Raw genomic sequence first — 57,671 nt, 5'->3', positions numbered from 1 at the left:
GTCGAACAGGCTCCGAACAAGACCGCCTGGCCGGAACGCCGCTTCGTGCGCCAAGGCAGCAAGGTGCTCGGCTGGATACAAGGAGACACCGTCACCGTCTGGTACGAGTTGTGGCGTCAGCTCAACGATTTCCCGCTTAATTTCGGCGTCGCCGATCCGGCCGGAGAGAAAGAGGCGACGGCCGCGAAGGAGGTGAAAAGCTCGATCGAGAAAAAGAAATGATCATGCGCCGCCTGCTGGCCATCCCTGCGCTGCTGCTCGGCGTCTCGACCGCCCTTGCCGGCCATGCTGCCGCCCAGCCCATCCCGGCGGCCGCCGCGGCGCTCACCCCGGTCGACGAGCAGTCGGCCTCGCCGCTCACGCTCGACGAAGTCCTGCGCTCCTCTGCGCGCTCTGCGCCTGAAATCGTTGCCGCGCTGGCGCGGGTACGACAGGCCGAGGGACGCGCGCTGAGCGCACAGGGCGCCTTCGACACGGTCTTCTCGGTCGATGCCCGCAGCCGCCTCGCCGGCTACTACGACGGCTCCGAAATCACCGGCAAGGCGGAGCGCCCCTTCACCGGCAACGGCGGCTACCTCTACGGCCAGTACCGCAATTCGCGCGGCGATTTCCCGCTCTACGAGGACAAGGCCTACACCGACCGGCTGGGCGAAGTGAAGATCGGCGCGCTCTACACCCTGCTGCGTGACCGCATGATCGACGCGCGGCGCTCGAATGCACGGCTTGCCGGAACCGATATCGACATCGCCCGGTTCGAGACGCGGGCGACCACTATCGGCGTGCAGGCCCGCGCGGCCGAGGCCTACCAGAAATGGGTGGAAAGTGGCCTCAAGCTTCAGGCCTATCAGGCGCTTTACGACATCGCGGCCGAGCGCGGCAAAGGCATCCGCCGGCAGGTGCAACTGGGCGCCAAGTCGGCAATCCTGCTGACCGAGAACGAAGCCAACATGGTCAAGCGCGAGGCGCTGGTCGTCCAGGCGCGGCAGGACTTCCGCGCGGCGGCCAACAAGCTCTCGCTCTACTACCGCGATGCCGAGGGCCTGCCGGTCATGGTCGATGCATCGCGCCTGCCGTCCTTGGCAAGCGCCTTCGACGGCATGGCCATCGATCCCTTCTTTGAGATCGAGGACCGGCCCGATTTCGGCATCCTGCTTGAGGAGATCGAGAAGGCATCGGTCAAGCTGGCGCTGGCCGAGAACGACATGCGCCCCAGGCTGGACCTCAAGGGCGAAGTCGCCAAGGACGTCGGGCCCGAAGGCTTGGGCGGCTACAGCCGTTCGGCGCTGGAAGTGATTGTCGGCGTGACGCTCAAGGTGCCGCTGCAGAACCGCAAGGCCGAAGGCAAGCTGGCCGAAAACCGGGCCAAGCTTGAGGAACTGTCGGTCAAGCAGCGCTATCTGGCCGAGAAGATCCGCGCCGAAGTGGCCGGTATCGGCATCGAGGTCGATACCGCGCGCGAACTGGCCGAGACCAGCCGCCGGCAAGTCACGCTTGCCGAACGCCTCGCCCAGGCCGAACGCCGCCGCTTCGACCTGGGATCGAGCGACTTCTTCCTGGTCAACAGCCGCGAGGAGGCCGCCACCGACGCGGCGGTCAAGCTGATCGAGGCCCGCGCACGCATCGCCGCCGCCCGCGCCCAGCTCGCCGCCGCGACCGCCGATGAAAGCGCTCTGAAGCTGGACGCGCGCTAGGCGGCGGGTATGGTGTGGAGCGTGCGAGAGGCGTGGTGAACGGACATTCAATCTACGCGATATGCAGCATAGGGCCGTGCCAACTTTCCACCTTCGACCCGCGCATAGCGCGCGAAGGTTTATTTTAGGGCTCACAGCGGTCGATGCCAGTGGCTCCGACCGATGTGGGGACGGCATTCTTGCGCGAGACCAGGACTTAGGTCCTGTTGGCAAAGTTCGGTAGCCGGGGCGGCGGGTACAGGCCAACCGCTGCTTCGCCGCCTATGGTGTCAGCCATTGTTCGCGCTTCGGCCGATCAAACCGCTCAGAGCGGCGGAATGGGCAGGCATGGCGCCAGCTGTCCGGGCAATGACGTCCCGCATTCCGGCCAGCACCTTCATTCGGTCCGGGGGCGATACGGCATCGGCGAGGGTGTCGCGTCCGGTGGGGACAAGGCCTTGCCCGAGCATGACCGCCAGCCAGCTGTCGCGCCCGAAAACGTCTCCTTCACGCTCCAGGACCCGGCCGGTTGCACGGAATAAATCGATCCGGGCTGTGAGCGAGTCTGGCAGCGGCATCTTGCTGCAATGGCGCCAGAATGGCGTGTCTTCCCGCTTGCTGGCAGCATAGTGGAAGATCAGCAGGTCACGGACTGCTTCCCATTCGCGAGCTGACAGCCGATTGTACTCATAACGGGAGCCCGGATCAAAATCCTTGCCGGGAAACCACGAAAGCAGGCGGATTATCCCCGTCTGGATGAGGTGAAGGCTGGTTGATTCCAGGGGCTCCAAAAAGCCGGCGGCAAGGCCGATGGCCACCACATTGTCCACCCACGGCTGGCTTCGGCGCCCTGTCTGGAAGCGCAAGGTTCGCGGTTCATCAAGGCTTGGGGCACCGAGATCGCACAGCAATTCTTCGCGCGCAGGATCGTCATCGAGAAAGGCACTGCACCAGACAAGGCCATTACCGGTCCTGTGCTGCAGGGGAATACGCCATTGCCAGCCTGCGCTGCGTGCGATCGAGCGCGTGTAGGGGGAGGGTGTACCAAGCGAAGCGCTCGGCACGGCCAGGGCCCGGTCGCATGGCAGCCAGCGGCTCCAGTCTTCGAACGGTGTGTTCAGCGCTTTGCCGATCAGCAGGGCGCGGAACCCCGTGCAATCGAGGAAGAGGTCGCCGGCAAGCCGCCGCCCGTCCGCGAGCACGAGTTCACTGACGTGACCATTTTGCGGATTGCGCATGATGCCTTCAATGCGCCCTTCATGCCGCCGGACGCCTTGTGCCTGTGCGCGCTGGCGCAGGAAAGCGGCATAGAGTCCCGCGTCGAAATGATAGGCATGCGAGAAGGTGGACCATACCGTGGCGCGGCCCGCCTGCATGGGAGGCAGGGCGAAGCGGCCTTGCCTGGCAGCCTCGGTGGCAAGCGAATAGGCAGCGAGCGGCGTCCGGTCGCCCGAAGCCTTTGCAGCAAGCCATTGCTGGTGGAACGGGACAGGGCCGAAATCGTCTCCGTGCCTGCCGAAGGGATGGAAATAGTGGTTTTCGTTTCCTCCCCAGCCCGTGAATTCAATGCCGAGCTTGAACGTGCCTTGCGTGGCGCGCAGGAACTCCGCTTCGTCGATCCCCAGCATCTGGTTGAATATGCGGATCGGCGGAATCGTGGCCTCACCCACGCCGACAGTGCCGATTTCCGCAGATTCGACAAGATCGATTGCAATCCCCGTTCCGCGCAAAGTGTGGGAAAGTGCAGCCGCTGCCATCCATCCGGCACTGCCGCCGCCGGCAATGACGACGCGGTCAATGCGCCTGGTCATGCTGCCTGTGGGGCCGCGCAAGTGCGCGATATGAAGTAGTCGTGCATCGGCATGCGTTCAGCGGCTTGTGCAAGAAACTGGCGGCGCTGCTCCATGACCGGTCGAAGCTGCTCTTCGGGGATCATTCGGATGCGCGGGTTATGGCTATGCGGCAGCACGCCCTGGCCGACGAGGATCGACACCCAGCTTGGTTCCTGATGCGATTCCAGGTCATACAGCGGAATGCTTCCGCAAGCATCCCATACGGCCAGCTTGTGGGCCAGCGTATCCGGCAGATCCATTGTGGCAACTTCACGCCAGAGCGGCTCGTTCCGGCGTGAACGGCAATAGTGAGCGATGATGAAATCGCGGATGCGCTCGTATTCAAGCGCAGTCTGGCGATTGTATTCCGCTGCAAGGGCCGGGTCTGGATGAGCTTTCGGAAGGAAGTCGAGAATCCGCAGCACACCTGTCTGGATGAGCTGGATCGCCGTCGATTCCAAAGGTTCGAGAAATCCGGCGGCAAGGCCGATGCCGATGACGTTGCCTTCCCAGAACCGCTCGCGGCAGCCCGGCGTGAAGTGGAGCAAGCGGGGTTCGGCAAGTGGCTCGCCGTCGATCCCCGTCAGAAGCTGGGCCACCGCTTCGTCGTCCGAAATGAAGCGGCTGGCGTAGACGTGGCCGTTGCCGGTGCGGGTCTGCAGGGGAATGCGCCATTGCCAGCCAGCAGAACGAGCGGTTGATCGGGTAAAAGGCGTCAGTCTTCCCGAACGGCTGGAAGGAACGGCCGCTGCACGGTCGCAGGGCAGCCATGCGCTCCAGTCGCGAAACGGAACGTTCATGGCCTGCCCCAGCAGCAGCGATGCAAAGCCGGTGCAGTCGATGAAGACGTCGCCTTCGATGCTGCGGCCGCCATCGAGAAGCAGATGCGAGACAAGGCCCGTTTCCCTGTCGCGCACGGCCTCGTGGATACGGCCTTCAACGCGGGTTACATCGCTGGCTTCGGCAATGCGGCGAAGGTACGCGGCATAGAGGGCGGCGTCGAAATGATAGGCGTGGCGGAATTGCGCCGCTTCCCCCTTCATCGCCTGTGGCGGGGCAAAACGGTCGCGCCGGGCCGCCGCCCAGGGCATCGACCATTCGCCGAGCGGGGCAATCGGCCCTTTCTCCTGCAATCTCAGCCAATACTGATGAGGAGGCAGGCCGGCGATGTTGTCCCCGAAATCGCCAAAGCCGTGGAAGTGGTGGTTGCCCTTTTCGCCCCAGTCCACGAACTCGATGCCGAGCTTGAACGTACCATTGGTGGCGGCGACGAAATCGGGTTCGTGAATGCCAAGCAGGGCGTTGAGCTGGCCGATCAAGGGGACTGTTGCCTCGCCGACGCCGATAATGCCGATGTCTTCGGACTCGACGAGCGTGATGCTGGCGGCAGTGCCTGGAAGAATACGGGCAAGCACCGCAGCGGTAATCCAGCCCGCACTGCCACCACCTGCAATAACAAAGCGTGTGATCTGACCGTCTGGCCCGCCCATCTGGCCTCTCCCGATTATCTGATCGGTCCCCGCTCCGAACGGAGCGGGGACCTTGGGAGGAGCTATCAGAACAGGGTGCGGACGACCATGGCCACGCGCCGGTCGGTTTCGGTCCAGCTGTAGCGCGGCTTCAGATCAGGGTCGCCGACGCGCAGGTACGTGCGCGAGGTGAGCAGGTTGGTGCCTTGCAGACCGATCTTGAAATGATCGCCCACCGAAACCAGCACCGAGGCATCCAGCTGTCCGTAGGCATCGGCCCAGACCGGATAGTTGATGTTGGCGGCAGAGGTGGTCAGCAGGTAGCTGGAGCGCCAGTTGTAGGCGACGCGGGCGGAAATGCCGTACTTCTCGTAGATGCCGGCGACGTTGTAGGACCACTTTGAGAGGCCTTCGAGCGGCAGCTCCAATCCGGCGTTGGTCGTCTGATTGGTGTCGAACACGTTGACTGCGGTATTCTTGCCGCCGGAGGATTCCACATAAGTCACGTTGCCGCTGAAGCCAAACCCGCTCAGCGCGCCGGGCAGGAAATCGAAGAACTGGGTATAGGCCAGTTCCGCGCCCTTGATGGTGCCGTGGGAACCATTGGTCTGGCGGGTTACGTCGAACGTGACCGTCTGGCCGTTGCTGGTGTAGTCCTGTTCGACAAGGCCCGCGAAGATGTAGTCCTTGATGTCCTTGTAGAACAGGCCGAGGGTCAGGCTGTTCGAGCGCCCGTAGTAGTACTCAAAGCTGAGGTCGAAGTTCGTCGCGCGCGTCGGCTTCAGGTCGGGATTGCCCGCCGTTCCGGTGAAGGCCGTGGTGCGGCCTCCCACGCCGGTGCCGCTCGGCGTGCCGTCCGGATTGAACGAGAACGAAAGCGACGTGTACGGATTGAGCTGGGTGAAGCTCGGCCGCGCGATCGACTTCGAGACAGCGAAACGGACCTGGAGATCGTCGTTGACGAAATAGCGCAGGTTCAGACTCGGCAGGACATCGGTGTAGCTGTTCTTGCCGTAGGTGACCTGACTGCCAAGGTCTCCCGCGACAAAGGCCACTGCCGTATTGTAATCCGTGCAGTCCGTTGTCGCCGGGTCGCAATTTACACTGACGGTACCGACGCTTGTCGCCGAGCCGACCGCCTTGGCTTCCGTGTGCACCACACGAACGCCAATGTTGCCGTCGAAACGCCCGATCGGACTTTCGTCGAGGCCGAAACGGGCCAGGGCGTATCCGGCCCAGGTCTTCTGAGTCTGGTCGTTGATGCCGCCGCCGCTGGTCGTTTGCGAGAAATCGCTGCTGAGCGGGGTCCAGCCCCAGCCGTTGGTCTCCGTCGCCTGCAGGTAATCGTAGGCATGGGCCGTGCCCTGCGAGACCAGCGAACCGGACGGGAACCACAGGCCGGATGTCGGATTGGCCGTCTTGCCCCGGAAGAAATCCGGATAAGTCATGAATTGGGTCTGGTTCGGAAGATCGGACGGGCCGCCCGGGGCCGCCTGATCGAGATAGACTTCATTGCCAGGCAGCCAGTACTGGGCCGAAAGCACGCTCCAGTTGTATCCGGTCTGTCGGGTGATGGCGTGGCTATCGGTCCAGCGCCCGCCGACCTTGATCGACTTCAGGAAGCTGTCGTCGAAACGGTATTCGGCATCGCCGCGCCAGGCCCATTGATCGGCCTCGTTGTCTTCGAGGTGATCCATTGCCGCCGCCCACCAGTTCAGGCTCTTGTCCGCAAAACTCTGGGAGGAGTCGGTCGGGTAGATGTTGAGCCGGGGGGGGCTGCCCGAATAGTCGAAATCGAATGTCGCCGGAACGCTGACACCGGTGAAGGCTGTCATGCTGTAAACCGTGGCGGCCGATTTCACATATTGCACATCGGTCGAGATCGTCCAGTGATCGCCGGGGGTCCATTCGGCCTTGAACGAATAGTCCTGCGTCTTCTTGTGCTGGCTGCCCGCGCGCGTGTCCATGTTAAGCTGGCGGTTCTCGGCGACACCCGAGATCAATTCACCGGCCGAGCCATAGACGTAGCTGGGATTGTAGGTTTCCGGCTGCGACCAGTCGCCCATTGCGTATTCAAGATCGTGGGGGGTCGCCTTGGAAATCAGGGCTTCGCCGGTAAGCGTCAGTGTGTCGGAGGGGCGCCACTGGATGGAACCGTCGAAAGCCGTGCGCTTCTGCGACCAATCTATGCGGCGGTAGCCCATCGAATTGGGGATGTAGACGGTATCGCCCGCGGCAAGCGATCCGCCGGAAGCGGCTGCGTCATCCGCACTGACGGTCGTGGGCACGTAGCGGCCCGTGGAGATCGAGTCCGTGCGGTTGCCGATGTTGCTGATCGAGTAGGACACCAGGACGCCGATTTCGCCGAGCGGAGTGTTCCAGTGATCGCTGACGAGTGCGTTGCCGGAAATGAAGCTCTTCTTGCGAAGGTCCGCATAGTTGATGTCGCCTGAGAAGGCGGCAACGAAACCGGGGGCGTCGAAGGGCTTGCGGGTGCGCAGATTGATGGTGCCGCCGATCCCGCCTTCGACCATGTCTGCCGAGGGGTTCTTGTAAACGTCGACACCGGACAGGAGATCGGACGAAATGTCCTCGAAGGAAAGCGCACGGCCGTTCGCGGCCGAAAACGCGTCACGCCCGTTCAGTTCCGAACGAACGAAGGACAGGCCGCGAATGAAGACGCCGCCGCCCTCGCCGGACAGGCGCGCCGGGTCACGGTTGTCGCTGGTGCGCTGGAGCGTCACGCCCGGCACGCGCTGGAGGGCCTCGGAAACGGAGCGGTCAGGAAGCGCGCCAATGTCCTGGGCGGTGATCGAATCCATTACCTGCTCGGCATCGCGCTTGCGGGCGCGGGCGCCCTGCAGGGAGGCGCGGATGCCGGTGACAATGATCGCATGCTCTGTTTCGAGCTGTTCGTCGCTGGGTTGCGACGCCGAGTCCGCCGCATCCTGCTGCGCCCAGGCTGCGGCGGGCAGAACGCAAGCCGCGAGCGCAGTTGCGGAAACGCCGGCGCGCAGGATTTCACGGCTCCTGAAGCCTGGAAAACCGCTGCAAAGCTGATGGAATACGGCCACTGTTCAGTCCCCTCCTGTCCCAAGTGATATTGCGCGGCAACAAATAGATAGCGCTATCACTTTATTTTGTGCTGAGGTGTTATTCTGATTCGATTGCGATCAGTTCACCTGTGAGTGCGCTCCTAACATTGCTGTAAGACTGGCGCAACATCAAAATTATACCGCTAACATTACTTCGTCAAATGACGCCGGGTGGAGGCCGCATTACCGCAGAATCCCGGTCTCCAAGCCCTTGGTTGTGCGGCAAAGCGGGCAGCTCTTTGCATGAGTTTCGAGAACCCTGCCGGTCAATGATCCTGCGGCTTCAGGGCCTGCTCTATTGCCGCTTCCGCGATCGGCGCCATGCGGGCATAGCCCGCGGGAAGCGGATGAACGCCGTCCTGTGTGAGATCGGCAAGCATCAGGCCGTCGCTTCCGGCAAGAGCAGGTGCGTAGTTGGCGAAGGCATAGCCGCGTGCCCGGGCCAAGGCTTCCAGCTTGGCGTTGATTTCGCGCAGCTCGGCGGGTTTGCGCTCTTTGACGACATAGTCCGCCTTGGGCGTGTTGGTGACCGGGAGGATCGAGCAAAGCACGACCCTGATGCCATGGCGGTCCGCGATATCGGCCATGGCCTCAATGTTCGAAACGATGCCGCCGGTGCTTTCGATCTGAAGGAATCCAGAAACGTCGTTGACCCCGCCGAGAATGACCACGGCGCTCGGCTTCAGGGCCACCACATCCTGTTCGAAGCGCACCAGCATCTGCGCCGTGACCTGGCTGCCGATCCCCCGGTTGATATAGGGTTTTCCGGGAAAGTACCGTGCAAGGTTCCACAAGTCGGTGATCGAATCGCCCATGAAAACAACCCGCTTTTCCCTTTTGGCCGGTGGGGGGAGGGCGGCGTTGGCCGGCGCATAGAGATAGCGTTCGCCGAAATCCTGCATCATCGAGGGGACAAGCTTGTCCCGGAACGGCCCGGCCCAGGGCCCCCAATCGCGCTTGTCTGCGACCGTGCGCCGTTCGGGGCTCGACTGGTAGTGCGCGGGGGCGCCAGCCGCCATCAGCAGGGCGGCTGCGGGAAGGAGCAGGGCAAGCTGCCTCACGCCGTGAATATCCCGTGCCGCTGGCCATACGCGTAGAACAGGTCTGGCCAGACATGCGCGGGAACATCCTTTGGCAAGCGCGCGCCGAAACCGTGTCCGCCCTTGTCGAACCCATGGAATTCCGCCGGACGCTGCTGCGCCAGCATGGCATTGTACATGGCAAGGCTGTTGGCGATCGGGACGAGGCCATCGTCGCTCGACGCGGTAAGGAACACGGGCGGGGTATCTTTTGTCACGCGCGTTTCCACTGAACCGGCCTTGCGCAAGGCTTTGCTTGCGCCTTCCCCCAGCAGGTTGTCCCGCGATCCGCCATGCGTGAATGGTTCGCAGAGACTTACGACTGGGTAGATCATGCCTGCCAGATCCGGTCTTGCGGAAAGCGAGTCTGCGGCATCCACAGGGGCATAGACCTGTTCATCGAAGCGCGTCGCCATGCTGCCTGAAAGGTGGCCGCCCGCGGAAAAGCCCAGAACGGCTATTCGCTTGGGGTCAATGTCGAATTCACCAGCGCGCGAGCGCACGATGCGCATGGCGCGCTGCGCGTCCTGCAGGGGGACCGTGGCGCGGCTGGCCCATCCTTCGCCGGGGAGCCGGTAGGAAAGGATGAAGCACGTGATGCCGCGCGCGGTGAGCCAGCGGGCCTGTTCCTCGCCTTCGTTATCCCAGGCCAGAAAGCCGTACCCGCCACCGGGCAGCAGGATGACAGCGGAACCGTCCCGGTACGCGGGGCGGCGAACTTCGATCGACGGCACGGCGACGCCGGTCATCCAGCGGTCGTCGAACGCGGCATCCTTGCTCTGCTGGCTGACTCTCGGCACCGGCAGAACCCTGGGGGCGCCGGGGGGCTTGCCGGGCCACAACGGGACGGAGGGGCCGGAATAGCCGATGGCGGTGGGGCCTGCCGCCACATTGCGCGGGGCAAGTGCAGCGGCAAACCCTGCGGCGGCAATCCCGCCGAGAAGCGCGCGGCGCGATGCAGAGCGGGGCTCGGTCATCCAGCGGTCTCCTTATTGGGGGCACACAGCGCCAGCCGGATCGGTGGCGAGCTGCATGCCGGATATCGTGATCGCGAAGGGCGCTTCGGCGCTCAGCGTGAAGGGGCGGCTGATCCCGCCGAGATAAGTGCCATGCCCGGCGAAGCACTTGAGCGGAATGCGCAGGGTGGCCCATTTCCCCTCGGGAGCCAGAACTTCGTCGATCCGGACAGCACCGGAACCAAGCGCCAGAGTGACAGGTGCCTTGGGTGGGGTATCAAGCCGGTACGTGACTTCCACGTTCATATCGGCGTTGGATTCGCGCTCCAGCTTGAGGTTGGGGCCGAGAATGGACGCCGTGCCCGAACCGCCGAATGCGAACTGGATCGCGGCTTCCTGCCGGTCCGCACTGTCGACAAGGCGGTGCTGCACGGTGGGCGCGGTTTCAAGGCGGAAGGGCTTGGCGACGATCCCGTTGTCGATGAACATGCTGGTATTGGAATCGCTGGCATCGATGCCGGCTTCCTCGCCGAGCTTGGGGACCTGGCCGCCTTTTGCATATGTGAGGCCGTAGCCCAGCGGAAACAGCGGATCGTAGCCCGGCATGCCCTTGTTGAGGGTGAACTGGGCTGCGGTTTTGGGCCAGCTGAAGGACAGGGTGCCGTGAAAGTCGGTCTTGCCGCCGATCAGGACGTCGGCAATGCCTTCACCTTCGGAACCGGGGAACCACGCGGCGACGAAGGCGTCCGACTGGTTGAGCTCAGGATTGACCCAGAGCGGGCGGCCCGACAGGAATACCGAGACCGTGGGAATGCCCGCAGCCTTCAATTTCTTGAGAAGTGCCAGCGCCTTCTTGTTGCCGGGCTGGAATTCGAGGGTGCGGACGTCGCCGCGCAGTTCCGCGTAAGGCTCCTCGCCAAAGACGACCACGGCGACATCGGGCTTCTGGGTGAAGCTGCCGTCCGGAGACAGCACGGCCTTGCCGCCTCCGGCCTTGAGCGCTTCGGCTATGCCGGTGTAAATCGAGGTTGCCCCCGGGAAATCGGCGTTGGTGTTGCCATCGCCCTGCCACGAGAGAGTCCAGCCGCCGGATTGGCGGCCGATATCATCCGCCGCGTCACCCGCGACCAGCACTGTGGCGCTTGTCTTGATCGGCAGGACACCTTCATTCTTGAGCAGGACCAGACTTTCGCGGACGGCCCGGCGGGCAATGGCCCGGTGGGCCGCAGACCCCATTTCCTGCGGCTTGTCTTCGTAAGGCCGGGCGGGGTTGAACAGCCCCAGCTTTATCTTCACGCGCAGGATACGGCGGACGGCATCGTCGATCCGCGCCATTGGGATTTTGCCCGATTGCGCGGCTGCGAGTGTCGATTTAAACAGGCCTTTCCAGCTGTCAGGGGCCATCGCCATGTCGAGGCCCGCGTTGAAGGTCGCGGGACAATCGGTGTTGGTGCAGCCGGGTATCTGGCCATGGCCGTTCCAGTCGCCGACGATGAAGCCATCGAAGCCCATGCGCCCTTTGAGGACATCGGTAAGCAGCGCTTTGTTGCCGTGCATTTTCACGCCATTCCAGCTCGAGAACGAGGCCATGACAGTCATCGTTCCGGCATCGACGGCCGCAGGGTATCCGGCATCGTGGATGCGGATCAGCGTATCCTCGTCGACCTTGGTGTCGCCCTGATCGATGCCGTCCGATGTGCCTCCGTCGCCCAGGAAGTGCTTGACGCTGGCGGCTACGTGGCCGGCCTGCACGGTGGTTTGCGAGCCGGGCTCGCCTTGCAGGCCTTCGACCATCGGCCCGGCATAGGCTGCAACCACAGCGGGGTCCTCGGAATAGCCTTCATAGGCACGGCCCCAGCGGCCGTCCTGCGGCACGGCAAGTGTCGGGCCGAATGCCCAGTCAATTCCGGATGCCGCTGTTTCCGCGGCTGTCGCCCGGCCGATCTCGCGCATCAGCGCAGGGTCGTGCATGGCGCCGAGGCCGCTGTTGTGCGGGAAGATGGTTGCGCCCACGACATTGCTGTTTCCATGCACGGCGTCGATGCCGAACATGATCGGGACCGGCTCGTGGCCGGGACGCTTCTGCGTGGCGACGGCATTGAATGCGCGCGCGGTGGCAACCCATGCGGAGGCCGGCGAACGATCCGGTGCATTGAGCGGCGGCGAATTGCCGCCAGCGAGGATCGAGCCGAGGGGGTATTCGCGCAGATCCTCCGGCTTGATCGACGCTGTATCGGCCTGGATCATTTGCCCCACTTTCTCGCGCAGGCTCATGCGCGCCATGATCGCGGTAATCTGCGCCTCGGTCTCCGGGGCGATGAGCCCGGGGCTCTTTGCGGCTGGCCATCGCTCGGGATGGACGGCGTCCGCCGTGGGCGTGGTTGGCGGTTCCTGGCTTTGGGCCACGGCGATGGAGGCGCAGGACGCCAGCATGGCAGTCTGCATTACGCGGCGAAAACGCTTCATGGCATCCTCTTTCATTCCCTTGCGCTGAACCCTAAGGGATCGGAAATGATTGCGCTACCATAAATCGTGAGAAGGAATTGCCACCGAGGGCATTTTGCCATTTGGAAAGTCCTGCTAGAGTGCGCCCATGTCCGATAGTGAGCGCAAACGCCGGCCTGCGAAATCCCGGCAAACCGGGGCCCCGACCATTGCCGATGTCGCGGCGCTCGCGGGTGTCTCGATGATGACGGTATCGCGTGTCATCAATTCCGAGCCCAAGGTCCGCCAGTCGACTCGTGACGCGGTCAATGCCGCCATCGCGCAGCTCAACTACGCGCCAAACCGTGCGGCCCGCAGTCTGGCCGGCGCTGCGCAGATCCGGCTGGGCCTGCTCTATTCGAACCCGTCCGAAGCCTTCCTGAGCGCATTCATCGTCGGAAGCCTTGAAGAAGCGGGGCGCTCAGACGTGCAGATCATCGTACAAAAAGTGGAAGACGGTGAAGATCTGGCCCTGGCGACCGAAAAGATGGTCGGGGGCGGGATCGACGGCGTGATCCTTCCGCCGCCGCTCAACGAAACGCCCGAAGTGCTCAAGGTGCTGGAAGACGCCGGAATGCCGACAGTCGCCGTTGTTACGGCCAAGCCGCACGAGGGAGTGGCTGCGATCATGATCGATGACCGCAGCGCGGCGCGTGAAATGACGGCACACCTTATCGGCCTCGGCCACCAGAAGATCGGGTTCATCCTCGGCCATCCCGACCTTTCTGCCAGCGGTGAGCGTCTGGAAGGCTATCGCGAGGCGCTGGCCGAAGCGTCCATACCCTTCGATCCGAACCTCGTGGTGCAAGGGTATTTCACGTATCGTTCCGGTCTGGATGCGGCCGAGGTCCTGCTCTCGCTCGACGATGCACCATCCGCCATATTCGCCAGCAACGACGACATGGCCGCCGCGACTGTCGCCATCGCGCACCGGCGCGGTCTGGACGTGCCGGGGGATCTCACGGTCTGCGGCTTCGACGATGTGGCACTGGCTACGACGATCTGGCCGGAGCTGACCACCATCCGGCAGCCGATCGCGCAGATGAGCCGCCGCGCGGTCGAATTGCTTGTCACTTTGCTGCGGACCAAGCGCAAGAGCGAGATCAACGCGCACAGGATCGTGGTGGACCACACGCTGGTGCGCCGCCAATCGGATGCCGCGCCTCGCCGCAGGCCTGCGCTTCGCGTCCCGGGCTGAACCGGCAAGCGATTCTCAGGCGTTCCGGATGCGCATGGTCACGATGGCCTTCGCCCCGGCTTCCAGTGGAGCGGGAGGGGCGATGTTGACGGCGTTGGGCAGGGTGCTTTGCGGCTCGGCGCAGAAGAAGTCCTGTCCTGGCGGCAGGAACAGATGAAGGAACGGGGTGCCATCCCCTTCCAGCAGGAGATCACCGTCGTGGCAGGATAGCCGCAGCGCGCCGTTCCAGCCGGCATAGCAATGGTCGATCAGATCGGGGCGTTCAAGACAGGCGCCCCGTCCCCAGTCCCCCAGTGCGCCAGCAGGGGCGGGGTGGGTTGGCAGAAGCTGCGCATCCGCGAGCCAGACATGCGCGGCGTCAAAGGCGATGGCTTCGACCGGCGGACGGTAGAACCAGGGGTGAAAGCCGAGGCCCGCAGGCATGGCGCAATCACCCGTATTGTGCAGTTCAAGCCTTGCCTCGAGGCCTTCGGATGAAAGCTGCAGCCTCTGCCTCAGAGTGAACGGCCAGTCCCAGCCGGGACCGGCTTCATGATGATGAACTTGCGTCACGCCGCTGGCGTCATGGCTTTCGATTCGCCACTCCCCGAGCCAGGCGGTGCCGTGCAGCGGGTGGTCCTGCCCGTCATGATTGGGAGGTAGATGGTGGCTAGCCCCGCGCCATTCGAACCGGCCATGGGCAATCCGGTTTACATAGGGAGCGAGCGGGAAGCATGCGCTTTCGAAGGGCTCAATGCTTCCTTCCGGCATCGGGCGCAGGACCGGGCGCCCGCGCCGGGTCAAGGCGCGGATCATGCCGCCATGATGCGGGGCGAGATCGAGCTGCCAGTCGCCCGCCGCGATCCTCACCCTTCCATGTCCTCCAGTTCCCGGCCGCGCGTTTCCTGCACGGTCGCGCGCACGAAGAAGAACGAGATCGCGGCCGCTGCGGCATAGAGCACATAAGTGATCGCCAGCCCCGGCTTTTCGGCCATGCTGGGGAAGCTCACCGAAATCGCGGCATTGGCGATCCATTGCGCGAAGCCCGCCACCGCCAGCGCCGAACCGCGGATCTGGTTGGGGAACATCTCTCCGAGCATGACCCACATCACCGGGCCCCAGCTCAGGTTGAAGAAGACGGTATAGACGTTCGCCGAGATCAGCGCGACGAGGCCGAAATGCCCCGGCAGAACGAGGCTGCCGTGCGCATCGGTGACTGCTGTCGAAAAGGCCCATGCGACCAGTGCCAGGGCAACCGCCATTCCCGCCGATCCGATCAACAGCAGCGGTTTGCGGCCAATCCTGTCGATCAGCGCGATCGTGGCAAGGCAGGCGCCGATGGAGAGCGTGCCCGAGAGGATGTTGATCTGCAGGGCATAGTCCTCGGTGAAGCCCACGGCCTGCCACAGCGTCGCGCCGTAATAGAACACCACATTGATGCCCACGAGTTGCTGAAACACGGCAAGGCCGATGCCGGCCCACAAGACCGGGCGGATCCGGCCGGTCCGCTTGTCGACAAGGTCGGAAAGGCGGGGGCGATGGTGGTCAGCGGCCAGCGATGCCCGGATTTCCCGCACTTTGCGGTCGGCCTCCGCCTCGCCCAGCAGACGGGAAAGTACGGCGTGCGCTTCGGTTTCCCGGCCGCGCGCGACAAGGTATCGCGGGCTTTCCGGGATCGTGAGCAGCGCCACGAAGTAAATTGCGGCAGGAATGGCCTGAAGCCAGAACATCCAGCGCCAGGCTGCAAAGCCGAACCACAATGACGCGGTTGATCCGCCTGCCCAGCGGGCGAGGACGAAGTTGGCCAGGAAAGCGCCGGTCAGCCCGGTGATGATCATCACCTGCTGCACGCTCGACAGGCGGCCGCGGATACCCGCCGGGGTCATCTCGGAAATGTAAACCGGCGATGTCACGCTCGCCGCCCCGACGCCGAGGCCGCCAACGATGCGTGCCAGGATGAAGATGGCTGACGATGTCGCGGCGCCCGCAGCAAGCGCGGAGGCGAGAAACAGGACGGCGGCCAGCATCATCGTGCCGCGCCGCCCGATCAGGTCGGACAGGCGGCCCGCGATGAAGGCGCCGATCGAAGAGCCGACGAGAATGGCGCCGACGTTGATGCCGATGCCCAGCCGCCCCAGATTGAACGCTGCTTCAAGGCCATTCTGGGTGCCGTTGATGACCCCGGAATCATATCCGAACATGAAGCCGCCAATCGTCGCTACCGCGACAACGAGCGCGACGAGGCGTTTGTTGATTCCGGCCCTGTCCATGGCGGCGATCCTCTTTCCCTTTGATCCGTGCATCTTTTCCTCTTGCTCCGGATTGAATTGTCTCAGGTATTTGCGCGGCGAGGCGGTGCGGCTGGGACTTCGACGCGGAAGGTGAAAAGGTCCCCTGCCAGAGGCTGCGCCGCAAGTTGTTCTTCTGTCAGGCCCTGCCTTGCGGTGGTGGCGTAAGCCGTGTGGCGGTCGGGACCGCCCAGGGCCAGCTTGGTAACATTGCTGACGGGGAAACGCACTTCGTGCGTCATCTCGCCATCGGGGGCAAAGCGCCGTGCCGCACCGCCGCCAAAGAAACCCAGCCACACACCGCCTTCGGCATCGCACGTAGCACCGTCCGGATGCCCTTCATCGCCCGTGAATTCCAGGAACACCTCGCCTGAATCCGGAATGCCCTCCGGCGTGATGGCATGGCGGATGACTCTGCGGCCCAGGGTGTCGACATGATAGACTTTGGTGCCGCAAGGCGACATCGCAGGGCCATTGGTGATCGTGACCGGCGCGAGGGCGGTTTGCGTGACCGAGCCTTTGTCCAGAACGAACACCAGGCCGGTCTCGCTCGCCTCAAGGTTGTCCATCGTTCCAAACCAGATGCGCCCCTGGCCATCGATAGCGGCGTCGTTGAGGCGGTTGTCGGGCAGATCGGCCTGTATCCGGGCGATCCGTTCAAACCTGCCGGTTTCGGGCAGGAAACGATGCGGGCCGGTCCGGAGGCCGGCAATCAGTCCATTGACGGCGGAGGGCAGCACCCAGCCGATGTGTTCCGGGGCTTGCCAGTTCCTGAGGCTGCGCGAAGCAGGATCGAACCGGAACACCGTATCTTGCTTGATATCGACGAACCACAAGGCGTCGTCGATCCAGACCGGTCCTTCACCCAGCGTTGCGCCGACAGAAAGAAGGTGCTCGGCCTGCATCGCGGTCACCGCCATCCCGCATCGACCCAGTAGTCATGTCCGGTGCACATGCGCGCGCCGTCCGAACTGAGGAACAGTGCCAGCGCCGCGACGTCCTGCGGGGTGATGCGCCCGGGCAGGCACTGGGCAGCGACGATTTCGGCCTCGCCCTCGGGCGTGTACCACTTTTCCTGACGCGGGGTCTTCACATTGCCCGGTACGATCGTGTTGACACGGATATTGTCGCGCCCGAGATCGCGCGCCAGACTGCGGGTCAGCCCCGAAATCGCGGCCTTGGCGGTCTGGTAGAGTACAAGATCGGGCAGGCCGAGGTGCCAGCTGATCGAGCCGAAGTTGACGATCACTCCGCCGCCGGCGCCGCGCATGGCCGGAATGACTGCCTGTGCTGCGAAAAACTGGTGGCGCAGGTTCACGTTCATGCGTTCTTCCCAGAACGCGGGTGTCACGTCGCCGATGGCGTGGCGATCATCGTTCGCGGCGTTGTTGATGAGGATATCGACGCCGCCGAGATCTTTCACGAACCCGCTGATGGCACCGGTGACCGCATCGATCTGGGTCAGATCGAGGTGGTGGTACGCAGGCGCATGAAGCGCGCCGGGGGCCAGGCGATGCGCCAGCGCCTGGCCATCAACGTCTTGAATGTCGACGAATATCACTTGTGCGCCTTGCAAGGTGAAGGCCTCGACAAGCCCGGCACCGATGCCGGTCGCGCCGCCGGTGATGATGACCCGGCGGTCTCGCAGCTCGGGATAGATGGCGCTGAGGCCGCCGGAAGTTGTCTTTTTTAGCATATTGTCCTGATCGTTCATCATGCCGGGAGCAGACCGCGGCGGGCAAGATTGGAAAAGAGATCGCCGATGCCGAATGTCCACGCCGGTGCCTGTGCCGAGGTCGTTACCCGGTTGACGAGCGTGCCCAGGCGGGCGCTTGATATGGTGACCACGTCACCGGGCTTGTGCGTGAAGCCGCGCCCGGGTTCGTTACGGTCCTGGGTCGGGGCGAACAGCGTCCCGCAGAACAGCGCGAAACCATCGGGATACTGGTGTTCGCTCATGGTTTGACGCAGCAGATCCTCTGGATCGCGGCTGATCTCACGCATCGTGCTGTGGCCTTCAAGGACATAGCCGTCCTCACCCTCTATGGTCATTGCCACATCGGCGGCGCGCACATCGTCCATGGTGAAACCGTCATCGAACAGACGGATGAAGGGGCCGATCGAACACGAGGCGTTGTTGTCCTTGGCCTTGCCCAGAAGGAGCGCCGAGCGGCCTTCAAAGTCGCGCAAGTTCACATCGTTGCCGAGTGTCGCCCCTGCGGCCTTTCCGTCCGGGCCGGCAATCAGGACCACTTCGGGCTCGGGGTTGTTCCAGCCGGAATCGGATCGGACACCGATTTCGGCGTCCTGGCCAACCGCCGACAGCACCGGGCATTTTGTGAAGACTTCTGCATCGGGACCGATGGCGACCTCAAGATATTGCGACCACATGCCTTCGTCTATCAGGGTTTGCTTGAGCGCATCGGCGCCGGGGGAGCCGGGCACCGTGCTGCGCACCGAGCCGCCAAGAACGGCTTCAATCCTGCTGCGGATTCCGGCGGCCGCGACGTGATCGCCGCGGGCACGCTCCTCAATCACGCGTTCAAGTGCCGAGACCGCGAACGTTACACCGCAGGCTTTCACGCATTGCAGGTCGATGGGAGGCAGCAGCCCTGCTTCTGCCAGGACTTCTATGGTGCCCAAAGGCTCACCGCCGGACCGGATGCCGGACGCAATCAGGGCCGATACCGTAGGCGCCACACGCGCCATGTCGAATACGCGGCCATCGCGAATCAGAATCGGCACGGGGCCTTCGCCCATCTCGATCCGGCCGAGAAAAATGCCGTCCTGCCAGTCTTTGGGCAGCCCCCGGTTAATAACGGGAGAATTTTTCGTCACTGCTATTCCCCTCCACAGGTGTTAGCGTTATCTATGACGAGCATTGCAGCGTCAAGATGCGAATCTGAAAGCGAGTTCGTTAGCGCTGAAATGCAAGGAGAGAGGCGAGGCTTTGGGCATCCCAGCGGTAAGAAATGCGCCGTTAGTTGCGCTCACAATGCTGACTGCAATCGCAGGGGTGGCAGGGCATGCGGATTCCCCGTCCGCAGAGCTTTCTCGGGCGGAAACAAATTATGCGGCCGTTGCCTATGACTGGCGCAACGTGCGCGTCGGCGGAGGCGGTTTTACCCCCGGCATTGTGTTCAGTCCGGTCGAGCCGGGGCTTGCGTGGCTGCGCAGTGACATGGGAGGCGCCTATCGCTGGGATGCAAAGGCGCTGCGCTGGTGGCCGCTGCAGGATCAGGTGTCCGAAAGCAGCTATATGGGCATCGAGAGCATTGCGGCTGATCCCGTTGATCCCGGCACGGTCTATCTCGCGGCCGGGATGAACTGGGCTGCCCCGTCCGCCATTTTCCGGTCCGCCGACTACGGAAAGACATGGCGGGTGACGCCGGTGCCGTTTCGAATGGGCGGAAACGAAGACGGGCGCGGGCTGGGAGAGCGGCTGGCGATTGATCCGTTCGACCACAATCGCCTGTTCTTCGGCTCTCGCCATCAGGGCCTTTGGCGGAGCACGGATGCCGGGACCAGTTGGGCCCCGGTATCGTCATTCCCGCTCCCCGGTCTCGGCCTGCCTGCCAAACCGCATCAGACTCATGGCGGCTTGTCCTTCGTCGTTTTCGATCCGAGGGTTCAGGGGCGGATGTTCGCCGGAAGCGCCGATCCCGGACTTCGCCACCTGTTCCGCTCCGATGACGGCGGCCAGACCTGGCAGGCCGTTCCCGGTGGTCCGCCATCCGACCTGTTGCCGGTCAAGGCGGCGGCCGGGCGGGACGGTGTGCTGACCGTTACTCTTTGCAATGGCATTGGCCCCAACGGGATCACGCGCGGTGCGGTCTGGCGGTATGATCCTGAGAGCGGGGAATGGCGTGACGTTACCCCTATCAAGGGGCCCGGAGCCCCCGAAGGCGGTTATATGGGCGTTGCGGTGTCGGCATCCGATCCGCAGACGCTCGCGGTCAGCACGGTGGATCGGGGCAAGCCCGTCGATACGGTGTGGCTGTCACACGATGGCGGGGAGCATTGGGACGCGTTGTACGAACGCTCTGTCCGCGACGTTTCGGCAACGCCGTTTCTCGATTTCGATGGAAAGGCCAACTTCGGGCACTGGATAGCCGGGCTGGCGATTGATCCCTTCGATGCGAACCATGCGGCCTATGTGACCGGGGCAACCGTCTATGCCACGGATGAACTGGACAAGCCGGGCACCATGCACTGGGCGCCGTGGACGGCAGGCATTGAGCAGACGGCGATCATCACACTCGTCAGCCCCACCGGCGGGGCGCACCTCGTCTCCGGCTTCGGCGACATCAGCGGGTTTCGGCACGACGATTTCAACGCCTCGCCGCCTCATATGCATCTCAACCCGTTTCTCGCGAACACCAACACGCTGGATTACGCCGGGCGTGCACCCAAAGTGATGGTGCGCAGCGGCAATATTCACGCGCCGGTCGTCCCGGATACCTCGCTGGCATGGTCGGCCGACGGCGGTGCTTCGTGGACACGGCTCTATGTGCCTGAGGGCAAAGCCCATGCGGACGGTTCGCCGCGGCCCGAGCAAACGGGCGATGCCGCGATCACGGTTTCGGCCGACGGATCGGCCTTTCTGGTTGAAACCGATCAGCCGCAACTGACTCGGGACCGCGGCGCGCACTGGCAACCGGTCTCAGGATTGCCCGGCCGGGTGCGTGTCACCGCCGACAAGATGGATCCCCGGCGCTTCTATGCCGTCGATTTCGCGAAAGGCCGGATCGTGCGCAGCGACGATGGCGGGGCGCATTTCCATGCGGTGGCGGGCAGGGGACTTCCGGCTGATCTCTCAGCGGCCCGTTCCCACAACCGTGAGGCGCCGCCGCCGCTCCTGGCTGAGCCGGGCAGGGCAGGGGCGCTGTGGTTCAATCTCGAAGGCGCATTGTGGCGCTCGGCAGATTTCGGCGAGAGTTGGACGCGCACGGGCGAAGCGATTGCGATCGAGCACTACGGGCTCGGCAAGGCAGCGCCGGGGCATGCTGTTCCGGCTCTTTACGCTTTGGGCACGGCGCACGGCCTCCGCGCGATCTGGCGCTCGGTTGATGGCGGCCGCGGCTGGATCCGGATCAACGATAATGCCCACCAGTGGGGGCTGCGTATTCGCGTGATTTCCGGCGATCCGCGCGTGTTCGGGCGAGTTTACATCGGAACGGATGGCAGGGGTTTGATCTACGGTGACCCTGCGGAGGGGCGAAAATGAACAAAACTGCTCTCATCGCATCGCTGGCGCTATGGATGGTGCCCGGACCGGCATTGGCGGCATCACCTGCGGCAGCAATTGCGGAAACGCCTGTGCCGTGTATCGAGAGCCGGAATGGCCGCCACGCGCTGATCGTCGACGGGGCACCTTATCTGATCCTTGGCGCACAGGCGAACAACTCCAGCAATTATCCGGCCATGCTGGGCGACATCTGGCCGATGCTCGATGCCATGAACGCGAATACGCTGGAAATTCCGATCGCGTGGGAACAGGTTGAACCGGTCGAGGGTGCATTCGATTTTTCCTACCTCCAGACCCTGCTCGATGAGGCGCGGGTCCACAACAAGCGCATCGTGCTGCTCTGGTTCGGCACCTGGAAGAACACCAGTCCGTCCTATACCCCGGCCTGGGTCAAGCTCGACAACAAGCGGTTCCCGCGAATGAAGGCGCCTGACGGGGCGGATCACTACGTGCTCTCGCCGCTGTCGAAGAACACGCTGGAGGCGGACAGGCGCGCCTTCGTGAAAGTCATCGAATACCTGCGCGACCATGACCGGCAGAACACGGTCATCATGGTTCAGCCGGAAAACGAAACCGGCTCCTACCGGGTGCCGCGCGATTACTCCGCGGAAGGAAACGGGCTCTTCGCCCGGCAAATTCCAGCGGCTTTGGCCAGGAGGACGGGCAAGTCCGGCACCTGGGAGCAGGCTTACGGCAAGCAGGCGCCGCGCGCGTTCAACACCTGGTATGTCGCCAGCTTCGTGAATGCGCTCGCGGAGGCAGGCAAGGCGGTGAAGCCGCTGCCGATGTACGTCAACGCTTCGCTGGCGGGCCCTTCGAACGTGCCCGATCCCACCGGCGTAGCCAGCGGCGGGCCGCAGTGGGACGTGCTCGATATCTGGAAGGCCGCTGCTCCTGCCATCGATTTCGCCGGACCGGACATCTATGACCGGGAGAGCGCAAACGTGATCCAGTATCTCGACAAGTACAACCGGCCGGACAATGCGCTGATGGTGCCCGAGATCGGCAATTCCGCGATGTATGCGCGCTTCTTCTGGGCGGTGATCGGCCGGGGGGGCATCGGCTTTTCGCCCTTCGGCATGGATAACAGCGGTTTCCTGAACTACCCGCTGGGGGCGAAGAAGATCGACGAGGCCACGCTCGGCACGTTCGCGCTGCCCTATGCCACGCTGGCCCCGATCATGCGCGACTGGGCGCGGATCGCCTTCGCCCGGCCCACCTGGGGCACGGCCAAGCCGGATGACAACACGCCGCGCCATATCGTGATGGGCAAGTGGAAGATCACCGCGACCTGGGGCGAACGTCAGTTCGGCGAGAAGGAATGGACCTGGCTCCAGGCCGATCCTCCGCCATGGGCCGACAAGCCGGTGGGCGGTGCTGCCGTGGCGCAGCTGTCCGACAACGAATATCTGGTCATGGGCGATCACGTACGCGTGCGCTTCACGCCTGCAGGCGGCGAGCCCAACGGCGTCATTGTGTCCGTGGAGGAAGGGACCTTCCGGAACGGCCAGTGGGTCAAGACCCGCGTGTGGAATGGAGACCAGACCGACTACGGGCTCAACTTCGTGGACAAGCCGCAGGTGCTCAAGGTCACCACCGGTTTCTATTCATCCAAATGAACAAGCCTCAAGGGCAGGGGATTACGATAATGAAGCACATCCGGATCGCGGCTCTGCTGGCAGGCAGCACGCTATGTTCGATACCCGCGTTGGCGGCTGCAGCACCGGTCGAGAAAATCCCTGGCGGCGTCGTGGTCACGCCCGAAGCGGGCCCTTCCGACCGCGTCGAGGTGACTCTGCACGGGGACGGCATCTTCCATGTCGTCGCCCATCCGCGCGGGCTTGAGGCTCCCGCTCCGAACGAGAGCCTGATGGCGCCCCATCCGCCCGCAGCGGCGCAGTTCGCGGTCAAGCAAAGCGGCGGGCACCTGACCGTTACGGCGGCGAAGGCGGTTGCCGATATCGATCTGGCGAATGGGCAGGTCCGCTTTCTCGACAGGCAGGGCAAGGAACTGCTGGCAGAATCGGCGCCTGCCGCATTCACGCAGACCCAGGCTGACGGCAAACCCTACGTCACCGTCTCGCAGCAGTTCAACCGGGGCACCGGCGAAGGGCTTTACGGCCTTGGCCAGCACCAGAACGCCCAGATGGACTACAACGGCGAAGACGTCGAACTTGCCCAGCACAACATGGACATCGGCATTCCCTTCGTCGTGTCCACCCGCGGCTATGGTCTCTTGTGGGATAACGAGAGCATCACCCGCTTCGGCAATCCGGCTCCTTACACACTGGTAGGCGCCGATGGCGGCATGAAGGTGACCAGCGGAGGAAAGGACGGCTTTACGGCCGAATATTTCCTCGACGGCAAGCTGGCCGTCGCGCGGCAGGAAGCGACGATCGACTACCAGTATCTGTCCGATCAGGCAAAATGGCCTGCGGAGGCCAAGGCCAGGACCGAGGCTGCCAGCGAGGGGCAGAACACCGCAGGCAACGCCGTGCAGACACAGAGCGTCGTGTGGAACGGCGACCTGCATCCGGACAAGACCGGCGTGCACAAGTTCGAGCTCTATGGTTCCAGCTACTACAAGGTCTATGCTGACGGAAAGCTTGTGCTCGATCGCTGGCGCCAGAACTGGAACCCTTGGTACGCCAACTTCGAACTGCCGATGACGGCGGGCAAGCCGGTCCATATCCGCATCGAGTGGGACCCGAACGCCGGGTACATGGCGCTGCTGCACAACGATCCGCTGCCGCAGGCCGACCGCCATTCGGTCTGGTTCACCAGCAATGTCGCACGCGGCAAGGACTACTGGTTCATTCCCGGCAAGGACATGGACGGCGTGATCGCGGGTTATCGCGAGCTTACCGGCAAGTCCGAGATGATGCCCAAATGGGTCTATGGCTTCTGGCAGTCGCGCCAGCGGTACGACACCAGCAAGGAACTGCTGGATGTGCTCGGCGAGTACCGCAAGCTGCAATACCCGATCGATAACATCGTGCTCGACTGGCGCTACTGGACCGATCCCACCTGGGGCAGCCACAAGTTCGACGCATCACGCTTTCCGAACCCGCAGGCGATGGTGGATCAGGTCCACGACGAACATGCACAGATCATGATCTCGGTCTGGCCCAAGTTCTATCCGACCACGGACAACTACAAGGAACTCGACGCTGCCGGAGCCGTCTATCACGGCAATCTGGAGCAGGGGAACACGGACTGGGTCGGCCCCGGCTATCACAGCACGTTCTACGATCCCTACTCGGCGGAAGGGCGCAAGATCTTCTGGCGGCAGGTGCAGGACCGGATCGGCGTGCTGGGCTTCGATGCCTGGTGGGCCGATGCCAGCGAGCCGGATATGCACTCCAACCTTTCGATCGAAAAGCGCATCGACACCATGGGCCCCACGGCGATCGGCCCGGCGGCGGAGTTCTTCAATTCCTATCCGCTGATGAACGCGCGCTCGTTCTATGACGGCTGGCGGTCGTTCAAGCCGGACGTGCGGCCATTCCTGCTCACCCGCTCGGGCTTTGGCGGACTGCAGCGTTACAGCGCCGCCGTGTGGTCGGGCGACGTGGCCACGCGCTGGTATGACCTGCACGCGCAGATATCGGCGGGCGTCAACACCGCGATGTCGGGCCTGCCCAACTGGACGCACGACATCGGCGGCTTCTCGGTCGAGCCGCGCTATGCCGCTGAAAACCCGAAGCCGGAGGATCTGGCCGAATGGCGCGAACTCAACTTGCGCTGGTTCCAGTTCGGCGCCTTCAGCCCGCTGTTTCGCAGTCACGGCGAATACCCCTGGCGCGAGATTTTCGAGATTGCGCCGGAAGGTTCGCCAATGCGCGCTTCGATGGTGTGGTACGACAAGCTGCGCTACCGGCTGATGCCCTACATCTACACGCTCGGGGCGGACACTTACCTGAACGACGGCTCGATCATGCGCGGCCTCGTCATGGACTTTCCCGAGGATGGACGCGCCCGCACGGCCAACGACGAGTACCTGTTCGGCAAGGCCTTCCTGGTCGCCCCGGTCACGACTTACAAGGCGCGTGAACGCGAGGTTTATTTCCCCGGCAAGGGCGTGACCTGGTACGACTTCGAAAGCGGCAAGACCTATGCCGGCGGCCAGAGCGCGGCCGTGCCGGCTGCGGCGGAACGCATGCCGCTGTTCGTTCGTGCCGGTTCCATCGTGCCGATGGGCCCGGTCATGCAATACACCGACGAGAAGCCCGACGCTCCGGTCATGCTGGCGATCTACACCGGCGCGGACGGCGTGTTCTCGCTCTACAACGACGATGGCCGTTCGGAGCAGTACAAGACCGGGGCCTGGGAACGCATGCCAATTCGCTACGACGATGCCAGTGGCACGGTCACGCTCGGTGCACGCGAGGGCAAGGGCTATGCCGGAATGCCTGAAAGCCGCACCGTTCGCATCAAGTGGATTTCCGCAGGCGAAAGCGTGGCAGAACAGACGGCGGCCGACGCCGAAGTGATCTGGAATGGCAAGGCGCTGCAGGTGAAACGCCCGCGACGCTGAGCTGGCGTGCCTGCTCCGCCGCTTCTCCTCCAAAGGCGGGGCAGGCACGTCGAACGATCTGCAGGACGGGAAATCCGTCCATTTTCCTGGAGAGGTACTACGTCATGCCCGATCGCCGCACGTTTCTGGCAGCCGCCATCGCTGCGGGGGCATCGGTCCGCGCTCTTGCTTCCGCTCCGGAAGGAATGGCTGCGGGCCCGGTCGAGCCTTCCTGGAATTCGCTAATCGCCAACTACCGCTATCCGGATTGGTTCCGCGACGCGAAGTTCGGCATCTGGTCGCACTGGGGGCCGCAGGCGGTGCCCGAGCAGGGCGACTGGTACGGACGCTTCCTCTACATGCAGGGGCATCCGATGTATGAGCATCATCTCAGGACTTACGGCCATCCGGCCCAGACCGGGATGATGGATATCCATAACCTGTGGAAGGCGGACAAGTGGGACCCGGAAGGGTTGATGCAGCGGTTCGTGAAGGCGGGCGCGAAGTATTTCGTCAGCCTGGCTTGCCACCACGACAATCTCGATTGCTTCGATTCCTCGCACCACGCCTGGAACGCGATGCGCGTCGGACCAAAGCGCGACGTCGTCGGCACCTGGGAAAAGGCCGCGCGCGCAGCCGGACTGAAGTTCGGTGTCTCCAACCATGCCTCGCACGCATGGCACTGGTACCAGCCTGCCTATGCCTACGACGCGGAAGGGCCGCGCAAGGGCGAACGCTACGATGCCTACTGGCTCGGCAAGGCCGATGGTGCGGGGCAGTGGTGGGACGGGCTTGATCCGCAGGAACTCTACACCGGGCGGCACATGGTGGCGCCGGACGGGATCGACAGCATCGATGCAATGAACGATTGGCATGACAAGCACGACGGCCAGTGGATCGAGACCGCACCGCCCGGCGACGAGGCGTTTGCGCGGCAGTGGCTGCTGCGTCAGATGGATCTGGTATCCCGCTACAAGCCGGATTTCTGCTATTTCGACAATTATGAGCTGCCGTTCGGGCGGTATGGCCTCATGGCGGCAGCCGACTACTACAACCGGTCGATCGGCTGGCATGGCAAGATCGATGTCGTGCTGACAGCCAAGCAGTTGCAGGCGCACGCCCGCTTTGGCCTGGTGCAGGATGTCGAACGCGGGTTCACCGATCACCTTTGGGACGAGCCGTGGCAGACCGACACGTGCATCGGCGACTGGTTCTACAACCGCTCGCGGTTTACGCAGAAGAATTATGCCAGTGCCGAAGCCGTGCTCCAGCGACTCGCCGATGTGGTGTCCAAGAACGGTAATCTGCTGCTTTCGATCCCGCAGCGCGGTGATGGCACGATCGATTCCGAGGAAGAAAAGATCCTCGACGATCTCGCCGCCTGGATGGCGGTGGGCGGTGAGGCGATCTTTGGTACGCGTCCCTGGCATGTCTTCGGGGAAGGGCCGACCGAATTGCAGACCGGCATGAAGAACGAAGAGGGCTTCAAGGGATTTGCCGAAGGAGACGTGCGGTTCACGGTCAAGGACGGCGCACTTTACATGCTGGCTCTGGTGCCTCCGGCGAAGCCCTTGTCCGTGCGCGCACTTGGCCGGCGCCGCATGAAGGGGGAGATCGCACGTGTGACAAGGCTCGGCGGTGGTCCGGTGCATTTCAGGCAATCGGCCGACGCGACTGTCCTGGAATTTCCCCGTTCAGCCGGTGTTGTGCCCGTTGTGAAAATCGAAGGCCAAGGGATCGCCTGAGCCGATGAAGCGTAGAAGATTGTCAGGTGATGGTGGCCAGTGATCAGCCACAGAAGGGATAGCCGTGTTGCTGGGATTTCATGCCCGGGAGGCGATGCGCCAGTGAACGCGGATGCATTCATCGCCATCGACTGGGGAACCACAAACCGCCGGATTTTCCGGATCGAGAACGGCGTGGCGCAGGCTTTTGAGCGGGATGCCAAGGGCATCCTGGCCATATCGAGCGGCGGGTTCGAAAAGGAAATTTGCCTGATCCGCGACCGGCATGGGAAGTTGCCGCTGGTTCTCGCCGGAATGATCGGTTCGAACCGCGGCTGGATCGATGCGGGGTATATTCCCTGTCCGGCGGATATCGAGGCGCTGGCCGCCGCGGCAGTCTTTCCGGAGCGGGACATTGCCGTGATTCCAGGGGTCAGCGTCACGCACGGCAGCCGGGGCGACGTGATGCGCGGCGAGGAGGTCCAGTTGCTTGGTGCCTTTGCCGCCGGATGGGTGCCGGGATCGGCGTTTCTCTGCCAGCCGGGAACCCATAGCAAATGGGCGACCATCGAACGCGGCGCATTGCGGGATTTCACGACGTCGATGACTGGTGAAATGTTCGGCCTGCTGAAGTCGCACGCACTGATCGGCAGCGAGATGCAAGGCGATGTCGATGATGACCCAGCGTTTCAGGCAGGCGTTGCGGCATCGGCAGACAAGGATCTGCTGGCAGAGCTTTTTGGTGTTCGTGCTGCGGCCATCCTCGGCCTCAGGGCGCCCCGCGAGGGTGCCTCCTATGTCAGCGGATTGCTGATCGGGGGCGATTGCCGGGCTCGGCTGCCCCTGCCTGGGCAGACGGTCCATCTGCTGGCGGACTCGCTCTTCGCAAGGCTCTACAGCCGTGCCATCGATATGGTGGGCGGGAAAGCGATCCCGGTCGACAGCGAGAAGGCATTCGTTGCCGGCATTTCGGAAATCAGGAAGAACATGAAATGATGACGTTCCAGTCAGCCTTCGAACAAATGCCACTGGTTGCGATCCTGCGTGGTATCCTGCCGGATGAAGTGGAAGCTGTGGGAGAGGTATTGGTCGAGGCCGGTTTCCGGCTGATCGAGATTCCGCTCAATTCGCCGGAACCACTCACCAGCATCGAACGCCTTGCCAGATGCGTAGGACATTCTGCTGTTGTGGGAGCGGGAACGGTTCTGACCGTCGATCAGGTCGATCAGGTGGGTAATGCGGGCGGCCGGCTCATCGTATCGCCGAACACGAATCCTGAAGTGATTGCCGCGACGGTTCAAAAATCGATGGTTTCGTTGCCGGGCTTCTACACGCCTTCCGAGGCTTTCGCGGCGCTTGCTGCGGGTGCCGATGCTCTCAAGCTGTTTCCCGCCGAGGCTGCAACGCCTGCCGTCATGAAAGCGTATCGAGCCGTTCTGCCCGCAGCCGTGCCGATCCTGGCGGTCGGAGGCATTACCCCGGACAATCTGCAACCCTGGCGTGAGGCAGGGGCCGACGGATTCGGATTGGGGTCTGCTCTTTACCGGAATGGATTGTCAGTCCGCCAGATCGGCGAGAATGCAAGGGCGTTCGTCGCGGCGTGGAACGAGGACCGATAGGATCCCGGCAAATCGGCGGGGCCGGGCCCCGAAACCAATCACGGGGCCTTGAATTCGGACACGGCTCTGAATTCGACGAGGCGCAGGGGTTTCCCCTGAGCGGGCTTCATGCGCACCTTGAGGCGTGAAACAGCACGTTTTGGCCAGGTCAGGCGGGTTATCCCGTTGGCCAGCGGCCTGGCTTGAGCAAGCACGCTCCAATGGTGGTTGCTCAAGCCTTCAATGGTCACCGACACGGGGACGGAAATGCTGTGGCCGTCGTCGAAAAAGGCGAGTTCGGCGGTGTCGGCGTTGACCGGCTTGCCGAAGTTGACCTCGAACCACTGCGGATCGTTCGAAGCAGCGGACGTCCAGCCGTTCGGGAGTTCTGGAAAGAACCAGAGCCTGCCGTCGATGGCATCGTGCAGCATTTCCGGGTCCGGATTGGTCGATGCACTGGCCATGGGGAACTGACCGCGCACGAGTTGGACCGCGTGGTTTATCGTGCGGGCAATCGGCGGATTGGGTATCCGGGTGACTGGCACGGTGAGGCGGCCGGGACTGGCGCGGCGGGCCGCTTCCCTGCCATCGACTTCGATCGACAGGCCCGTTCCCCGACCATAGTGCGTGCCATCGGCATCCCACGTCACGGCAATCTTGTGGCCGTGATAGGGAATGTCCTCGGCACGGAACCAGGCGAGAGCCTGGGGATCGCCGGAAGCGGGAAGCAGCGGATTGACTTCGAGAACGTCGTCCGCGCGCGGGCGGATGCCCACAAGGCCCGACAGGATCAGGTCGATATAGCCCGAATGGAAATAGTGATGGCTGCGGTTCAGCCCGACGATCGGCTCGCCGGTGGCCGGATCGTAGTCCTCCTCCAGATCCAGCCGGCCGCCCTGATAGTGCAGGGCAGTGTATTGCCGCAGCAGGTGCATGTAGGCGCTGCGGGTGACAGGGCCGGTGTTACCGTAGTGATCGAGCAGGTTGGCCATGGCGATGAGGACCTGCGTTGTCTGGTAGGGCCAGACCGGGCCGTTCCACTGGCATTCGCGCGCGGTGCCCAGGTAACGGTACTGGCGCATGTAGTAGGGATAGGTCTTCTCGACCGTCCGCATCCCGGCCTCTCCGGCCAGCGATGCCGGATCGAGCAGGTGCGCCCATGCACCGGCATAGCGCGGATCGTCGGGCACGAGGTCGAACATCCAGGGCAGGTAGCCCGCCAGTTCGCGCGCCCGGATTGGCTCCCAGTATTTTACGTGCTGGTTGTCGGCCTTGTAGCGGTCGGCGAAATGATCGAGCGCCGGATTCCACAGGTCCGCCAGCAGGCGGGCCCGCAGGCCATCGGCACGGACCGCGAACGAGTGCGCGAGCGCCGTGTCTCCGGCCAGCCCGGCGATCCGCGAGATCGCGCGCGCATTGGCGGCCATGTAACTGTTGATGGTCGGGCGGAAAGCATCGCCGCCCCGGAAGCCGTCTTCGCCGCCCGAGGCATCGATCGAAGATACGGTGTATTCGGTCGCGTCGAGCAGGGGCTCGATGAAATAGAGGCCTTTGGCGAAATCGTAGTGATCGTCCCACAAGCCGTAGATGTGCCGCATCACGGCCAGATGGCGCGTTGCGGCAGCGCGGTCTCCGTCGACGAGGTAACGGCCCCATACGGAGTCCGCCATGTAGTCGGTGAAGTGGCGGTCGTTGCCGCCTTCGTACATGAAATTGATGTAGTCGTCGGTGAAACGGCGGTCGTTCAGCCAGCGGCCCTCGGCGATATGGAATCCGCTGGCATCGTTGAGGCTGGCATAGGGCTCGCGCTGCCAGGATACGTCGTCGGCAAATTCGGTGGTGATGTAGCCGCGCACCCCCAGATCGCGCTGATGTGCGCGGAAGATCGACCAGCGGTAGTAATAGACGTCATCAATCCTGGGATCGGCGCTTTGGAAGAAAGGGATGCGATGCTCGTACCAGGGGGCGTCGTTGCCGAAATGCGCGCGGGCAATCGCGGCATGGTCCAGCATCGGGCGCGTGGTCGGGGCATGGAGTGGCGTCGCAGGAGCGGAAACGGAAGGGCTGGCGACCGTCGCGAGAACCGCCGCAGCGGCGAGCATCGGGCGGAATGTCGCGAGCATTGATGCCCTCCTCCGGATTATCCTTGCGGAAGAAATGGAAAAGCGGCCGCTTCCCGGGTTGTGTGGGGAGAGGAGCCCGGGAAGCAGCCGCTTTGTGCCGGCCGGAACGCGCGAATGGCAGTGGCGTTCCGGCCGGTCACGTCGTCAGTCGAAGGTGAAGCGGGCGCCAACGGCAAAAGTGCGCGCCAGCTGCAGCGTGCCGAGGTTGAACTGCTGCGCGTTACCCACGTCGCCGAACTTGTAGTAGTTCTGCTGCTTCGACTTGGTCAGGTTGGTCGCATCGAAGGTCAGGCCGATGCGGTCGGTCACATTCCAGGTGAGCTGGACGTCGAGGCTTTCCTCCGGCTTGAACCACACGCCGATCGGGTTGGCGAACAGGCGCGCTTCGTTGTTGTGCAGGAAGCCCTGACGCCAGACGTAGGAAACGCGGGCGTTGAACGGGCCCCGGTCATAGGCCAGAGTTGCGTTGTACGAGAACTTCGAGACGTTGAAGAACTGCGAGGTCGTCTCGCCGGTGACGTTGCCGGCCGAGTCCGTCATCGGAATGTTCTGCTTCGAATCCAGGACGGTCAGGCTGCCCTGGAAGCCCAGGCCGTTCAGGACGCTGGGCAGGTAGTTCGGGAAGTAGGTCAGCCCGACTTCCACGCCCTTGAGTACGCCGTTCGATGCGTTCACCGGACGGGTGATCGCGAAATAGTCCGTGGCACCGGCGACGATGCCGTTATTCGGGATGTATTCCATCACCGTCAGCGGCACCACCAGGCCCTGGATCTCGCGCCGGAAACCGGTCACGTAGATCGCGCTGTTGCGTTCGAAGTACCATTCCAGCGCAAGGTCGTAGTTCTTCGAGTGCGTCGGCTTCAGGTCGGCCGTGCCCGCCGAACCGCTGCCGTAGCCGACATTGGTGAGATCACCCGTCAGCGAATAGTTCGGATTGATGTCACCGAAGTTCGGGCGGCGCAGGGTCTCGCCGTAGTTGAACCGCAGACGCAGGTTCGGCGTGATCTCGTACCTTGCGGTGAAGCTCGGCAGGAACTTCTGCGACTGGCTGCCCGAACGCGTCTGGGCGCCGCCATTGTAGCGGTCGAAGAAGTTCGAGTCCGTGGTCACGGCCACGTAACGCACACCGCCTTCGAGCTGCAGCGGGCGGCCGAAAATCGAGACTTCGGCATCTGCCATGATGTAGGCCGACATCGTGACTTCATCGATGTCGAACGTCTTGACCAGCGACAGGGCGTCCGAGGTGGGCAAGCCGTAGAGCCCGCGCACATAGTCGGCGTTGTCGGCAAGCCAGCTTCCGCTTGGGAGAACCCAGCTGCGCGGCACGTCAGCAATGCCGGTCATGAAGTCCGAATTGGTAAACAGGGCTTCGGAGGGCAGGGTCGAGAGCGAGGCGCCGAGATAGCCGTCCTGCGTGCGGACGTAGCTCGAAGCCTTGCGGTCGTCATAGCGCAGGCCCGCCTTGACGCGGCGGATGAAGCCCTCATCCCAGGTGTAGTAGCCATCGAGAGAGGCCGTGATGGCGCTGCCCTTGTTCTTGCCCGCATTGTCATAGAACTGGGCGATGTTCCACACGCTCGGATCGGCGAGCAGGGAATCGTCGGCAAAGTGGTAGGAAGGAATGCCGCCGCCGGCGTTGAAATCGGCGGTGATCTGATTGGCCACGCGGTCGGTGCGCATCGCCAGGAAGGAAGTCTTGTTGGTGCTGGTCTGGTAGGCGACGTCACCGATGATCTTGCCGCGCTCGCCCAGTTCCCATTGCCCGTTCAGAGCATAGACGTAGCTGTCGGTGCGGTTGGTCGAATAGTCGCCGCTGTTGAATCCATAGACATCGTCCACCGTGCGCGACTTGACGATATTGGTGCCGTCATAGAGTTCGACAGGCCCCGGATTGCCCCACCAGTCGACGAAGCTGAACTGCAGCGAGTTGAAGGTGTGCCCGCGGAAACCCGCGTAGAACACTTCGGCGGTATAGACCGAGCTGGAGTTCGGCGCCCACTGCAGGGCAACGTTGGCCGAAGGACGTTCGCGTTCGCCGTAGAGGTCGGACGAGAAGACCGCGTCGCGCGAGAGGTAGTAGGGGACGTCCACGCCGTTGTAGTTGATCGTGGAACCGGGCTCGGTCGGCAGGCCATAGTCGAGGCCCGGCTGCCAGCCGGAGAACATGCGCTCAAGCGGGACAAGGCCCGAACCGGCCGGCGGGTTTTCGGTCGCGAAGGGAACGAACGCTCCGGCCGTTGTCGACATGTTGCGATACTTGGTCTTGCTCCAGCTGACGTTGGCGAGGAGACCGATGTCGCCGATGCCGGTTTCCCAGCGGTCGCTGACGAGCAGGGCGACGTTGGGGTTATAGCTGTCCGCCTGTTCGTTGTAGATGCCGCGGGCGAGACCCGAAATGGCAAAGCCGTCGAAATCGAACGGGCGGCGGGTCTTGACGTCGATCTGGCCGGCAAGGCCGGTCTCGATCTGGTCTGCCGCGCGCGTCTTGTAGATGTCGATCTGCTTGACGAGATTCGCGGAGATATCCTGCAGCGCGAACGACTGGCCCGCTGCGGTGAAGATGTTGCGGCCGTTGAGCGTGGTCAGCGGATCGGCAAGGCCGCGGATGGTAATGGTGGCTGCCTCGCCGCCGGCGCGGTCGGTGACCTGGACGCCGGTCACGCGCTGGAGCGCTTCGACGACGTTGTTGTCAGGCAATTTCCCCACATCCTCGGCCACGATCGAGTCGACGATCTGGGTCGATTCCTTGCGCACGTTCAGGGCGCCGATGATCGATGCCTTGACGCCGGTGACGATGATCTCCTGCGCGTCGGTGTCGGAAACGCCGCTGTTTGCTGCGTCCTGCGCATGGGCAGCGCTCGCCAGGGTGAGTGCAAGAACGGACGTTGTGCAAAATGTGATTGGCTTGAATGCCATGATCTACCCTCCCAATGAGGCTGGCCGGTACGATGCCTCGCCAAACCTTGCCGCCCTGTTATTTGTCGGAGTTATTTAGTGCAAGGGAAAAACGAACGTCGGGCAAGAAAGCGTTATTTGATGTGATGTCTGTGCCGCCGAAGCGCGTTTTTCGGGGTTTTTTGTCCGAGTTGTTGGAGGTCAGGATACCCGCCACAGGGTGGCGCTATCGGTGGTGGGGGCGAGTTGTATCCCGTTGTTGCCTGGTGCGATGGCCTTGCCGGGATAGGCGACCGATTCGAACCGCACTTGGTCCTTTGTCCGCCCCGGGATGCGCCTGAACAGGCTCGCGGCGGAAGCGCCGCTGGCCGAGGCCAGCGCGACAGCGCCGCCGGGCGCTGCATGCAGGCATTGGCCGCCCAGCAGGATGGGGGACAGCTGCACGGTATCGCCTTCGGCCGGAAGTGTGCGGAACTGTGTCTGCGGCAAAGGGGCGGCGCCTGCTAAGAGACGCGAGCCTTCATGGGCGAGCCAGGTGTCCGGGCTGCCAGCGGCCTGAAACCGATCGGGCAGGGGGCCGTTGCCGACGGGCACGCCGAAATCGGGGTTGCCGTCCGCATCGAAATAGAGCCGCTGCACGCGGGTGTGGCGGTCCGGGTTGAACAGCGGGTCCCCCTCGATCTGCGCGTAGTCGCGGCCATGATAGACCAGCATGTCGCGGCCTTGCTCGTCGACGGTGAAGCTGTTGTGGCCGGGGCCGTAGACAGAGGTTGCCTCGCAGGTGGTGAACACCGGCTTGGGCGACTTGGTCCAGTTGCGCGGGTCCATGATGTCGGCACCGGCATCTGCGGTCAGCAGGCCGAGGCAATAGCGCGCATCGGTGGCGCTGGCCGAGTAGCTGATGAACAGCTTGCCGTTCTTCTCCAGCACTGCAGGCGCCTCGTTGACCTTGAAACCGCGGACTTCCCAGTCGAGCGTCGGCACTGTCAGGCGCGCGGGCTTGGCCGCCAGCGTGAGCGCCGATGCCATGGGGGCGATGTAGAGGTTCGAATTGGTCTCGATCCCCGGTTCACGCTGGGCCCAGGCGAAATAGCGCGTGCCCCGGTGCATGAACATGGTGGAATCGAGGTTGAAGCTGTCCCACGGCGCCTGGAACTGACCCAGCACGGACCAGTTGCCGCGCATCGGGTCCGGCCCGTCGCAGACGACGGCATAAGTGCGGATGCGGAACACGTCCTCACCGCCGCCGCTGGGGCCAGCGGCGAAGTACATCACCCAGCGCCCGTCGACGAGGTGCAGTTCCGGGGCCCAGATGAAGCCGGACATCGGCCCGCTGGCCTCGTGGCGCCAGAGCACGCGTTCTTCGGCATCGGTGAGCCCGGCCAAAGTGAGCGAACGGCGCAGGACCAGTCGGTCATATTCCGGCACAGATCCGGTCATGTAGTAATAGCCGTCGTCGTGGCGGAAGACCTGCGCGTCGGCCCGCTGTTTCACCAGCGGGTTGACGATGCCCGAAGCGGAAGGCGCGCCGGGCGCGGGCGTGCTCGCCATCATGGTCTTGCCTGCCTGCGTGCAGGCGATCGGCACCATGGCTGCTCCGGCAGCAAAAGCGCGTCGCGATAGGGTGAATTGCATCTCGTCCTCTCCGGGTGGGCGGTTCGTACCGCCCTTCAAAAAAAGGACACCCCGGCCCGGGGGAGCCGGGGTGTCAGCAGGTGGATCAGTATTCTGCGATGGGCCAGCCGTCCGCGCCCCAGCGGATCGGCGCGATGCGTAATGTCGGCCTGCCGTCTGCCTGTTTGTCATAGGCATGGTAGGCGACGTAGGTCGTCCCGTCCGTGTCGGTGAAGACCCCCGCATGGCCGGGGCCGCGGAAGCTTTGCTGCTCCTGCAGGTCGGCTCGCAGGAAGACCGTGCCGCCGCCCATCATGGCCTCGCTGCCGTCCTTGCCGAGATAGGGGCCGGTGATCTTCCGCGAGCGCGAGACGACCGTGTAATAGGTGCTGTTCACGCCCTTGCAGCAATAGTCGAAAGAGGTGAGCAGGTAGTACCAGCCATCGTGCTCGAAGATGAACGGGGCCTCGATAGGATCGGGCGCACCGGCCGGGACAAGGCGGCGGGCGATGGAATAAGGCTCGGTGCCGGGCTTGGGTTTTCCGGTTGCCGGATCGAGCGGGAACAGCTTGATCCCGGTCCAGAAACTGCCGAGGACCAGCCACTGCCTTCCTTGCGCATCGGCAATGAAGTTGGGGTCGATCGCGTTGAAATCATCGTCGCGGGTCGACATCACGACAAGCCCCTGATCCTTCCAGCGGTAGTTCTTAGCTTTGGGATCGAGCGTCGCATTGGTGGCAAGGCCGATCGCGGACCGGTTCGAGCCGAACGTGGAGACCGAGTAGTAGAGCCGGTATTCGCCGTTCACATAGGAGATGTCCGGCGCCCAGATGCCTTCGGTGCCGGGAATGGCCTTCCTCGCCCATGCCGGGATCTCGGCGAAGACCGAACCGGCATCGGTCCAATGCTGCAGGTCTTTCGAGGTCTTGATGCCTATGTAGTGCCCGACAGTGCTGAACACGTAATAGGTGTCGCCCTCGCGGGTGATGGCCGGGTCATGCACCGTGAGGTCGCCCGAAAGCCGGGAACTGAGCGTGCCGGTTTCCACCGTTTCGGCTTGCGTGCCGGCCGCTGCCGCAGGGGCAGCGGCCGCCAGAAAGGCGCCGAGCCACAGGGAGCGGCCCGGCAAGGCAGGCCGCTTCCCTCTGCCGTGGATGATACGCCCGCTCATCGCAGTTCGAGCGTCACGATCGACTTGGCGGGCAGGGTGACGACCAGCTTGCCGCCCTTGACGCGCGCGCCGGAGAAGGCGGCGGGCTTGACCACGCCGGGCTTGTCGAAGGTGTTGTGGGAATTGATCGCCGGTGCCGTCAGGATCGTGCCCGTCACGCCGGATGCCTTCACGCCGTCGAGGCCGATGGTCACGGTGTTGGGCTTTTCCGGGTCTGCATTGGACAGGCCGACGTGGATCTTGCCGTTCTTGGCCTTCACCGCCGAACCGCTCACGGCCGGAACCGTGAACTTGCCCTTGGTGTAGGTCGGCGTCGCGATGTCGATGGGTAGCACCGTGGCATCCTGCCAGGGCTTGTACATGTCGAAGACGTAGTAGGTGGGCGTCAGCACCATCTTGCTGCCGTCGGTCAGGATCATGGCCTGAAGGACGTTCACCATCTGGGCGATGGCGGTCATCTTCACGCGGTCGGCGTGCCTGGCGAAGATGTCGAGGTTGATGGCGGCGATCAGCGCGTCGCGCAGGGTGTTCTGCTGGCGCAGGAAGCCCGGGTGCGTGCCCGGATCCTGAGCATACCATGCCCCCCACTCATCGACCGCAAGGAAGACCCGCTTGTCCGGATCGTACTTGTCCATGATCGCGGAGTGTTTGGCGATGAGTTCGTCCATCCGCCAGGTCTCGTGGAGCGTGTCGGCCCAGGCGGTCTCGTCGAAATTGACGGGATCGGCCTTGGGCGGCCAGCCGCCTTCGGGCAGCGTGTAATAATGGAGCGAGAGACCATCGAGCAACGGACCGGCGACCTTCATCATGGTCTCGGTCCAGTTGTAGTCGTCGACATTGGCGCCGCTGGCGATCTTGAGGATGCGCGTGCCGGCCGGTGCCTTGACGAACGTGGCATAGCGGCGGGTGACGTCGGCGGCATATTCGGGGCGCATGTTGCCGCCGCAGCCCCACAGCTCGTTACCGATACCGAAAGCGGGAACCTTCCAGGGCTCCTTGTGGCCATTCTTCGCGCGTTCGTCGGCCAGGGTTCCGGCCGGGGCGGTCATGTATTCGACCCATTCGGCCATCTCGCGCGGAGAACCGTCGCCGACGTTGCCCGAGATATAGGCTTCGGCGCCGACCTGCCGCAGCAGCTCGAAGTATTCGTGCGTGCCCACGGTGTTGGGCTCGGTCACGCCGCCCCAATGGGTATTCACCTTGACCGGGCGCTGGTTCTGCGGGCCGATTCCCTCGCGCCAGTGGTATTCGTCGGCAAAGCAGCCGCCGGGCCAGCGGATCACCGGGACGGAGAGTTCGCGCAGCGCGGAAACGACGTCGTTGCGAAAGCCGTTGGTGTTCGGGATCGGGCTGTCCTTGCCGACCCACAGCCCGCCGTAGATACCGTTGCCGAGGTGCTCGGCGAACTGGGTGAAGATCCGTTTGTCGTAGACGGGGCCGGGCCTGTCGGCGTGGATTTCGGCGGTGGTCGGCTGGCCGTTGGTATCAGCATGCGCGGCGCCGGCAGTCATTCCGGCAAGCGCGGTTGCGCTGAGCAGCGCGGTAAAGGCGGTGTGTCGCAGGACCTTGATCATTTTATAGTATCCCCTCCCGGAGGATCAGTCGTGAAAGGCTTCTACAGGTTCGCGGCGGCCGCGCAGGAAGGCGTCGGCGACGAGGCGGAACGGATCGATATCGACATCGCTGCGCCCACCCCGGATCAGGTTGGCAAAGCGCGAGTAGAGGCCCGGATATTCCAGGTCCTCGTTGTGCTCGGTGCCGGCGGGCGTCGTCAGCACCGCGCCGCCCTGGGAGAGCTTGAGCGTCCCGGCGTCGGTTTCGACAATGATGTCCCAGCTCTGCGGGCCGGTCTGGCGCCAGTCGAGGTCCATGTGGATCTCGGCCCCGCCGGTGTCGCACATGTTGATGTCGGCAGCGATGGGAGCCGCGCGGTTCTCGGGGATGCTCAGCGTTGCCGCCTTGAGGAAGACGGGACGCGGCAGGATATGCGTCATGATCGAAAGGGCATTGATGCCGGGATCGAACACGCCGAGGCCACCCGGTTCCCAGATCCATGCCTGTCCCGGATGCCACACCCGCACGTCCTCGCGCCAGATGATCGAGACTTTTTCGATCCTGCGTTCGGCAAGCCATGCACGGGCAGGCGCCACGCCCGCCGCGAAGCGCGAATGCCACGAGGCGAACAGGGTAACGCCGACTTTGTCCGCGCGGTCGCGCAGGGCGACCACTTCGGACAAAGTGGCGCCGGGGGGCTTTTCAAGGAAAACGTGGATGCCGCGCTTGAGCGCCTGAACGGCAAGGCCATAGCGGACCTGGGGCGGCGTGCAGAGCGCGACTGCATCGATGGCCGGCCCCTTTTCGAGCAGTTCCTCGAGACTGGAAAGGTGCGGAATACCTTCCGCTCCGGGGTCGTGCGGGCTGACGGTCGCCGCCAGGCTGAAGGCGGGCGTGCCGGCAATCGCGGGCAGGTGCTGGTCGCGGGCGATCTTGCCGACGCCGACAACGGCAATGCGGATAGGGTCCATGTATCAGAGGCCTTCGAGTCAGAGTGCCTTCACCGCGACCGGACGCGCTTCGGCGCGGGCCAGCGGATTGGCGACCGGCAAGGTAAAGGGAGAAGCCGAGATCTCGAACACATCGCCTTCCCGGGTGGCGATCCCATCGGAAAACGACAGCGTTGCGGTGCCGAAGAAGTGGACATGAACGTCGCCGGGACGGCGGAACAGGTCGTACTTGAAGTGATGGTTCTCAAGATTGGCCAGCGTGTGCGACATGTTGGCTTCACCAGAGAGGAACGGCTTTTCCCAGATCACCTTGCCGTCGCGCAGGATGCGGCTGGTGCCCTCGATGTTTTCGGGGGGCTGGCCGATCAGCAGTTCGGCGCCCAGCGAGGCCTGGCGCAGCTTGGAGTGAGCGAGCCACAGGTAATTGTGGCGCTCGGTGACGTGATCGCTGAACTCGTTGGCGATCGCGAGGCCGAGGCGGTAAGGCGTCCCGTCCTCGCCGATAATGTAGATACCGGCCACTTCAGGCTCTTCGCCGCCATCCTGAGCGAAGGAGGGCATGGTGAAGGGATCGGTCGGGCCGACAAGCTGCGAGCCGTCGCCCTTGTAAAACCATTCCGGTTGCTGGCCGGCTTCGCCGGGAGCGGGCTTGCCGCCTTCCAGGCCTTCCAGGAATATGCGCATCGAGTCCGTCAGATGCTCTCCCGACGTGGCGGCCTTGTGCATCTTGTCGCGCCCTTCGGCCGAGCCAAGGTGGGTGAGGCCGGTTCCCGCCATCAGCAGGTGCGCGGGATCGTCGTGATCGATCGGCGCGAGCAGGCGGCCGGCCGCAAATTCGGCGGCTATGTCGATGGCGGGACCGGCCGGACAGGCCTTGGCCGCTTGCGCCAGCGTCTCGCCAGCGGCGATGGCGCGCAGGGCGAGTTCGCGGACAGTGGTGACACCTTCGAGAATGTGGGCAGCATCCCCTTCAGCCAGGATGACCGAGCGCGAGCCGTCGGGCGCGCGATGCTGAAGCAGGCGAAGATAGGTCATGGGTTTCTCCCGACCGCGACGCGCCGGTTCTGGGAAGCGCGCCGCGGCATTGTCTAAAGTATCAGGACAGCGTGAGCTTGCCGTCGATCAGGCGCGGAGCACCGTCGCCATAAGCGTCGTCACGCAGTTCGGACGGCAGCACCGGCTGGGCGAGGTTCTGGTAGCTGACCGGCCGCAGGAAGCGGTCGATGGCAAGGCTGCCGACCGAGGTCGTGCGCGTATCCGAGGTGGCCGGGAACGGGCCGCCGTGGACCATCGCGTGGCAGACTTCGACGCCCGTTGGCCAGCCATTGGCAAGGATGCGGCCGACCTTGCGTTCCAGCACGGGCAGCAGGCGGGAAGCTACGGCTTCGTCCGCTTCGTCCATGTGCAGGGTGGCGGTGAGCTGGCCTTCGAGGCCTTCGAGCACGGCCTTGAGTTCGGCCTCGTCCTTGCAGCGCACGATCACCGAAGAGGCTCCGAAGACCTCGTGGCCGATGGCCTTGTCGGCGAGGAACTTTTCGGCAGTGGTCTGGAACAGGAACGCGCCGCCGCAAGTGTGACTGCCGTCCTCGCCCTTGGCCAGGGTCTCGACGCCGGCTGTTCCGGCCAGCGTTGCGACGCCCCTGGCATAGGCCGCGGCAATGCCGGTGGTGAGCATCGTCTGCGGCTTGGCGGCGGACACGCCGCCGGTGGCTGCGGCGATGAAGGCGTCGAGGCCTTCGCCTTGGATCGCGAGCACGAGGCCCGGATTGGTGCAGAACTGGCCTGCCCCCATGGTGAGCGAACCGACGAACGCGGTGCCAAGCGCCTGGCCGCGTGCCTTCAGGGCTTCGGGAAGCAGCAGGACCGGGTTGACGCTCGACATTTCGGCGTAGACCGGGATCGGCACGTCGCGCTGCTGCGCGAGCCTGGCCAGCGCCAGGCCGCCCGCGCGCGAGCCGGTGAAGCCCACCGCCATGATGCGCGGATCCTGCACCAGCGCGGCGCCGAGTTCGTTCGACGGGCCGGTAAGGTGCTGGAAGACGCCTTTGGGCAGGCCGCATTCCGACACGGCCTTGCTGATGGCCTGCGCGACAAGCGCGCCAGTGATCGGATGGGCAGGGTGCCCCTTGACCACGACCGGGCATCCGGCGGCGAGAGCCGACGCGGTGTCGCCGCCTGCGGTCGAGAAGGCGAGCGGGAAGTTCGAGGCACCGAACACGGCGACCGGGCCGACCGGGATCATGCGCAGGCGCAGGTCGGGGCGCGGGGGCTGGCGGTCGGGCAGGGCGGGATCGATGCGAAGCTGCTGCCACTGGCCCTTGCGGACCACGTCCGCGAACAGGCGAAGCTGACTGCAGGTGCGGCCGCGCTCGCCTTCGGCGCGCATGCGGGGCAAGCCGCTTTCGGAGAGGTAGGCGTCGATCAGCGCATCGCCGATCGCCATGATCTCGTCGGCGATTCGCTCAAGGAACGTGGCGCGATCCTCGCGGCTGGTGGCGCGGTAAATGTCGAACGCGGCATCGGCTTCGGCGCAGGCCGCCGCGACATCCGCGGGGCCGTGGACATCGAAAGGGGCGCCTTGCGGTTCGCCGGTTTCGGCAGCCACGGAACGGAATTCGGTCATCTGGGATCTCCCTATTTACTCCGACATATTCCGTGATGAGGATAAACGCAATGTTTGTCGTTCCTTCCCGGTGTCAGGGCTGGTAGGCTTATTAGCGGAGGTGGCGGAAATCGTGACAGAAGCTGGCATTACCAAGGAAGTGGAAGGCGCAAAGGCCGTCAAGGAACCCCGTGGTCCGGGGCGCCGCCTGCATGGTGCGATCGCGCACAAGCTGGGTACGGACATCTTGTCAGGCAAATATGCGCCGGGTGATATTCTCTCTGGCGAAGTGGCTTTTGCGGAAGAACTGAAGGTTTCCCGGAGCGCTTATCGTGAAGCAATTCAGGTGCTTACCGCGAAGGGGCTGGTGGCGAGCCGTCCCAAGGCAGGCACGCGCGTATTGCCACGCGACCGCTGGAACCTGCTCGATCCCGAGGTGCTGGGCTGGGCCTTTGCCGGAGAGCCCGACGTGCATTTCGTGCGCAGCCTCTTCGAATTGCGCGCCATCGTCGAGCCGGCGGCGGCCCGCCTTGCCGCGCAGCGGCGGGACAAGGCGGACCTCAAGATCATGAAGGATGCGCTTGGCGCAATGCGTCAGCACACGCTGACGACCGAAGCGGGGCGGGCGGCGGACCGCGATTTCCACAATGCGATTCTTCACGCCACGCGCAACGACGCGCTGATGGTGCTGAGCGCCAGCATCGGCGCGGCGGTGAACTGGACGACCCAGTTCAAGCAGCGCTCCCGCGCGCTGCCACGCAATCCGATTCCCGATCATGCGCGCGTTTACGATGCCATTGCGGTAGGCGATGCCGATGCCGCGGCCGAGGCGATGAACGTGCTGGTCGACCTCGCGTTGGAGGATACCCGCAGCGCGATGGAGCAGCAGGGCGAAGGCTAGAGGCTCTGGGCATACACGGAAAAAGGCCCCGGCATCGCTGCCGGGGCCTTTTTAGTTTGAGGGATTTGCCGGGGAATCAATCAGGTTCGACGACGACCAGATCGGGTTCTACATGCGTCGGCCTGCTGCCCCAGAGCGCGTAGAACAGCACGTAGAGTTCACAGGCGGCAGTCAGCAGGAACGAAGTCTGTAGGCCGTAGGTGTCCGCCATCCAGCCCTGCACCGCGACCAGCGCGCCGCCGGCAATGGCCATGACCAGCAGGCCCGAGGCCTCTTCGGTGAGCGGGCCGAGGCCCTTGATGCCGAGCGTGAAGATGGTCGGGAACATGATCGAGTGAAACAGGCCCACCAGGATCAGCGACCACATGGCCACCGGGCCGTGCGCGAAGACGGTGATCATCATCACCACGAAGGCGCCGATCGAAAACAGGGCCAGGACTTTGGCGGCATCGAAGCGCTGCATGATTGCCGAGCCGGCAAAGCGGCCAACCATCATACCGCCCCACAGGAACGAGAGATAGTTGCCTGCCATTTCGTGCGTCATGTTGCCGATATCGGGGCGGCTGACGAAGTTGATGAAGAGGTTGGCAACACCGATTTCCGCAATCAGGTAGATGAAGATGGCGGGCACGCCGAAGACCAGGTTGCGGTGCTTGAGCAGTTCAGGATTGAGCAGCCGGGACTTCCGCTTTTCACCGTTCCTGCCGCTCTTCATCACCGGCAGCGGGAAGCGCGCGATAACCACGGCAAGCACCACCAGGACCACCGCGACAAGCCCGTAGGGCAGGATCACCGCGTGGGCGTCGGCAAGGCGTTCTGCCTCGGTCAGGACTGTGCCCGCGGCGGCCGTGCCGCTCTTGGAGCGGCCGAGGATCAGGTAGGCGCCGAAAGCCGGGGCGAGCATCGTACCGGCCGAGTTCATCGCCTGCACCAGATTGAGCCGCGAAGAGGCGGTTTCAGGCTTGCCGACAACCGCCACGTAGGGGTTGGCCGCCACCTGCAGCAGGGTGATGCCCGAAGCGATCACGAAGAGCATCACCAGCGTCACGCCGTAGGAAGGAATGCTGGCGGCCAGCATCATGCCCAGCGCGCCCGCCGCCATGATCAGGAGGCCGGTGACCAGCGATTTCTTGTAGCCGATCCGCTCGATCAGCAGCGCCGAGGGAATCGAGGCGAAGAAATAGGCGATGAACCAGACCGATTCGATCAGGGCGGCCTGAAAATAGGTCAGTTCGAACACGCTGCGCAGGTGCGGCAGCAGCGTGTTGTTGATGACGGTGATGAATCCCCACATGAAAAAAAGGCTCGCAAGCAGCGTCAGGGCCGGGCCGTAGCGGACTCCCTCGTCGTGGGGAGCTGTGGCGGGCGTGCCTGCTGAAGAGACCACTGATGGCATGTCTATCCTCTCGATCAGGGCGCGATCGGCGTCGATTGCGAAGCTGCTTGCGCTCTTTCTATTTGTCGGACTATATGTGGTGCGGCAGCCCGTCAATGGGGCAGGACAATTCCAGGTACGATTGGGAGCATTTTGGGAATGAGGAATCTCTCCAGGATCATGGCCGGTACCGCGGCTCTGGCGCTGTGCGCCACGCTGAGCGCGCAGGCTCTGGCTGCCGAAGCGACTCAAGCCCCGGCAGGCAAGCTCTCCGATGGCAGCGACGTGACGGCGGTAACGCTCAAGGCGGATAACGGCGTTTCCGCCACGATCCTGACTTTCGGTGCCACGCTCGAAAAGTTCATGGCTCCCGATCGCGACGGCAAACTGGCCGACATCACCCTCGGCTACGACAAGCTGGCCGACTACGAAGCGCGTCCGAACTACTGGGGCGCCACCATCGGCCGCTATGCCAACCGCATTGCCGGGGGCAAATTCACGCTCGACGGTAAGAGCTACCAGCTTCCGCAGAACGACGGCGACAACTCGCTGCATGGCGGCGGCAAGGGCTGGGACGTCCGGAACTGGAAGATTGATTCGATCAAGTCAGGCCCGGTCGCCAGCGTCGTCTTCTCGCTGGTCAGCTCCGATGGGGATGCCGGCTATCCGGGCACCGTGAAGGCCAAGGTGACCTATACGCTCGATGAGGCCGGCTCGCTGTGCATCACGTTCGATGCGGCGACCGACAAGCCGACGGTCATCAACATGACCAACCACGCCATCTTCAACATGGCGGGCGAGGGTGCGCCGCAGGGCGCCATGCAGAACGTGCTGACGATCCCGGCCAGCCATTACACGCCGATTGACGCCACGCTTATCCCGACCGGCGAACTGCGGTCCGTCGAGGGCACGGTGTTCGATTTCCGCAAGGGCAAGGCGCTGGAAGACGGGCTGCGTGACGGCACTGACCAGCAGATCGTCTATGGCCGCGGCTTCGATCACAACTTCGCGCTCGACAAGGGCGTGACCAAAAAACCCGAACTTGCCGCTCGTCTGGAGGATCCCGCCTCGGGCCGCGTACTCGAAGTGCTCACCACCGAGCCCGGCCTGCAGGTCTATTCCGGCAACTTCCTCGACGGAACCTACATCGGCAAGCAGGGCCATCTCTACCGCATGGGCGACGGCATTGCCCTCGAACCCCAGAAATTCCCCGATTCTCCCAATCACAGCAACTTCGTTCCGGCCCGCGTCGATCCCGGCAAGCCCTACCGGCATGTCATGATCTACCGCGTGTCCGTTGACCGTTGAACGAGACGAACACCGATATGACCGATACCCAGAAGCCCAAGCTGCGCTCACGTGCCTGGTTCGACAATCCCGACAACATCGACATGACCTCGCTCTATCTGGAGCGGTATCTCAACTTCGGTCTCAGTCTCGAGGAATTGCGTTCGGGCAAGCCGATCATCGGCATTGCCCAGTCGGGCAGCGACCTCTCGCCCTGCAACCGTCATCACCTCGTGCTGGCTGAACGCATCCGCGAGGGCATTCGCGAGGCGGGCGGCATCGCCATCGAATTCCCGGTTCACCCGATCCAGGAAACCGGCAAGCGCCCCACAGCCGGGCTCGATCGCAACCTGTCGTACCTCGGCCTTGTCGAGGCGCTCTACGGCTATCCGCTCGACGGCGTGGTGCTGACCACCGGCTGCGACAAGACCACGCCTGCCATGATCATGGCGGCCGCGACCGTGAACATCCCGGCAATCGCGCTCTCGGTCGGTCCGATGCTCAATGGCTGGCACAAGGGCGAGCGCACCGGTTCGGGCACGATCGTGTGGAAGGGCCGCGAGATGATGGCCAAGGGTGAGCTTGACGCCGACGGTTTCGTCAAGCTCGTGGCATCGTCCGCGCCCTCGACCGGCTACTGCAACACCATGGGCACGGCGACGACGATGAACTCGCTCGCCGAGGCGCTGGGCATGATGCTGCCCGGCTCGGCGGCGATCCCCGCGCCCTACCGTGACCGACAGGAATGCGCCTACCACACCGGCAAGCGCATCGTGGACATGGTGCACGAAGACCTCAAGCCTTCGGATATCCTGACGCTCGATGCCTTCCACAACGCCATCGTGGTCAATGCCGCGATCGGCGGTTCGACCAATGCGCCGATCCACCTTGCCGCCATCGCGCGCCATATCGGTGTCGAACTGCCGCTCAAGGACTGGGAGACCTACGGCCACAAGATCCCGCTGCTGGTGAACCTGCAGCCTGCCGGTGAATATCTCGGCGAGGATTACTACCGTGCGGGCGGCGTGCCCGCTGTGGTCGCCCAGCTCATCAAGCAGGGTCTGATCGTTGAGGGTGCGATGACCGTCAACGGCAAGACCATGGGCGACAACTGCCGCGATGCCACGATCGAGGACGAGCGCGTGATCAAGCCGTTCGACCAGCCACTGGTGGAAGAAGCGGGCTTCCTCGTGCTGTCGGGCAACCTGTTCGACGCGGCGATCATGAAGACCAGTGTGATTTCGGACGAGTTCCGCCAGCGCTATCTCTCGAACCCTGATGATCCGGAGGCCTTCGAGGGCCCGGCCGTCGTGTTCGATGGCCCCGAGGACTACCACCACCGTATCGACGACCCGTCGCTGGGCATTACGCCCGAGACGCTGATGTTCATGCGCGGTGCTGGCCCCATCGGCTATCCGGGCGCGGCCGAGGTCGTGAATATGCGCCCGCCGGCCTATCTCATCACAGAGGGCGTTACGGCGCTGCCGTGCATCGGCGATGGCCGCCAGTCGGGCACTTCGGGCAGTCCCTCGATCCTTAATGCGAGCCCGGAAGCTGCGGCGATGGGTGGCCTCGCGCTGCTCGAAACCGGCGACCGGGTGCGCATGGACCTGAAGAAGGGCACGGTGAATGTGCTCGTTTCCGATGAGGAGCTGGCCGCGCGCCGGGCCGCGCTGGAAGCGAAGGGCGGTTACGCCTATCCTGCCTCGCAGACGCCGTGGCAGGAAATCCAGCGCTCGGTGGTCGGTCAGATGGACACGGGCGCAATCCTCGAAGGCGCGGAGAAGTACCAGCGGATCGCCCAGACCATGGGCCTGCCGCGCGACAATCACTGAGCCGGACAGGGCACTGAGCCCGACAGGGCGCAGAGCCTGACAGGACACGGAAGGGAGAGGGCGTCATGGCCGAATGGCGCAAGATCGAACGCGACGTGCGCGACGCGCTGGGGGAAGGCACCTTGTGGAGCGCTTGCGACAACGCGGTCTATTGGGTCGATATCCTGGCGCCCGCTCTCAACCGGCTGTCGCTGACCGATGGCAGCGTAGAGCGGTGGGACATGCCCGAGCCGCTCGGCTGGGTCGTGGAAAACGAGGCCGGCGATCTGATCGGTGGCTTCCAGAGCGGCATCGGACGAATTTCCGCTGATCGCTGCGCCGTCAGCCACATCGCTGCGCTGGAGCCGCATTTTCCCGGAAACCGCATGAACGACGGCAAGGCGGACCGGCACGGCGCGATCTGGTGCGGCACCATGGACACGGCCGAGGAAGAAGCGCGCGGTTCGCTATACCGGATCGATCCGGATGGCACATGGCAAGTGATGGACCGCGATTACATGGTACCCAACGGTCCCGCTTTCTCGGTCTGCGGACGATGGCTGTATCATTCGGACACGGCAAAGCGGACGATTTACCGCTTTACGATCACGGATACCGGGATCGCTGACAAGAAAGCGTTCATCCAGTTCGGCGAGGATGATGGCTATCCCGACGGCATGACGGTCGATCGCGAGGGCTGCCTCTGGGTCGCACACTGGGATGGCGGACGCGTCAGCCGTTTCGATCCTGACGGCGTGCTGGACAGCGCCATAGCATTGCCCGCGCGGCGCATCACCAACATTACCTTTGCTGGTGAGGGACTGGATCGCATGTTCGTCGCCTCGGCCGCGATAGGGGCGACGGAGTCCGAATTCGATGGCGCCTTGTTCGAGGTGGAGAGCGACGCAACCGGTATCCCCCCAGGCATTTATCGAGGCTAGGTCGTAAGCTCATAAAATAGCTTGATGTTTAGCAGATGGGCTGATTCGAAGCTTTCTTGATTGGAAGGTTTGAATAGCCCGTGGATTTCTGGACGCCTTCTATCCTAATTTTGAGGGCAGGAGCCGGCGCGGCAACTGCCATGACAACGCGGTGGCCGAAAGCTTCTTCTCCTCGCTCAAGCGCGAGCGTATCCGGCGCCGTACCTACAAAACACGCGAAGAAGCCCGCCAAGACGTGTTCGATGACATCGAGAGTTCTGCAGCCCGGTATGCAAGCACGTCAGGAACGGGATGCTGCCGCCCGCACAGTTCGAACGGCAGCAGATTTTGAAAGCAGAAGGCGTCTGGGAAACGAGGCGCTATTCAGTTGCCGCCGGACAGAACGGCGAGTTGCTAATGCGAGTTGCTAATGATCGATTCCACTTGCGTACGCGTCCACCAACAAGGCGCGGTGGGCAAAAAGGGGGGGGGGCGATCGTGGCGTGGGATGTTCCCGGGGCGACCTCACCAGCAAACGCCACGCTCTTGTCGATGCTGACGGTCGTCCTGTCAGTTCGACGCTGACAGGCGGGCAAGTCCACGATGCATGCGAGGCTGAGGCTCTCATCAAGCAGATTCCTGCAAGGGCAACGAGGAGCGCTTGTCCCGTCGCAACGCAGCGATTGCTGGTCTTGTTTGAAACAGCGATGCCAGCGTAAAGCGTCAGGTATGAAGATTTTCAGCATAGTTCCGTCACGCTGCCCGAATGGCTGAAGAGAACCAAGTTGGCCGCAGGCGCCAGATTCTCGAAATCGCGGCGCAGCTTTTCGCGAGCAAAGGCTTTCGTGGCACATCGATGCGGGACATCGGTTCCGCGGCGGGGGTGCTGGGCGGCTCGCTCTATCACCATATCAAGTCCAAGGATGCGCTTTTCGTCGAATTGCACAATGCCGCTCTGGATGCCGCAGAGGAGCGGATTGAAGCTGCCGTGGCCAAGTGCAATGATCCATGGCAGCGCCTCCATGCGGCTTGTGAGACATTGCTTGAGATCCAGCTCGCACCGGATTCTCTGACGACTCCGATGATGAACGATTTTCGCGAAGTGCCGGACGATGTGCGCCCCAAACTGATTGAGCGGCGCGATCGGTTCGAGGACATCTTCCGTGTGCTCGTGGACGCGCTGCCGCTTCCCGCATCGATCGACCGGTCGATCTATCGTAACCTGCTGCTGTCCCAGTTGAATTCCGCTGCCGGTTGGTATCGGCCTGGGCGCCTGTCTCCTGCCGGTCTTGCGGACCAGATTGTCGCCGTCTTCCGCCACGAATAACCGGTGATCGTGCCGTGCAAAGGGGCCTGGGCCGATTGCCGAATTTGACTGTAACATACGTTTGGTATAGTCGCTTGCAGCGTTATGCGAGGAGAAGGCCATGCAAACCTACGTTCCGCCGATTGAGGACTACCGTTTCCTGCTGGAGGAGGTGCTCGGATTCGGCGAAGCCATGGCGCAGCTCGGGAAGGAGGCGGACATCGATCTGGCCATGGCCGTGCTCGAAGAGGCTGGCCGTTTCTGCGCTCAGGTTGTTCAGCCGCTCAACCGGGAGGGCGATGAGCAGGGCAGTCTGCTGATCGATGGCGCTGTGCGCACGCCGCCGGGTTTCGCCGAGGCATACCGCAGCTTTGCCGATGCCGGTTGGGCGGCTCTTTCGGCAAGTGAGGATCATGGCGGGCAAGGGTTGCCGTTTGTGCTGCAGCTTTGGTTCGACGAGATGCTTTCGGCGACGAACCTGGCGTTTGGCCTGTTTCCCGGCCTGACGCGTGGTGCCTGCGAGGCGATTGCCGCGCATGCCAGCGACGAGCTCAAGTCCGTCTGGCTGGAGCCGCTGGTCACCGGCGAATGGACCGGTGCCATGGCGCTGACCGAGAGCGGGGCTGGTAGTGACCTCGCACTGCTCAGGGCCAAGGCCGTGCCCGATGGCCAGGGTGCTTACGCCGTGAGCGGAACCAAGATCTTCATTTCGTCGGGCGATCATGACTTTGGTGGCAACATCGTTCATCTTGTGCTGGCGCGGCTGCCCGATGCCCCATCTGGCGTGAAGGGCATAAGCCTCTTTCTCGTCCCGAAGTTTCTTCAGGACGGGCAGGGCGATTTCACCGTCCGCAACGCCTTGTCGGTGGGGGCGCTGGAGCAGAAGATGGGCATCCACGCCCAACCCACATGTGTCATGAATTATGACGGGGCCAAGGGCTGGCTTGTCGGCGAACCCCACCGCGGATTGGCCGCGATGTTCACGATGATGAATGCCGAGCGCCTGATGGTCGGCATTCAGGGGCTGGGTATCGCCGGCGGGGCCTACCAGCAGGCGGTCGCCTATGCCCGTGAGCGTCTTCAGGGGCGCAGTTCCGACGGCACGCGTTCTCCCGTCCCGATTATCGAGCATGCAGATGTGCGCCGCATGCTGCTGCAGGTGCGCGCGTTCGTGGAAGGCGGACGAGCCCTGGCCGGATGGACGGCGTTGCAGCTCGATGCCGCGCGATCGCATCCGGACGCGGCAGAACGGGCAAAGGCGGATAGTCTTGTTGCCCTGCTGACGCCGGTCGTGAAAGCCGCGTTCACCGACTTCGGCTTCGAAAGCGCGGTTCAGGCGCAGCAGGTCTTCGGCGGACACGGCTACATCCGCGAATGGGGCATGGAGCAATTCGTGCGCGATGCGCGCATTGCCCAGATATATGAGGGGACCAACGGCATTCAGGCGATGGACCTCATTGGCCGCAAGCTCGCCATGGACGGGGGAGCGGTCGTGACCGGGTTCTTCGACCTGATGGAAGCCGATCTTGCCCAGGCCGCGCGAACGGCAGGCGCGGAATTGATCGCGGAACATGCCCGAGAGGCGCTGGAGCTGCTGCGCCGGGCAACGGCCGGGCTGCGCGATGGCGACATCGATGCGCTGGGCGCGGCAGCGGTCGATTACCTGCGGCTGTTCGCCCTTGTCGCGCTGGGCTGGATGTGGGCGCGCATGGCCGCGGCGGCATCGGCAGGGGACACGCCGTTCCACGCCTCGAAAACGCTGGTGGCAAACTTCTTTGCAACGCGTATTCTGCCGCAGGCCAAAGGCCTTGTGGCCAGCATTGCCGCTGGCGAAGAGCCGATCATGGCACTGAACGCAGATGCGTTCTGACGGATAACAGAAACGTTCCAGATCAGAGGATTGCCTGAAGTGCCCCAGTTATCTGGCGGCGTCATCTGGCGGTGTCATCTGGCGGTGCAGGGGCTGGCTGTCTGATCGGCGTTGCTATCACGACAATGGCAGGGGGTAGAGATGGGTCACGGCATACGAAAACTGCTTGTTGCCAACCGTAGCGAGATTGCGATCCGCGTTTTTCGTGCGGCGACTGAACTCGGTATCCGCACGGTTGCGATCTATGCGGAGGAAGACAAGCTCTCGCTGCATCGTTTCAAGGCGGACGAAGCCTACCACCTGGGCGACGGTGCCGGGCCAATCGCAGCCTATCTCGACGGGAAGCGCATTATCGAGATCGCCAGGGCGGCGCATGTCGATGCGATCCACCCCGGCTACGGGTTCCTTTCGGAAAGCCCTGATTTCGCAGAGGCCTGTGCCGAGGCCGGGATCACCTTCATCGGCCCGTCGCCCGAGACGATGCGCAGCCTGGGGGACAAGGTCTCCGCCCGCCACATCGCGATGGGCGCCGATGTTCCCGTGGTGCCGGCCAGCGAGCCGCTGCCCGATGACGACGACGAGATCAGGCGCATCGCGGCGGGCATTGGCTACCCGCTCATGCTCAAGGCGAGTTGGGGCGGCGGCGGGCGCGGGATGCGTCCGATCGAGGACGAGGCGGGCCTGCTCGATGCCGTCCGTTCCGGCAAGCGCGAGGCCAAGGCCGCTTTCGGGCGCGATGAGGTCTATCTGGAAAAACTGATCCGCCGGGCCCGCCATGTCGAAGTGCAACTGCTCGGCGACAGCCACGGCAATCTGTTCCATCTGTTCGAGCGTGACTGTTCGATCCAGCGCCGCAACCAGAAGGTGATCGAGCGGGCGCCGGCCCCCTATCTCGACGAGACAACGCGCCGGGCGCTGTGCGATGCCGCGCTCAGGATCGGCCGGGCGACGGGTTATGTGGGCGCGGGCACGGTCGAGTTCCTGATGGATCAGGACAGCGGTGCCTTCTACTTCATCGAAGTCAATCCGCGCATCCAGGTCGAGCACACGGTGACCGAGATGGTCACTGATATCGACATCGTGAAGGCGCAGATCAGGATCGCGACCGGCGGCCATCTCGGCGTGCCCGAGGAGACCGGGGTTCCCCCGCAGGACCAGATCCGGCTGACGGGCCACGCCATGCAATGTCGCATCACCACCGAAGATCCGGAAAACAACTTCATCCCGGACTATGGCCGCATCACGGCCTATCGCGGGGCGTTCGGCTATGGCGTTCGGGTCGATGGCGGCACGGCCTACTCGGGGGCGGTGGTCACGCGGTTCTACGATCCGCTGCTGGAAAAGATCACGTGCTGGGCGCCGACGTCCGGCGAGGTGATCGCGCGCATGACGCGCGCGCTGAGCGAATACCGGATTCGCGGCGTCGCCACGAACCTGGCCTTCCTCGAAAATGTCCTGCGGCACCCGGACTTTACCGCCAACCGGTATACGACCAGGTTCATCGACGAGACACCCGGGCTCCTGAATCTCGGCAAGCGGCGCGACCGGGCGACGCGTCTGCTGACCTATGTTGCCGATGTCACGGTCAACGGTCATCCGGACGTAAAGGGCAGGGCGTTGCCCTCCGCCCATGCCCGTACGCCCAAAGTGCCCGAGGTGTCGGGAGATGTGCCGGACGGCACGCGCCAGATCCTTGAACGCGACGGTGCGGCTGGCCTTGCCCGCTGGATCCGGGCGCAGGACCGGCCGCTGCTGACCGATACGACGATGCGTGATGCACACCAGTCGCTGCTCGCTACCCGTATGCGCAGTACGGACATGATCGCGGTGGCCGGCAGTTATGCGCACATGGTGCCGCAGCTTTTCAGCCTTGAGTGCTGGGGCGGCGCGACATTCGATGTCGCCATGCGCTTCCTGCAGGAGGACCCCTGGGAGCGCCTCGATGCCATTCGCCAGAAGGCGCCGAACCTGCTCACACAGATGCTGCTGCGCGGTGCCAATGGCGTTGGCTACACGAACTATCCCGACAACATCGTGCGCCACTTCATCGCGCAGGCCGCCAACGGGATCGACGTGTTCCGCATCTTCGACTGCCTCAATTGGGTCGAGAACATGCGTGTCGCCATCGATGCCGTGGTCGAGAGCGGGAAGGTCGCCCAGGGGGCGCTGTGCTACACCGGTGACATCCTCGATCCTGATCGTGCGAAGTACAGCCTTGCCTACTACGTCGATCTGGCCCGCCAGCTGGAGGCGGCCGGCTGTCACATGCTGGCAGTCAAGGACATGGCCGGCCTGCTCAAGCCGAAGGCCGCAACAGCGCTGTTCAAGGCGCTGCGGGAAGCGACGGACCTGCCCATAGCGCTGCACAGCCATGACACCTCGGGCGTGGCCGCCGCCACGCTGCTGGCGGCCATCGATGCCGGGGCCGATAGTGTCGATGCGGCGATGGACGCCATGTCCGGCACGACATCGCAGCCTTGCCTTGGCGCTATTGTCGAGGCTTTGCGCAATACGGACAAGGACACCGGCATCGATCCGCGCGCCATCCGCGAGATCAGCTTCTACTGGGAAGCGGTGCGCGCGCAGTACGCAGCCTTTGAAAGCGACCTGCGCTCGGGGGCTTCGGAAGTCTATCTGCACGAAATGCCCGGCGGCCAGTTCACCAACCTCAAGGAACAGGCGCGCAGCCTGGGCCTCGATACGCGCTGGCATGAAGTCGCGAGCGCCTATCACGATGCCAACATGCTCTTCGGCGACATCGTCAAGGTTACGCCGTCCTCTAAGGTGGTGGGAGACATGGCGCTGATGATGGTGGCGCAGGACCTGACACCGGCCGATGTCCTCGACACGAGCCGGGAGATCGCGTTTCCGGCCTCGGTCGTGGAAATGCTGCGGGGCGATCTCGGGCAGCCGCCGGGCGGATGGCCGGAGGGTATCCAGAAGCGGGTGCTTGGCCAGGAAACGCCGGTCACGGTGCGTCCGGCCAGCCTGCTGGGAGAGCAGGATCTCGAAGCCTCGCGCAAGACGGCGGAGAAACAATGCGGGCGCACGCTCGGCGAGACCGAATTTGCCAGCTACCTGATGTATCCCAAGGTGTTCACTGCCTATGCCGAGGCCCGCCGGAAATACGGGCCCGTCTCGGCCCTGCCGACGCCGGTCTATTTCTACGGCATGCAGCCGGGCGACGAGGTCAACGTCGAGATCGAGCAAGGCAAGACACTGGTTGTCAGCCTCACCGCGATCGGTGAAACCGAGGAAGACGGCACGGTGCGCGTGTTCTTCGAACTGAACGGCCAGCCACGCATCATTACCGTGGCCGACCGCAAGGCCGGCGGTGGCAAGGTGGTGCGCCGCATGGCCGATCCGGCGAACGAGAACCATGTCGCCGCACCGATGCCCGGCGTCGTCGCCACGCTCGCGGTGGCACAGGGGCAGGCGGTCAAGGCCGGAGACCTGCTTCTGACGCTGGAGGCGATGAAGATGGAAACGGCGATCACCGCGCCCCGGGACGGAACCGTTGCCGAACTTGCCGTCAAGACCGGGCAGGCCGTCGATGCAAAGGAACTGCTGATCGTATTGTGATGCAAGATGCGGTGCGCGCGCTGCCGTGCACCGCCCCGTGGGGAACGCATCAGGCGTTTTGTGCGGCCATGCTCTGTTTCACGGATTCGATGAACAGCTTCAACAGCGGTGAATCCTCATCCGCGCGATAGATCAGACTCAGATCGAAGGAGGGCACTTCGCGTTCGTCGAGCGAGAGATAATGAACGCCGGGCAACTGAAGGTTTCTGGCCGATTCCACACCCAGAGTGAGGCCTAGCCCGCTCGAAACGAAAGCAATGGCGGTAACCACGTCGTCGACGTTCTGGACGATCTTGGGTTCGATATTGAGGTTGCTGAACAACCGCTGCAGGTAATTGCTGAAACCACCTGGCTGATCGGTGCGGGGATAGAAGATGAGGGGTTCGTCGGCGAGGTCGCGCAGGCTGACCGCGGACTTTCTGGCGAGCGGGTGTTCGCTCGGCACCGCGACGATCATGCGTTCGCGAATGACCGATTCCCAGACAAGGTCGGGGTAATCGAGGAAGAAGCGGTTGAAGCCGAGCAGGATCCGCCTTTCGCGCAGCGCCTTGACCTGCGCTTCACGGTCCATGTTGTGCAGGACGACTTCCACGTCGGGGAAGCTGTTGCGAAACCCCAATACGAAGCGCGGAACGAAATCGAGAACGGCGGAACCGAACACGCCCACGTCCAGCTTGCCAAGCCGTCCTGTTCCGATCAGCTGGGTGCGCTCGCAGGCACGTTCCAGCAGATCGATGATGTTGCAGGCCTCCACGAAAAAGGCCTTGCCGGCACTGGTGGGTTCGATGCCGCTCGAACGGCGCGTCAGCAGTGAGACCCCGACATAGTCCTCAAGCTGCTGGATTTGCCGGGAAAGCGGGGGCTGGGAAATGTTGAGCTCAGCCGATGCGCCTCTGAAGCTGCCGTTCCGGACGATGGCGACGAAATATCGCAGGTGCCTGATATCGATCTTGTTCGCGAACATCGCCTTGCTCCGCTGATACGGTTTCAGAATTGCTTAGAAGGTATCACCATTCCTATCAAATGGTATTGGAGAGTATGTCTCCGTTTCCTCTAATCAGACAGCGTTCGCGCTTGTGAAGGCAGGGGAGGGGCATCCTCGTTCCGCTTCGAGCCTTCACGGTAGCGTCCTTCAGGGAGAGAAACATGTCCGATTGGAAGAAGCTGCTGGTTCCGTATCTCTTGGCGACCACTGCCGCCCTAGGCAGCGCACCGGCTCTTGCGCAGGATGCGGAACAAGAGGGGGGCATCGCCGAGATCGTCGTTACTGCGCAGAAGCGCGCGGAAAGCGCGCAGGACGTTCCGATCGCGATTTCGGTGTTTTCCGGTAGCGATCTGAACGAGCGCGCGGTCAACAACGTCAGTCAGCTCACAGCGGTCGCGCCGAACGTCAACTTCGACAATGGCGTAGCCTTTACCGGCTCGACCGCGGTGCTTGCCGCCTCGATCCGCGGCATCGGTTCGTCCGACTTCGCCTTCAACATCGATCCGGGCGTGGGCGTCTACGTTGACGGCATCTACCTGGCCCGTTCGGTCGGTGCCAACCAGGACTTGCTCGACACAGGCCGGATAGAGGTGCTCAAGGGGCCGCAGGGTACGCTTTTCGGGCGCAACACGATCGGCGGTGCCGTATCGATCGTGACCCGGGATCCTGCTGACCAGTTCCGCGCGCAGGGCGATGTCACCATCGGCCGCTTCAACCTGTTCGAGGCCCGTGGCGCGGTGGACATCCCGCTGACCGACAGCCTCACTTCGCTTGTCACTTTCGATGTGCGCAACAGCAGCGGCTATGCGCGTCGCATTCCTTTTCCCAGCCCGCTGACGGCGAATTCCACGCCCTACACCGCGCTTCCCTCGACCGGCTATGAATCACCTTCGCGCGAAGGTGGCGGTGACAACCGGGCGGTGCGCGGAAAGATCCGGTTCGACAATGGCAGCGCGTTCCGTGCCACGCTGAGCGCCGATTACCAGTATTCCACCAGTACCGCAGCCAACTCGCTTCTGGGCGTGCTCAACGATCCGTCGGTGACGGGGAACCCGAACTTCGCGTTCCTCTACAACACCTGCCGGGCCGCTCCGACCACGGTGCTGGGGTCGCTCGGGCTGATGAACTTCTGCAGCACTTTCGGCACGCAGTTTCCTTCGGTCCGCCGCGATGAAGTTACGCCGATCGATATCGTGACCTATACGCCGGGCGTGAACACCGGGGCCAATCCGAACGCCCATGAGCTGCTCTACACGGATCAGTTCATCACCGGAAATCCGGATACCTCTTATGCCAACGGCAACAACTTCTCGCGGCTGCGCAACTACGGCGTCACGCTGAACGCCGAGCTGGACGTGACCGACAACCTGCTGCTCAAGTCGATCACCGGCTATCGCAACAGCAACTGGCGCTCCGGCCTCGATCTCGACGGCTCTCCGCTCAATATCCTGCACGCCAGCTTCCTGCAGCGCCAGAAGCAGTTCAGCCAGGAATTCCAGCTTGTCGGCAGTGCCCTGAATGACCGCCTGAAATATGTCATCGGAGCCTACTACTTCAAGGAATCGGGCGATCTGCTGGACCTCGTG

The 57,671-nt window shown here is 63.6% G+C and carries 38 protein-coding genes and 2 pseudogenes (1 of these 40 running past the window's edge); 19 read left to right on the top strand and 21 right to left on the bottom strand.

The window, feature by feature from the left end:
• Together NN5_RS02965 and NN5_RS02960 are read left to right on the top strand one after the other, a co-directional pair.
• On the top strand, nt 1-222 hold the 3' portion of the coding sequence (locus tag NN5_RS02965; RefSeq protein WP_067732566.1) for an HlyD family secretion protein. The gene continues 849 nt to the left of window position 1, outside the view; the window shows 222 of its 1,071 coding nt (coding positions 850-1,071); its start codon lies beyond the left edge, outside the window; it ends in the stop codon at nt 220-222.
• Entirely contained in the window at nt 219-1,691 is a 1,473-nt protein-coding gene (locus NN5_RS02960) for a TolC family protein (RefSeq protein ID WP_245656186.1), read from the top strand. Before NN5_RS02965 ends, NN5_RS02960 begins: the two co-directional genes overlap by 4 nt.
• Before the next feature lie 269 nt (nt 1,692-1,960).
• Here the strand turns inward: NN5_RS02960 and NN5_RS02955 are convergent, their stop codons facing one another.
• The 6 genes from NN5_RS02955 to NN5_RS02930 all read right to left on the bottom strand — a co-directional run bounded on the left by NN5_RS02955 (nt 1,961) and on the right by NN5_RS02930 (nt 12,567).
• The gene (locus tag NN5_RS02955; protein ID WP_067732565.1) at nt 1,961-3,481 is read right to left on the bottom strand and encodes a tryptophan halogenase family protein; all 1,521 of its coding nucleotides are present in this window, start codon (nt 3,479-3,481) and stop codon (nt 1,961-1,963) included.
• Nucleotides 3,478-4,992: a tryptophan halogenase family protein gene (locus tag NN5_RS02950; RefSeq protein WP_067732564.1), complete on the bottom strand. Its 1,515-nt coding sequence runs from the start codon at nt 4,990-4,992 to the stop codon at nt 3,478-3,480. The genes NN5_RS02955 and NN5_RS02950 overlap by 4 nt, the downstream gene beginning before the upstream one ends.
• Before the next feature lie 65 nt (nt 4,993-5,057).
• A complete protein-coding gene (locus tag NN5_RS02945; RefSeq protein ID WP_245656184.1) occupies nt 5,058-8,045 on the bottom strand; it encodes a TonB-dependent receptor in 2,988 nt (995 codons plus the stop codon).
• Between the two features lie 287 nt (nt 8,046-8,332).
• A complete protein-coding gene (locus NN5_RS02940; protein WP_245656183.1) occupies nt 8,333-9,127 on the bottom strand; it encodes a GDSL-type esterase/lipase family protein in 795 nt (264 codons plus the stop codon).
• Nucleotides 9,124-10,122, bottom strand: coding sequence for an alpha/beta hydrolase (locus NN5_RS02935; RefSeq protein WP_067732563.1), 999 nt, complete (start codon nt 10,120-10,122; stop codon nt 9,124-9,126). Before NN5_RS02935 ends, NN5_RS02940 begins: the two co-directional genes overlap by 4 nt.
• A 12-nt stretch (nt 10,123-10,134) precedes the next feature.
• Nucleotides 10,135-12,567, bottom strand: a complete 2,433-nt coding sequence (locus NN5_RS02930; RefSeq protein WP_067732562.1) for a glycoside hydrolase family 3 protein — start codon at nt 12,565-12,567, stop codon at nt 10,135-10,137.
• A 127-nt stretch (nt 12,568-12,694) separates the two neighbouring features.
• On the opposite strand from NN5_RS02930, the gene NN5_RS02925 reads away from it, so the two are divergent.
• Nucleotides 12,695-13,783, top strand: coding sequence for a LacI family DNA-binding transcriptional regulator (locus tag NN5_RS02925; RefSeq protein ID WP_067732561.1), 1,089 nt, complete (start codon nt 12,695-12,697; stop codon nt 13,781-13,783).
• Between the two features lie 15 nt (nt 13,784-13,798).
• Here the strand turns inward: NN5_RS02925 and NN5_RS02920 are convergent, their stop codons facing one another.
• From NN5_RS02920 to NN5_RS02900, 5 genes are read right to left on the bottom strand one after another with little or no spacing between them, the layout of a single operon-like run.
• A complete protein-coding gene (locus NN5_RS02920) occupies nt 13,799-14,632 on the bottom strand; it encodes an aldose 1-epimerase (RefSeq protein ID WP_067732560.1) in 834 nt (277 codons plus the stop codon).
• On the bottom strand, nt 14,629-16,065 hold the full coding sequence (locus NN5_RS02915; RefSeq protein WP_067732559.1) for a sugar porter family MFS transporter: 1,437 nt from the start codon (nt 16,063-16,065) through the stop codon (nt 14,629-14,631). The genes NN5_RS02920 and NN5_RS02915 overlap by 4 nt, the downstream gene beginning before the upstream one ends.
• A gap of 29 nt (nt 16,066-16,094) precedes the next feature.
• A complete protein-coding gene (locus tag NN5_RS02910) occupies nt 16,095-16,970 on the bottom strand; it encodes an SMP-30/gluconolactonase/LRE family protein (RefSeq protein ID WP_084384699.1) in 876 nt (291 codons plus the stop codon).
• Nucleotides 16,961-17,746 (bottom strand): D-xylose 1-dehydrogenase, encoded by a 786-nt coding sequence (gene xylB, locus NN5_RS02905; RefSeq protein ID WP_067732610.1) that lies wholly within the window; start codon nt 17,744-17,746, stop codon nt 16,961-16,963. The genes NN5_RS02910 and xylB overlap by 10 nt, the downstream gene beginning before the upstream one ends.
• A gap of 17 nt (nt 17,747-17,763) precedes the next feature.
• On the bottom strand, nt 17,764-18,810 hold the full coding sequence (locus tag NN5_RS02900; protein ID WP_084384706.1) for a fumarylacetoacetate hydrolase family protein: 1,047 nt from the start codon (nt 18,808-18,810) through the stop codon (nt 17,764-17,766).
• Between the two features lie 235 nt (nt 18,811-19,045).
• Between NN5_RS02900 and NN5_RS02895 the strand changes: the two genes are divergently transcribed.
• The 6 genes from NN5_RS02895 (at nt 19,046) to NN5_RS02870 (ending at nt 29,157) form a co-directional block, all read left to right on the top strand.
• A complete protein-coding gene (locus tag NN5_RS02895) occupies nt 19,046-21,277 on the top strand; it encodes a WD40/YVTN/BNR-like repeat-containing protein (protein ID WP_084384698.1) in 2,232 nt (743 codons plus the stop codon).
• Nucleotides 21,274-22,917: a DUF5597 domain-containing protein gene (locus NN5_RS02890; protein ID WP_067732557.1), complete on the top strand. Its 1,644-nt coding sequence runs from the start codon at nt 21,274-21,276 to the stop codon at nt 22,915-22,917. Before NN5_RS02895 ends, NN5_RS02890 begins: the two co-directional genes overlap by 4 nt.
• A gap of 29 nt (nt 22,918-22,946) precedes the next feature.
• The gene (locus NN5_RS02885) at nt 22,947-25,835 is read left to right on the top strand and encodes a TIM-barrel domain-containing protein (RefSeq protein ID WP_067732556.1); all 2,889 of its coding nucleotides are present in this window, start codon (nt 22,947-22,949) and stop codon (nt 25,833-25,835) included.
• 104 nt (nt 25,836-25,939) lie between these two features.
• Complete coding sequence (locus tag NN5_RS02880) at nt 25,940-27,559, top strand: alpha-L-fucosidase (RefSeq protein WP_067732555.1); 1,620 nt, start codon at nt 25,940-25,942, stop codon at nt 27,557-27,559.
• 102 nt (nt 27,560-27,661) lie between these two features.
• Nucleotides 27,662-28,534 carry a 2-dehydro-3-deoxygalactonokinase gene (locus NN5_RS02875; protein ID WP_067732554.1) on the top strand — a complete coding sequence of 291 codons (873 nt, stop codon included), beginning with the start codon at nt 27,662-27,664 and terminating at the stop codon, nt 28,532-28,534.
• On the top strand, nt 28,531-29,157 hold the full coding sequence (locus NN5_RS02870) for a 2-dehydro-3-deoxy-6-phosphogalactonate aldolase (protein ID WP_157080976.1): 627 nt from the start codon (nt 28,531-28,533) through the stop codon (nt 29,155-29,157). The genes NN5_RS02875 and NN5_RS02870 overlap by 4 nt, the downstream gene beginning before the upstream one ends.
• A 38-nt stretch (nt 29,158-29,195) precedes the next feature.
• On the opposite strand, the gene NN5_RS02865 is transcribed toward NN5_RS02870, so the two are convergent.
• The 8 genes from NN5_RS02865 to NN5_RS02830 all read right to left on the bottom strand — a co-directional run bounded on the left by NN5_RS02865 (nt 29,196) and on the right by NN5_RS02830 (nt 42,066).
• The gene (locus NN5_RS02865) at nt 29,196-31,259 is read right to left on the bottom strand and encodes an MGH1-like glycoside hydrolase domain-containing protein (RefSeq protein ID WP_067732553.1); all 2,064 of its coding nucleotides are present in this window, start codon (nt 31,257-31,259) and stop codon (nt 29,196-29,198) included.
• Nucleotides 31,260-31,403: 144 nt separating this feature from the next.
• A complete protein-coding gene (locus NN5_RS02860) occupies nt 31,404-34,175 on the bottom strand; it encodes a TonB-dependent receptor (protein WP_067732552.1) in 2,772 nt (923 codons plus the stop codon).
• Nucleotides 34,176-34,355: 180 nt separating this feature from the next.
• Nucleotides 34,356-35,789, bottom strand: coding sequence for a glycoside hydrolase family 43 protein (locus NN5_RS02855; protein WP_067732551.1), 1,434 nt, complete (start codon nt 35,787-35,789; stop codon nt 34,356-34,358).
• An 85-nt stretch (nt 35,790-35,874) separates the two neighbouring features.
• On the bottom strand, nt 35,875-36,939 hold the full coding sequence (locus NN5_RS02850; protein WP_067732550.1) for an arabinan endo-1,5-alpha-L-arabinosidase: 1,065 nt from the start codon (nt 36,937-36,939) through the stop codon (nt 35,875-35,877).
• Entirely contained in the window at nt 36,936-38,513 is a 1,578-nt protein-coding gene (locus tag NN5_RS02845) for an alpha-N-arabinofuranosidase (protein ID WP_067732549.1), read from the bottom strand. The genes NN5_RS02850 and NN5_RS02845 overlap by 4 nt, the downstream gene beginning before the upstream one ends.
• Before the next feature lie 24 nt (nt 38,514-38,537).
• Complete coding sequence (locus tag NN5_RS02840; RefSeq protein ID WP_067732548.1) at nt 38,538-39,464, bottom strand: Gfo/Idh/MocA family protein; 927 nt, start codon at nt 39,462-39,464, stop codon at nt 38,538-38,540.
• Nucleotides 39,465-39,482: 18 nt separating this feature from the next.
• Entirely contained in the window at nt 39,483-40,478 is a 996-nt protein-coding gene (gene araD1, locus NN5_RS02835) for an AraD1 family protein (RefSeq protein ID WP_067732547.1), read from the bottom strand.
• Nucleotides 40,479-40,539: 61 nt separating this feature from the next.
• Entirely contained in the window at nt 40,540-42,066 is a 1,527-nt protein-coding gene (locus NN5_RS02830) for an aldehyde dehydrogenase (NADP(+)) (RefSeq protein WP_067732546.1), read from the bottom strand.
• Between the two features lie 112 nt (nt 42,067-42,178).
• Here NN5_RS02830 and NN5_RS02825 point away from each other — a divergent pair, with 112 nt between their 5' ends.
• Nucleotides 42,179-42,946, top strand: a complete 768-nt coding sequence (locus tag NN5_RS02825) for a FadR/GntR family transcriptional regulator (RefSeq protein WP_245656181.1) — start codon at nt 42,179-42,181, stop codon at nt 42,944-42,946.
• 76 nt (nt 42,947-43,022) lie between these two features.
• Here NN5_RS02825 and NN5_RS02820 read toward each other — a convergent pair whose 3' ends face one another.
• Nucleotides 43,023-44,342 (bottom strand): sugar MFS transporter, encoded by a 1,320-nt coding sequence (locus NN5_RS02820; protein ID WP_067732545.1) that lies wholly within the window; start codon nt 44,340-44,342, stop codon nt 43,023-43,025.
• Nucleotides 44,343-44,501: 159 nt separating this feature from the next.
• Here NN5_RS02820 and NN5_RS02815 point away from each other — a divergent pair, with 159 nt between their 5' ends.
• The 8 genes and pseudogenes from NN5_RS02815 (at nt 44,502) to NN5_RS02790 (ending at nt 55,100) form a co-directional block, all read left to right on the top strand.
• Entirely contained in the window at nt 44,502-45,629 is a 1,128-nt protein-coding gene (locus NN5_RS02815) for an aldose epimerase family protein (protein WP_245656179.1), read from the top strand.
• 17 nt (nt 45,630-45,646) lie between these two features.
• Nucleotides 45,647-47,443, top strand: a complete 1,797-nt coding sequence (locus NN5_RS02810) for an IlvD/Edd family dehydratase (protein ID WP_067732606.1) — start codon at nt 45,647-45,649, stop codon at nt 47,441-47,443.
• Nucleotides 47,444-47,508: 65 nt separating this feature from the next.
• Nucleotides 47,509-48,363 (top strand): SMP-30/gluconolactonase/LRE family protein, encoded by an 855-nt coding sequence (locus NN5_RS02805; protein WP_067732543.1) that lies wholly within the window; start codon nt 47,509-47,511, stop codon nt 48,361-48,363.
• A gap of 121 nt (nt 48,364-48,484) precedes the next feature.
• Nucleotides 48,485-48,708: pseudogene (locus tag NN5_RS24920) on the top strand (IS3 family transposase); the annotation flags it as partial.
• Nucleotides 48,709-48,763: 55 nt separating this feature from the next.
• Nucleotides 48,764-48,980, top strand: a pseudogene (locus tag NN5_RS26740) (transposase); the annotation flags it as partial.
• Between the two features lie 128 nt (nt 48,981-49,108).
• Nucleotides 49,109-49,669 carry a TetR/AcrR family transcriptional regulator gene (locus NN5_RS02800; protein ID WP_067732542.1) on the top strand — a complete coding sequence of 187 codons (561 nt, stop codon included), beginning with the start codon at nt 49,109-49,111 and terminating at the stop codon, nt 49,667-49,669.
• A 100-nt stretch (nt 49,670-49,769) separates the two neighbouring features.
• Complete coding sequence (locus NN5_RS02795; protein WP_067732541.1) at nt 49,770-51,518, top strand: acyl-CoA dehydrogenase; 1,749 nt, start codon at nt 49,770-49,772, stop codon at nt 51,516-51,518.
• 141 nt (nt 51,519-51,659) lie between these two features.
• Nucleotides 51,660-55,100, top strand: a complete 3,441-nt coding sequence (locus NN5_RS02790) for a pyruvate carboxylase (protein WP_067732540.1) — start codon at nt 51,660-51,662, stop codon at nt 55,098-55,100.
• A gap of 49 nt (nt 55,101-55,149) precedes the next feature.
• Here NN5_RS02790 and NN5_RS02785 read toward each other — a convergent pair whose 3' ends face one another.
• Entirely contained in the window at nt 55,150-56,064 is a 915-nt protein-coding gene (locus tag NN5_RS02785; RefSeq protein ID WP_067732539.1) for a LysR family transcriptional regulator, read from the bottom strand.
• Between the two features lie 182 nt (nt 56,065-56,246).
• On the opposite strand from NN5_RS02785, the gene NN5_RS27140 reads away from it, so the two are divergent.
• Nucleotides 56,247-57,671 (top strand): TonB-dependent receptor plug domain-containing protein (locus tag NN5_RS27140; RefSeq protein WP_157080975.1); only part of this gene is annotated, 1,425 nt, incomplete at its 3' end.

The organism is Novosphingobium naphthalenivorans NBRC 102051 (genome assembly GCF_001590985.1).
GTDB lineage: Bacteria > Pseudomonadota > Alphaproteobacteria > Sphingomonadales > Sphingomonadaceae > Novosphingobium > Novosphingobium naphthalenivorans.
This window is presented reverse-complemented; position numbering and strand designations above follow the sequence as displayed.

Bases quoted from the DNA above. Each gene is read 5' to 3' on its own strand.
- NN5_RS02860 (WP_067732552.1), bottom strand. From the start codon at position 34,175: ATGGCATTCAAGCCAATCACATTTTGCACAACGTCCGTTCTTGCACTC.
- NN5_RS02960 (WP_245656186.1), top strand. From the start codon at position 219: ATGATCATGCGCCGCCTGCTGGCCATCCCTGCGCTGCTGCTCGGCGTC.
- NN5_RS02955 (WP_067732565.1), bottom strand. From the start codon at position 3,481: ATGACCAGGCGCATTGACCGCGTCGTCATTGCCGGCGGCGGCAGTGCC.
- NN5_RS02890 (WP_067732557.1), top strand. From the start codon at position 21,274: ATGAACAAAACTGCTCTCATCGCATCGCTGGCGCTATGGATGGTGCCC.
- NN5_RS02885 (WP_067732556.1), top strand. From the start codon at position 22,947: ATGAAGCACATCCGGATCGCGGCTCTGCTGGCAGGCAGCACGCTATGT.
- xylB (WP_067732610.1), bottom strand. From the start codon at position 17,746: ATGCTAAAAAAGACAACTTCCGGCGGCCTCAGCGCCATCTATCCCGAG.
- NN5_RS02935 (WP_067732563.1), bottom strand. From the start codon at position 10,122: ATGACCGAGCCCCGCTCTGCATCGCGCCGCGCGCTTCTCGGCGGGATT.
- NN5_RS02805 (WP_067732543.1), top strand. From the start codon at position 47,509: ATGGCCGAATGGCGCAAGATCGAACGCGACGTGCGCGACGCGCTGGGG.
- NN5_RS02865 (WP_067732553.1), bottom strand. From the start codon at position 31,259: ATGCTCGCGACATTCCGCCCGATGCTCGCCGCTGCGGCGGTTCTCGCG.
- NN5_RS02790 (WP_067732540.1), top strand. From the start codon at position 51,660: ATGGGTCACGGCATACGAAAACTGCTTGTTGCCAACCGTAGCGAGATT.
- NN5_RS02840 (WP_067732548.1), bottom strand. From the start codon at position 39,464: ATGGACCCTATCCGCATTGCCGTTGTCGGCGTCGGCAAGATCGCCCGC.
- NN5_RS02830 (WP_067732546.1), bottom strand. From the start codon at position 42,066: ATGACCGAATTCCGTTCCGTGGCTGCCGAAACCGGCGAACCGCAAGGC.
- NN5_RS02785 (WP_067732539.1), bottom strand. From the start codon at position 56,064: ATGTTCGCGAACAAGATCGATATCAGGCACCTGCGATATTTCGTCGCC.
- NN5_RS02845 (WP_067732549.1), bottom strand. From the start codon at position 38,513: ATGATCAAGGTCCTGCGACACACCGCCTTTACCGCGCTGCTCAGCGCA.
- NN5_RS02850 (WP_067732550.1), bottom strand. From the start codon at position 36,939: ATGAGCGGGCGTATCATCCACGGCAGAGGGAAGCGGCCTGCCTTGCCG.
- NN5_RS02930 (WP_067732562.1), bottom strand. From the start codon at position 12,567: ATGAAGCGTTTTCGCCGCGTAATGCAGACTGCCATGCTGGCGTCCTGC.
- NN5_RS02910 (WP_084384699.1), bottom strand. From the start codon at position 16,970: ATGGCGGTGACCGCGATGCAGGCCGAGCACCTTCTTTCTGTCGGCGCA.
- NN5_RS02925 (WP_067732561.1), top strand. From the start codon at position 12,695: ATGTCCGATAGTGAGCGCAAACGCCGGCCTGCGAAATCCCGGCAAACC.
- NN5_RS02820 (WP_067732545.1), bottom strand. From the start codon at position 44,342: ATGCCATCAGTGGTCTCTTCAGCAGGCACGCCCGCCACAGCTCCCCAC.
- NN5_RS02870 (WP_157080976.1), top strand. From the start codon at position 28,531: ATGATGACGTTCCAGTCAGCCTTCGAACAAATGCCACTGGTTGCGATC.
- araD1 (WP_067732547.1), bottom strand. From the start codon at position 40,478: ATGACCTATCTTCGCCTGCTTCAGCATCGCGCGCCCGACGGCTCGCGC.
- NN5_RS02815 (WP_245656179.1), top strand. From the start codon at position 44,502: ATGGCCGGTACCGCGGCTCTGGCGCTGTGCGCCACGCTGAGCGCGCAG.
- NN5_RS02900 (WP_084384706.1), bottom strand. From the start codon at position 18,810: ATGGGCGAAGGCCCCGTGCCGATTCTGATTCGCGATGGCCGCGTATTC.
- NN5_RS02915 (WP_067732559.1), bottom strand. From the start codon at position 16,065: ATGCACGGATCAAAGGGAAAGAGGATCGCCGCCATGGACAGGGCCGGA.
- NN5_RS02880 (WP_067732555.1), top strand. From the start codon at position 25,940: ATGCCCGATCGCCGCACGTTTCTGGCAGCCGCCATCGCTGCGGGGGCA.
- NN5_RS02795 (WP_067732541.1), top strand. From the start codon at position 49,770: ATGCAAACCTACGTTCCGCCGATTGAGGACTACCGTTTCCTGCTGGAG.
- NN5_RS02810 (WP_067732606.1), top strand. From the start codon at position 45,647: ATGACCGATACCCAGAAGCCCAAGCTGCGCTCACGTGCCTGGTTCGAC.
- NN5_RS02895 (WP_084384698.1), top strand. From the start codon at position 19,046: ATGCTGACTGCAATCGCAGGGGTGGCAGGGCATGCGGATTCCCCGTCC.
- NN5_RS02855 (WP_067732551.1), bottom strand. From the start codon at position 35,789: ATGCAATTCACCCTATCGCGACGCGCTTTTGCTGCCGGAGCAGCCATG.
- NN5_RS02800 (WP_067732542.1), top strand. From the start codon at position 49,109: ATGGCTGAAGAGAACCAAGTTGGCCGCAGGCGCCAGATTCTCGAAATC.
- NN5_RS02950 (WP_067732564.1), bottom strand. From the start codon at position 4,992: ATGGGCGGGCCAGACGGTCAGATCACACGCTTTGTTATTGCAGGTGGT.